At 48.6% G+C, this 55556-nt stretch carries 67 protein-coding genes (2 of these 67 cut by a window edge); 49 read left to right on the top strand and 18 right to left on the bottom strand.

The genetic code is table 11. The features are described from left to right. The 6 genes from kefB to MKA69_RS03040 form a co-directional block, all read left to right on the top strand. Nucleotides 1-719, top strand: partial view of a glutathione-regulated potassium-efflux system protein KefB gene (kefB, locus tag MKA69_RS03065; RefSeq protein ID WP_055043507.1) — the final stretch only. It extends 1084 nt beyond the left edge of the window; the window shows 719 of its 1803 coding nt (coding positions 1085-1803); the start codon falls outside the window, past its left edge; its stop codon occupies nt 717-719. Nucleotides 720-728: 9 nt separating this feature from the next. Beyond that, nucleotides 729-929: a YheV family putative zinc ribbon protein gene (locus MKA69_RS03060; RefSeq protein ID WP_000810612.1), complete on the top strand. Its 201-nt coding sequence runs from the start codon at nt 729-731 to the stop codon at nt 927-929. A 91-nt stretch (nt 930-1020) separates the two neighbouring features. Beyond that, nucleotides 1021-1632, top strand: a complete 612-nt coding sequence (slyD, locus tag MKA69_RS03055) for a peptidylprolyl isomerase (protein ID WP_305847479.1) — start codon at nt 1021-1023, stop codon at nt 1630-1632. Between the two features lie 165 nt (nt 1633-1797). Continuing rightward, the gene (locus tag MKA69_RS03050) at nt 1798-2778 is read left to right on the top strand and encodes an isoaspartyl peptidase/L-asparaginase family protein (RefSeq protein WP_305847478.1); all 981 of its coding nucleotides are present in this window, start codon (nt 1798-1800) and stop codon (nt 2776-2778) included. Nucleotides 2779-2919: 141 nt separating this feature from the next. After that, on the top strand, nt 2920-4218 hold the full coding sequence (locus MKA69_RS03045) for an adenylosuccinate synthase (RefSeq protein WP_000527937.1): 1299 nt from the start codon (nt 2920-2922) through the stop codon (nt 4216-4218). A gap of 208 nt (nt 4219-4426) precedes the next feature. Next, entirely contained in the window at nt 4427-5062 is a 636-nt protein-coding gene (locus tag MKA69_RS03040) for a tetratricopeptide repeat protein (protein WP_000776943.1), read from the top strand. Nucleotides 5063-5102: 40 nt separating this feature from the next. Here the strand turns inward: MKA69_RS03040 and MKA69_RS03035 are convergent, their stop codons facing one another. After that, nucleotides 5103-6932, bottom strand: a complete 1830-nt coding sequence (locus MKA69_RS03035; protein WP_305847477.1) for a DUF3413 domain-containing protein — start codon at nt 6930-6932, stop codon at nt 5103-5105. A gap of 182 nt (nt 6933-7114) precedes the next feature. Between MKA69_RS03035 and rnr the strand changes: the two genes are divergently transcribed. From rnr to rplQ, 30 genes are all read left to right on the top strand, one after another. Beyond that, the gene (gene rnr / locus MKA69_RS03030) at nt 7115-9580 is read left to right on the top strand and encodes a ribonuclease R (RefSeq protein ID WP_055043512.1); all 2466 of its coding nucleotides are present in this window, start codon (nt 7115-7117) and stop codon (nt 9578-9580) included. A gap of 7 nt (nt 9581-9587) precedes the next feature. Further along, nucleotides 9588-10328, top strand: coding sequence for a 23S rRNA (guanosine(2251)-2'-O)-methyltransferase RlmB (rlmB, locus tag MKA69_RS03025; RefSeq protein ID WP_000064144.1), 741 nt, complete (start codon nt 9588-9590; stop codon nt 10326-10328). Nucleotides 10329-10769: 441 nt separating this feature from the next. After that, nucleotides 10770-11081, top strand: coding sequence for a 30S ribosomal protein S10 (gene rpsJ / locus MKA69_RS03020; protein ID WP_001181007.1), 312 nt, complete (start codon nt 10770-10772; stop codon nt 11079-11081). Nucleotides 11082-11095: 14 nt separating this feature from the next. Next, nucleotides 11096-11725, top strand: a complete 630-nt coding sequence (gene rplC / locus MKA69_RS03015) for a 50S ribosomal protein L3 (RefSeq protein WP_000579660.1) — start codon at nt 11096-11098, stop codon at nt 11723-11725. 16 nt (nt 11726-11741) lie between these two features. Further along, nucleotides 11742-12344: a 50S ribosomal protein L4 gene (gene rplD, locus MKA69_RS03010; protein ID WP_000422344.1), complete on the top strand. Its 603-nt coding sequence runs from the start codon at nt 11742-11744 to the stop codon at nt 12342-12344. Continuing rightward, nucleotides 12341-12643, top strand: coding sequence for a 50S ribosomal protein L23 (gene rplW, locus MKA69_RS03005; RefSeq protein ID WP_000617540.1), 303 nt, complete (start codon nt 12341-12343; stop codon nt 12641-12643). The genes rplD and rplW overlap by 4 nt, the downstream gene beginning before the upstream one ends. Nucleotides 12644-12659: 16 nt before the next feature. After that, nucleotides 12660-13484 (top strand): 50S ribosomal protein L2, encoded by an 825-nt coding sequence (rplB, locus tag MKA69_RS03000; protein ID WP_001018909.1) that lies wholly within the window; start codon nt 12660-12662, stop codon nt 13482-13484. Nucleotides 13485-13504: 20 nt separating this feature from the next. Beyond that, a complete protein-coding gene (gene rpsS / locus MKA69_RS02995; RefSeq protein WP_001138114.1) occupies nt 13505-13783 on the top strand; it encodes a 30S ribosomal protein S19 in 279 nt (92 codons plus the stop codon). A 10-nt stretch (nt 13784-13793) separates the two neighbouring features. Then, nucleotides 13794-14126 (top strand): 50S ribosomal protein L22, encoded by a 333-nt coding sequence (rplV, locus tag MKA69_RS02990; RefSeq protein WP_000387269.1) that lies wholly within the window; start codon nt 13794-13796, stop codon nt 14124-14126. A gap of 19 nt (nt 14127-14145) precedes the next feature. Continuing rightward, nucleotides 14146-14850 (top strand): 30S ribosomal protein S3, encoded by a 705-nt coding sequence (gene rpsC / locus MKA69_RS02985; RefSeq protein ID WP_000529941.1) that lies wholly within the window; start codon nt 14146-14148, stop codon nt 14848-14850. 11 nt (nt 14851-14861) lie between these two features. After that, the gene (gene rplP, locus MKA69_RS02980) at nt 14862-15272 is read left to right on the top strand and encodes a 50S ribosomal protein L16 (protein WP_000941216.1); all 411 of its coding nucleotides are present in this window, start codon (nt 14862-14864) and stop codon (nt 15270-15272) included. After that, complete coding sequence (gene rpmC, locus MKA69_RS02975; RefSeq protein ID WP_000647192.1) at nt 15272-15463, top strand: 50S ribosomal protein L29; 192 nt, start codon at nt 15272-15274, stop codon at nt 15461-15463. The genes rplP and rpmC overlap by 1 nt, the downstream gene beginning before the upstream one ends. Further along, a complete protein-coding gene (gene rpsQ, locus MKA69_RS02970) occupies nt 15463-15717 on the top strand; it encodes a 30S ribosomal protein S17 (protein WP_001280802.1) in 255 nt (84 codons plus the stop codon). Before rpmC ends, rpsQ begins: the two co-directional genes overlap by 1 nt. 162 nt (nt 15718-15879) lie before the next feature. Then, entirely contained in the window at nt 15880-16251 is a 372-nt protein-coding gene (gene rplN / locus MKA69_RS02965; protein WP_000615540.1) for a 50S ribosomal protein L14, read from the top strand. 12 nt (nt 16252-16263) lie between these two features. Further along, on the top strand, nt 16264-16581 hold the full coding sequence (gene rplX / locus MKA69_RS02960; RefSeq protein ID WP_000729176.1) for a 50S ribosomal protein L24: 318 nt from the start codon (nt 16264-16266) through the stop codon (nt 16579-16581). A gap of 24 nt (nt 16582-16605) precedes the next feature. After that, on the top strand, nt 16606-17145 hold the full coding sequence (gene rplE, locus MKA69_RS02955) for a 50S ribosomal protein L5 (RefSeq protein ID WP_001096208.1): 540 nt from the start codon (nt 16606-16608) through the stop codon (nt 17143-17145). A gap of 17 nt (nt 17146-17162) precedes the next feature. Further along, complete coding sequence (rpsN, locus tag MKA69_RS02950; RefSeq protein WP_001118926.1) at nt 17163-17468, top strand: 30S ribosomal protein S14; 306 nt, start codon at nt 17163-17165, stop codon at nt 17466-17468. A 29-nt stretch (nt 17469-17497) separates the two neighbouring features. Beyond that, complete coding sequence (gene rpsH, locus MKA69_RS02945; RefSeq protein ID WP_000062614.1) at nt 17498-17890, top strand: 30S ribosomal protein S8; 393 nt, start codon at nt 17498-17500, stop codon at nt 17888-17890. A gap of 14 nt (nt 17891-17904) precedes the next feature. After that, nucleotides 17905-18438 (top strand): 50S ribosomal protein L6, encoded by a 534-nt coding sequence (gene rplF, locus MKA69_RS02940; protein WP_000091925.1) that lies wholly within the window; start codon nt 17905-17907, stop codon nt 18436-18438. A gap of 9 nt (nt 18439-18447) precedes the next feature. After that, a complete protein-coding gene (gene rplR / locus MKA69_RS02935) occupies nt 18448-18801 on the top strand; it encodes a 50S ribosomal protein L18 (protein ID WP_000358092.1) in 354 nt (117 codons plus the stop codon). 14 nt (nt 18802-18815) lie between these two features. Beyond that, nucleotides 18816-19319, top strand: a complete 504-nt coding sequence (gene rpsE, locus MKA69_RS02930) for a 30S ribosomal protein S5 (protein ID WP_001040926.1) — start codon at nt 18816-18818, stop codon at nt 19317-19319. Between the two features lie 6 nt (nt 19320-19325). Beyond that, on the top strand, nt 19326-19502 hold the full coding sequence (rpmD, locus tag MKA69_RS02925; RefSeq protein ID WP_000201159.1) for a 50S ribosomal protein L30: 177 nt from the start codon (nt 19326-19328) through the stop codon (nt 19500-19502). A 5-nt stretch (nt 19503-19507) separates the two neighbouring features. Next, nucleotides 19508-19942, top strand: coding sequence for a 50S ribosomal protein L15 (rplO, locus tag MKA69_RS02920; protein WP_000926114.1), 435 nt, complete (start codon nt 19508-19510; stop codon nt 19940-19942). Nucleotides 19943-19962: 20 nt separating this feature from the next. Further along, nucleotides 19963-21297 (top strand): preprotein translocase subunit SecY, encoded by a 1335-nt coding sequence (gene secY, locus MKA69_RS02915; protein ID WP_000101597.1) that lies wholly within the window; start codon nt 19963-19965, stop codon nt 21295-21297. 38 nt (nt 21298-21335) lie between these two features. Continuing rightward, nucleotides 21336-21449, top strand: a complete 114-nt coding sequence (gene rpmJ / locus MKA69_RS02910; protein WP_000868186.1) for a 50S ribosomal protein L36 — start codon at nt 21336-21338, stop codon at nt 21447-21449. Nucleotides 21450-21598: 149 nt separating this feature from the next. Further along, a complete protein-coding gene (gene rpsM / locus MKA69_RS02905) occupies nt 21599-21955 on the top strand; it encodes a 30S ribosomal protein S13 (protein WP_000090771.1) in 357 nt (118 codons plus the stop codon). Nucleotides 21956-21974: 19 nt separating this feature from the next. Further along, the gene (gene rpsK / locus MKA69_RS02900; protein ID WP_001118870.1) at nt 21975-22364 is read left to right on the top strand and encodes a 30S ribosomal protein S11; all 390 of its coding nucleotides are present in this window, start codon (nt 21975-21977) and stop codon (nt 22362-22364) included. Nucleotides 22365-22391: 27 nt separating this feature from the next. Further along, complete coding sequence (gene rpsD / locus MKA69_RS02895; RefSeq protein WP_000135214.1) at nt 22392-23012, top strand: 30S ribosomal protein S4; 621 nt, start codon at nt 22392-22394, stop codon at nt 23010-23012. Nucleotides 23013-23036: 24 nt separating this feature from the next. Further along, the gene (rpoA, locus tag MKA69_RS02890; protein WP_001162087.1) at nt 23037-24029 is read left to right on the top strand and encodes a DNA-directed RNA polymerase subunit alpha; all 993 of its coding nucleotides are present in this window, start codon (nt 23037-23039) and stop codon (nt 24027-24029) included. Nucleotides 24030-24055: 26 nt separating this feature from the next. Then, on the top strand, nt 24056-24442 hold the full coding sequence (gene rplQ / locus MKA69_RS02885; RefSeq protein WP_001216360.1) for a 50S ribosomal protein L17: 387 nt from the start codon (nt 24056-24058) through the stop codon (nt 24440-24442). 127 nt (nt 24443-24569) lie between these two features. Here rplQ and MKA69_RS02880 read toward each other — a convergent pair whose 3' ends face one another. The 3 genes from MKA69_RS02880 to MKA69_RS02870 form a co-directional block, all read right to left on the bottom strand. Continuing rightward, entirely contained in the window at nt 24570-25046 is a 477-nt protein-coding gene (locus MKA69_RS02880) for a DUF2780 domain-containing protein (RefSeq protein WP_000559374.1), read from the bottom strand. A gap of 265 nt (nt 25047-25311) precedes the next feature. Continuing rightward, a complete protein-coding gene (gene tnpA / locus MKA69_RS02875; RefSeq protein WP_055027481.1) occupies nt 25312-25770 on the bottom strand; it encodes an IS200/IS605 family transposase in 459 nt (152 codons plus the stop codon). Between the two features lie 202 nt (nt 25771-25972). Then, a complete protein-coding gene (locus MKA69_RS02870) occupies nt 25973-26593 on the bottom strand; it encodes an FKBP-type peptidyl-prolyl cis-trans isomerase (RefSeq protein ID WP_000005599.1) in 621 nt (206 codons plus the stop codon). Between the two features lie 225 nt (nt 26594-26818). Here MKA69_RS02870 and MKA69_RS02865 point away from each other — a divergent pair, with 225 nt between their 5' ends. Next, nucleotides 26819-27385 carry a LysM-like peptidoglycan-binding domain-containing protein gene (locus MKA69_RS02865; RefSeq protein WP_001081786.1) on the top strand — a complete coding sequence of 189 codons (567 nt, stop codon included), beginning with the start codon at nt 26819-26821 and terminating at the stop codon, nt 27383-27385. Here MKA69_RS02865 and MKA69_RS02860 read toward each other — a convergent pair. Continuing rightward, on the bottom strand, nt 27335-28228 hold the full coding sequence (locus MKA69_RS02860) for a DMT family transporter (RefSeq protein WP_055029225.1): 894 nt from the start codon (nt 28226-28228) through the stop codon (nt 27335-27337). The two genes, MKA69_RS02865 and MKA69_RS02860, sit on opposite strands and share 51 nt — an antisense overlap. A gap of 2 nt (nt 28229-28230) precedes the next feature. Then, the gene (locus MKA69_RS02855) at nt 28231-28680 is read right to left on the bottom strand and encodes a GNAT family N-acetyltransferase (protein ID WP_055029226.1); all 450 of its coding nucleotides are present in this window, start codon (nt 28678-28680) and stop codon (nt 28231-28233) included. Nucleotides 28681-28861: 181 nt separating this feature from the next. Here MKA69_RS02855 and dbpA point away from each other — a divergent pair, with 181 nt between their 5' ends. Beyond that, nucleotides 28862-30244 carry an ATP-dependent RNA helicase DbpA gene (dbpA, locus tag MKA69_RS02850; protein WP_055030916.1) on the top strand — a complete coding sequence of 461 codons (1383 nt, stop codon included), beginning with the start codon at nt 28862-28864 and terminating at the stop codon, nt 30242-30244. A gap of 2 nt (nt 30245-30246) precedes the next feature. Here dbpA and MKA69_RS02845 read toward each other — a convergent pair whose 3' ends face one another. Both MKA69_RS02845 and cpdB read right to left on the bottom strand, forming a co-directional pair. Continuing rightward, entirely contained in the window at nt 30247-30816 is a 570-nt protein-coding gene (locus MKA69_RS02845; protein ID WP_055029228.1) for a Crp/Fnr family transcriptional regulator, read from the bottom strand. 120 nt (nt 30817-30936) lie between these two features. Continuing rightward, a complete protein-coding gene (gene cpdB / locus MKA69_RS02840) occupies nt 30937-32844 on the bottom strand; it encodes a 2',3'-cyclic-nucleotide 2'-phosphodiesterase (protein WP_229600239.1) in 1908 nt (635 codons plus the stop codon). Between the two features lie 371 nt (nt 32845-33215). On the opposite strand from cpdB, the gene cobA reads away from it, so the two are divergent. From cobA to cysC, 4 genes are all read left to right on the top strand, one after another. After that, the gene (cobA, locus tag MKA69_RS02835) at nt 33216-34082 is read left to right on the top strand and encodes a uroporphyrinogen-III C-methyltransferase (RefSeq protein ID WP_305847476.1); all 867 of its coding nucleotides are present in this window, start codon (nt 33216-33218) and stop codon (nt 34080-34082) included. Nucleotides 34083-34146: 64 nt separating this feature from the next. Then, the gene (cysD, locus tag MKA69_RS02830; protein WP_305847475.1) at nt 34147-35094 is read left to right on the top strand and encodes a sulfate adenylyltransferase subunit CysD; all 948 of its coding nucleotides are present in this window, start codon (nt 34147-34149) and stop codon (nt 35092-35094) included. A 17-nt stretch (nt 35095-35111) separates the two neighbouring features. Next, nucleotides 35112-36542, top strand: coding sequence for a sulfate adenylyltransferase subunit CysN (cysN, locus tag MKA69_RS02825; protein WP_001057925.1), 1431 nt, complete (start codon nt 35112-35114; stop codon nt 36540-36542). 10 nt (nt 36543-36552) lie between these two features. Continuing rightward, nucleotides 36553-37200, top strand: a complete 648-nt coding sequence (gene cysC, locus MKA69_RS02820; RefSeq protein ID WP_305847474.1) for an adenylyl-sulfate kinase — start codon at nt 36553-36555, stop codon at nt 37198-37200. Between the two features lie 72 nt (nt 37201-37272). On the opposite strand, the gene MKA69_RS02815 is transcribed toward cysC, so the two are convergent. The 8 genes from MKA69_RS02815 to msrA all read right to left on the bottom strand — a co-directional run bounded on the left by MKA69_RS02815 (nt 37273) and on the right by msrA (nt 43596). Beyond that, a complete protein-coding gene (locus MKA69_RS02815) occupies nt 37273-38172 on the bottom strand; it encodes a TIGR03899 family protein (protein WP_305847473.1) in 900 nt (299 codons plus the stop codon). A 390-nt stretch (nt 38173-38562) separates the two neighbouring features. Next, nucleotides 38563-39087 carry a DUF3299 domain-containing protein gene (locus MKA69_RS02810; protein WP_000689141.1) on the bottom strand — a complete coding sequence of 175 codons (525 nt, stop codon included), beginning with the start codon at nt 39085-39087 and terminating at the stop codon, nt 38563-38565. Between the two features lie 52 nt (nt 39088-39139). Next, nucleotides 39140-40399: an FtsX-like permease family protein gene (locus tag MKA69_RS02805; protein WP_055029233.1), complete on the bottom strand. Its 1260-nt coding sequence runs from the start codon at nt 40397-40399 to the stop codon at nt 39140-39142. Further along, nucleotides 40396-41112: an ABC transporter ATP-binding protein gene (locus tag MKA69_RS02800; RefSeq protein WP_001110883.1), complete on the bottom strand. Its 717-nt coding sequence runs from the start codon at nt 41110-41112 to the stop codon at nt 40396-40398. The genes MKA69_RS02805 and MKA69_RS02800 overlap by 4 nt, the downstream gene beginning before the upstream one ends. Nucleotides 41113-41182: 70 nt before the next feature. Continuing rightward, nucleotides 41183-41833 (bottom strand): DUF2796 domain-containing protein, encoded by a 651-nt coding sequence (locus MKA69_RS02795; RefSeq protein ID WP_055064367.1) that lies wholly within the window; start codon nt 41831-41833, stop codon nt 41183-41185. Between the two features lie 46 nt (nt 41834-41879). Beyond that, a complete protein-coding gene (locus MKA69_RS02790; RefSeq protein ID WP_081018481.1) occupies nt 41880-42170 on the bottom strand; it encodes a DUF2607 domain-containing protein in 291 nt (96 codons plus the stop codon). A 154-nt stretch (nt 42171-42324) separates the two neighbouring features. Then, nucleotides 42325-42876 (bottom strand): YtfJ family protein, encoded by a 552-nt coding sequence (locus tag MKA69_RS02785; protein ID WP_055029236.1) that lies wholly within the window; start codon nt 42874-42876, stop codon nt 42325-42327. An 81-nt stretch (nt 42877-42957) separates the two neighbouring features. Next, nucleotides 42958-43596, bottom strand: a complete 639-nt coding sequence (gene msrA / locus MKA69_RS02780) for a peptide-methionine (S)-S-oxide reductase MsrA (RefSeq protein ID WP_000884726.1) — start codon at nt 43594-43596, stop codon at nt 42958-42960. A 181-nt stretch (nt 43597-43777) separates the two neighbouring features. Between msrA and MKA69_RS02775 the strand changes: the two genes are divergently transcribed. The 3 genes from MKA69_RS02775 to MKA69_RS02765 are packed head-to-tail and all read left to right on the top strand — an operon-like array spanning nt 43778 to nt 49615. Next, a complete protein-coding gene (locus tag MKA69_RS02775) occupies nt 43778-45493 on the top strand; it encodes an autotransporter assembly complex family protein (protein WP_305847472.1) in 1716 nt (571 codons plus the stop codon). After that, nucleotides 45490-49257 (top strand): translocation/assembly module TamB domain-containing protein, encoded by a 3768-nt coding sequence (locus MKA69_RS02770; RefSeq protein ID WP_305847471.1) that lies wholly within the window; start codon nt 45490-45492, stop codon nt 49255-49257. Before MKA69_RS02775 ends, MKA69_RS02770 begins: the two co-directional genes overlap by 4 nt. A gap of 10 nt (nt 49258-49267) precedes the next feature. After that, complete coding sequence (locus MKA69_RS02765) at nt 49268-49615, top strand: gamma-glutamylcyclotransferase (protein ID WP_258462916.1); 348 nt, start codon at nt 49268-49270, stop codon at nt 49613-49615. Between the two features lie 61 nt (nt 49616-49676). Here MKA69_RS02765 and ppa read toward each other — a convergent pair whose 3' ends face one another. Together ppa and fbp are read right to left on the bottom strand one after the other, a co-directional pair. Continuing rightward, nucleotides 49677-50207, bottom strand: a complete 531-nt coding sequence (gene ppa, locus MKA69_RS02760) for an inorganic diphosphatase (RefSeq protein ID WP_305847470.1) — start codon at nt 50205-50207, stop codon at nt 49677-49679. 170 nt (nt 50208-50377) lie between these two features. Beyond that, a complete protein-coding gene (gene fbp / locus MKA69_RS02755) occupies nt 50378-51388 on the bottom strand; it encodes a class 1 fructose-bisphosphatase (RefSeq protein ID WP_305847469.1) in 1011 nt (336 codons plus the stop codon). 305 nt (nt 51389-51693) lie between these two features. Here fbp and mpl point away from each other — a divergent pair, with 305 nt between their 5' ends. The 4 genes from mpl to thiP form a co-directional block, all read left to right on the top strand. After that, entirely contained in the window at nt 51694-53049 is a 1356-nt protein-coding gene (gene mpl / locus MKA69_RS02750; RefSeq protein WP_305847468.1) for a UDP-N-acetylmuramate:L-alanyl-gamma-D-glutamyl-meso-diaminopimelate ligase, read from the top strand. A gap of 12 nt (nt 53050-53061) precedes the next feature. Then, nucleotides 53062-53691 (top strand): flavin prenyltransferase UbiX, encoded by a 630-nt coding sequence (locus tag MKA69_RS02745; RefSeq protein ID WP_001063917.1) that lies wholly within the window; start codon nt 53062-53064, stop codon nt 53689-53691. A 261-nt stretch (nt 53692-53952) separates the two neighbouring features. Further along, the gene (gene thiB / locus MKA69_RS02740) at nt 53953-54945 is read left to right on the top strand and encodes a thiamine ABC transporter substrate binding subunit (RefSeq protein WP_305847467.1); all 993 of its coding nucleotides are present in this window, start codon (nt 53953-53955) and stop codon (nt 54943-54945) included. A 9-nt stretch (nt 54946-54954) separates the two neighbouring features. Next, on the top strand, nt 54955-55556 hold the 5' portion of the coding sequence (gene thiP, locus MKA69_RS02735) for a thiamine/thiamine pyrophosphate ABC transporter permease ThiP (RefSeq protein ID WP_305847466.1). 991 nt of this gene lie beyond the right edge of the window; only the first 602 of its 1593 coding nucleotides appear in the window; the start codon lies at nt 54955-54957; its stop codon lies beyond the right edge, outside the window.

The raw sequence follows: 55556 nt of genomic DNA, 5'->3' as shown, positions 1-55556 counted from the left end.
TCAGTTTGTCTATGGTGACCACGCCTTTACTACTCAGCGCTCAAAAACACTGGTTTGCCCGCCAACTCAATACCGAAGAAGCGCCTCTCACGCCCGATGTAGAAAACAAAGAGCCGCGTGTCATCATCGTCGGCTTTGGCCGTTTTGGGCAGATTGTCGGTCGTTTGCTGTACGCCAACAAAATCAAAGTGACCATTTTGGAAAGCGATGCTAGCCAAGTACGGTTGCTGCGTAAGTATGGCTATAAAGTTTTCTATGGCGATGCGAGCAATATTGAGTTATTGCGTGCTGCAGGCATTGAACAGGCTGAAGCTTTAGTGATTTGTACCGATGACCCAGAGCAAGTGATCAAAATTGTGGAGCTGTGCCAACATCATTTCCCCAAGCTCAAACTACTCGCGCGTGCTCGCAGCCGAGTTGAAGCTTATCAATTAATGAGTCTTGGCGTACAAAATTACACCCGAGAAACTTTCTTGAGCGCACTCGATTTGGGGCGAAAAGCCCTTATCCAATTGGGGATGCATCCTTATCAAGCGAAACGTGCCGAAGAGCATTTTCATCGTCTGGATAAGACTATGCTCAAAGAATTGCTACCGCAACATAATGAAGATAAACAACTGGAATTACGTGCCAAAGAAGCGCGTACCGAACTTGAAGAGATATTCAATCGGGAGATGGATAGTGATCAGCTCTCGCGCCAGTATTGGGAAAAGGAGTAGTACAATCTCGTGAAACAGAAAAAACGTTTTATTGCCGGAGCAACTTGCCCTCAGTGTAAAACGGCAGATGCCTTGCAATGGTGGATGGAGAACAGCATTGAGTTGGTTGAGTGCGTCGAATGTGGGTTCCATGAACAGCGTAAACCCAAGTCCGTCGAGCAGAGTCAGCATGCCAATCAACAGATGATCGGGATTTTTAAGCCAGAGTAATTGAGTTTCTGCGCATGATCTTCATAATATCGGCAACATTCCTCTCTTGGTTCGTATTTGACGACGAAGAGACAACCTCCCTGGAGCAGTTATGAAAATTGAAAAAAACACGGTAGCAAGTCTTGCTTACCAATTGACTATCGAAGATGGCGTGGTAGTGGATCAGTCTACTGTTGATGCGCCACTGGATTACCTGCACGGCCACAACAACCTGATCTCAGGTCTTGAGCGTGAGCTGGAAGGCAAAGTGGCTGGCGATAAGTTCACTGTAACGATCGCACCGGAAGATGCGTACGGCGAGCACAACGAAGATCTTGTACAGCGTGTTCCAGCTGAAGTGTTCCAAGGCGTTGATGAGCTTGAAGTGGGTATGCGTTTCCTCGCGGATACTGACCAAGGTCCAATCCCAGTTGAAATCACTGAAGTGGATGGCGATGAAGTCGTGGTTGATGGTAACCACATGCTGGCTGGCCAATCACTGACTTTCACCGTTGAAGTGGTTGCAGTTCGTGCAGCAACAGAAGAAGAAATGGCTCACGGCCATATCCACCAAGGTGGTGGCTGCTGTGGTGGTCATGACCACGATCACGACCATGATCATGAAGGCGGTTGCTGCGGTGGCGAAAGCCACGGTCACGAACACCATGGTCACGGCAAAAAAGAAGGCGGCTGCTGTGGCGGCGGTAGCTGTGGTTCTCACTAATTAGTGAATCCATTGATGCCTAAGTAATACGCTATTCGCGTACTACGTTCGGTTTGAAAAGCGCTAACCGCGATCCGGTTAGCGCTTTTTTATTGCTGATTCAGGCACTATACGCCAATCATCTAAAAGCAATGAAGTGGTTAACTCCGCTGGAGAAAAGAAGTTATGACACAGCCTTTTGCGATTGCCATTCATGGTGGTGCAGGCACGATTTTGCGTGAGCAGATGAGTGAATCATTGCGCACGGACATCCTTAACACCTTAGAACAGGCCGTGCGAGCCGGGCATCAATTGCTGACACAAGGTGCGGATGCATTGGATGCAGTCGTTGCTGCGGTGACGGTATTGGAGGATTCTCCTTTGTTTAATGCAGGCAAAGGATCGGTACTGACTCACAATGAAATGGTGGAAATGGATGCCTCAGTCATGCATGGTGCAATGCGTGAAGCGGGGGCGATAGCGGGCGTGCGCCACATTAAAAACCCGATTCAACTCGCGCGCGATGTGCTGCGTCATAGTGAGCATGTTTTTTTGATCGGCGAAGGGGCAGAGCAGTTTGCTTTCCAACAAGGCCATGTGTACACAGAGCAAGACTATTTCTTCACTGAACGCCGTTATGAACAGTTGCAAAACATGAAGCAGCAAGCTCGCTTTGCGCTTTCAGAAGCGTCCTATCAATCTGACGCCGCCAAGCAAGAGTCACCAAGTGAATATCCCGATGATAAGAAATTTGGCACGGTAGGCGCGGTGGCGCTGGATCAACAGGGCAATTTGGCGGCGGCGACCAGTACGGGTGGGATCACCAACAAGCGTTTTGGACGGGTGGGAGATTCCCCCGTGATCGGAGCTGGAACCATCGCTGAAAACGGCAATGTTGCCATCTCATGCACTGGAATGGGGGAGTATTTCATTCGTTATGCGGTGGCAGGAGATGTGGCGGCGCGAATGCGTTATCTCAAAGAAGATGTACATACTGCCTGTGAAACTGTCGTGCAAGGCGAACTAAAAACGGTGGGGGGCGAAGGCGGGTTAATTGCTATCGACAAGCGGGGTGATATTCACTTTGCCATGAACAGCTCTGGCATGTATCGCGCTTGTGTTGATCGTCATGGTCAATTCAGTGTGAAAATTTATGCTGACGAATAATCGATTCCTGATTATCGTTTACTAATAACCGAATGGATTTTCAAGGTCGTTTTATATGAATTTTTCATGCTTAAAAAATGACTGCAAGGATTCAAATTCGGTGCTAGAATCCTTTTTTAACTAGCAATCAGACTTGGAAAGATGGGTAATAACGTAGTCGTTCTTGGCACCCAATGGGGTGACGAAGGTAAAGGTAAAATCGTAGACCTTTTAACTGAAGATGCAAAATACGTGGTTCGCTACCAAGGCGGACATAACGCAGGTCACACTCTAGTAATCGACGGTCAAAAAACCGTTCTTCACTTAATTCCATCCGGTATTCTTCGCAACAACGTGAAATGTATCATCGGTAACGGTGTGGTACTTTCACCAGAAGCATTGCTTAAAGAAATGTCTGGTCTTGAAGATCGTGGTGTTCCTGTTCGTGAGCGTCTTTTCATTTCTGAAGCTTGTCCTCTGATCCTGCCATACCACGTTGCTCTTGACCAAGCGCGCGAAGCCGCTCGTGGCAAGAAAGCAATCGGTACGACGGGTCGTGGTATCGGCCCTGCGTATGAAGACAAAGTGGCTCGTCGTGGTCTGCGTGTTGGCGACCTATTCGACATGGCTTCTTTTGCTGAGAAACTGCAAGAAGTCATGGCATTCCATAACTTCCAACTTGAGCACTTCTACAAAGTAGAACCAGTAAGCTACGAAGCGGTACTGGAGCAGGCTAAAGGTTATGCAGAGCTGCTGACTTCTATGGTTATCGACGTGACTAACGAGCTGGATGCAGCGCGTAAACGTGGCGATAAAATCATGTTCGAAGGCGCGCAAGGTACACTGCTGGATATCGACCACGGTACTTACCCATATGTAACGTCTTCAAACACCACAGCGGGTGGTGTTGCTGCGGGTTCTGGTTTCGGTCCTCGTCACCTAGGTTACATTCTAGGTATCGCGAAAGCGTACTGTACTCGTGTTGGTGCAGGTCCATTCCCTACTGAACTGTTTGACGAAGTGGGCGATCACCTAGGCACTAAAGGCCATGAGTTTGGTGCAACCACAGGTCGTAAGCGTCGTTGTGGCTGGTTTGATGCAGTGGCAATGCGCCGTGCGATTCAAATCAACTCAGTAACCGGCTTCTGCCTGACGAAACTGGACGTTCTAGATGGTCTGAAAGAGATCAAGATCTGTACTGGTTACCAAATGCCTGACGGTTCTATTGCTGAAGTTTCACCAATGGCAGCTGACGCATTTGAAAACGTGACGCCAATTTTCGAAACTATGCCTGGTTGGTCTGAAACAACTTTCGGTGCAAAAACTCTGGCTGAATTGCCACAGACAGCACTGGATTACATCAAGCGTATCGAAGAGCTGACTGGCGTTCCGGTAGATATCATTTCTACTGGCCCAGATCGTAACGAAACGATCATTAAAGTTCACCCATTCAGCGCGTGATCTTGAGATAAAAAACAATAAGCCGACTCACTGAGTCGGCTTTTTTTTGCCATACTGTTGGTGGTATTTTGTGCGCCTGTGGCAAAAAGTTGCCGCAAAACGATAAACAAGCCTAAAGCGATAGCATGGAATGCCGATATAGAGAGCGAACCGGGTCAACGTGCAATGCGGCACGTCGTGGCTGCCGGTGTTATGTAAGAGTGTAGGTATGAAGCTACGAACGGTAGCCGCTTCCTTATTGCTTGCATGGCACTCCTCGTACAATCCTGCTTATGCGGCGGATTTAGGAGAGCCAGTGCCTATCTATTCGGAAGCTGAGCTAATCAAACTGATTGAAGAAAATAAGCATCTTGAGCGCGTAAAAGCCGATAATTGCCAGATTGTGGAAGATATTGTCGCGCGTGCGACGCGTATCAGTCTGCCCTCGTATGAGTTTCTGTATGGCGATATGCTGGCGTGGGGCGTGTGCGTTGATCAGGATGTTGAGCTTGGCCTCTATTATATGGAGAATGCGGCGCATCAAGGTTTGCCAGCGGCATTAGAGCAACTTGGGCGATACTACTCGCGTGGTACGCTAGTTCAACAAGATAAAGAGCGCGCCATTCCTTATCTGCGTGAAGCCGCAGCGATGGGTAACTTGAATGCACGTATTCAGCTTGCTGAGCTGTTATTGCGTGATTACGGTAGTCCGCTGGATTATGAAGACGCCTATCGCTGGTTATACAATTCCGTGACCGCCGATCAGCGTATGCACAATCGTATTGCCCTGCTTCGACAGGGGTTGGAGCGCCGCATGCCAGAAAACATCATCGCGCGAGCAAAACGTCGAGAAACGTTCTGGTAAAGTGCTTTACCAGAACGCAGATTTTTTAGTGTAAAAGTTATTAGCGTAAAAACTGACGCATTTCCTGCAGTGCTTGCATAATCTGCTGGCTAGAAATCTGCCGCACCTTCTCCGGTACTAGTTCGGCATTTAAGGCCTCCACTCGGCCACTCGGGTAGCTGACCAATATTTCCTTATCACTCACCAAAGCATAGTTAAAGTAACTGCCGATAATCGTCCATTCTCTCTGCGGACTTGCTTGCCAAAGCGGATATCCTAACGTGAATTCATTAAGTGGGTTCTGAACCCCTAAGACGTCTTGCATCAGCATAGGTGCCACATCGAGATGGGTAGTTTTATGGGTAAGAACACTCCCTTCTTTCTCTGGAATATAGATATACAGAGGTACGTGAACTTGCGCCATGCTGTAGTTACTGCCATGTCCCCAATAATTTTGCTGGTTATCATTAAACTCCTCACCATGGTCAGAAGTGATGATCACGATAGTATTGTTCAGCTCATTGCGGGCTTTTAGCTCATTGAGCACTTTACCGATCAACGAATCTACATAGTAGAGTGCATTGCGATAGCGATTATGATACGGCTCTGGGTTAAAGCCATTATTGAGTTTAATGTGATCCACCCGCTCCCAATAAGGGGTGAAAGGCGGTGTCATCGAGGTTGGAAAATCTGCCGCATGCGCTGAATCGTAAAACAGAAAACCAAAGTAAGGCTGGCTACGATCGCGCTGGTTTAAAAAGGTTAGAAAATCCTCTGTGATGCGCAGGTCACGCTGAGGCGAATTATCTCCAGGTGTGATTGTACGTAGTTGCGGGATTTGGCTGAATATGGTTCGGTCAAACGGTGGGCTATTGAGAGGGGCCGAGCCATAAATCGCAAACTGATAATTAAGATCAGCGAGCGCTTGCATCAATAGTGGGCGAGTTTGGCTGGTTTGGAATTTCTCCCAATAAGTGGCAGGTAATCCATAAAACAGACTAAATAACCCCGCCTGCGTTGAGTTGCCGCCACTCAAGTGATGTGTAAAGCGCGTCGCTTGCTGTCCAAAATGGGCAATGTTGGGTGTCACATCGCGATTGGCATCATCAAAACGCCAAGCATCGATACCAATCACTAGAATATTTGGTCGCTGTACGGGTGGCTCAATGCGTAGTGGGCGCAGAGGGTAGTTTAAAGCGCTACTGGTTGGGGCATGAAAATCCACTTGCTGACGACGAGCCGCTTGTGCATCGACAACACCCAGTTGATTGAAAAAGCGCTTAGCCGTTAAAGGATAATAGAGCGGCCAGTGGTAGCTGTAGCTTGGAATTTCGCTGTCGTAAGTGGCATCTTTCCATGCATGAATCATTTGGCTGCTCAGTAGAGCCAGTAGCCACAGACCGCAGGCCATTCCAATTAAGCGTGAACGTTGTACATGTTGTGCCAGTTTCATGATGAGCCACTGTGCAAAACCAATAACCAGTACGATCAGGCTAGCGATAACCAGCGTGTACCAAGAAACACTGATCACTTGTTGTCCGCCATGCAGCAGTAGATCCCACACAAAACCACTGAGATGGAAACGGTACTGCTGATACACTTCAATATCGACCATCAACAAAATGCTGACAACCCAAGAAACCACAAAAACAATACCATGTAGCAGCCGACTCGGTAACCAAGCCAGAGTAAGTGAACTGAGTGTGATGGCAAAAGCAAATAACCCAAACCAGCCAAACTGAGTGGTCATAAGATAACTATACGCCGTTGTGTTGTCAGAGCTGACCTCCATCCATTTCAGATAAGGCAGACCTAACAAACTCAATAAAACGGCGTTCAAAATAAAGTGACTAAAAAGCCACTGAATATTCTTTTTTATCATCAATAACATGTGGAATCCCCGTAGCAAATGGGATTGGTTGGACAGCAAAATCGTTGCAAATAATAACTTAAAAGTTGACTCAAGTCACATTACCTAGAATGATGAACTGGTTCTGTGCGTTGTCATTAGTTGTTAGTAGTGACAACGCAGTAGGATATAACTAACACCTTCCTAGATAAGCAGGTCTGCCTATGTCTGATACCACACATCTCGATCCTTTCGCTGATCGCGAAGCCGACAATTATGACAATCCAATTCCGAGTCGTGAGTACATTCTCGAATTTTTAACCCAAGCCAATGTTCCCATGAATCGCAACGATCTGTTCGAAGCCCTCAAACTAGAAGGTGAAGAGCAATATGAAGGGTTGCGTCGCCGCCTGCGGGCAATGGAGCGAGATGGCCAACTGGTGTTCACACGCCGCCAATGCTATGCCTTGCCAGAAAAGTTAGAAATGGTGAAAGGCTATGTGATTGGCCACAAAGATGGCCATGGCTGGGTACGTCCAGAAGGAAGCCTCAATAAAGAAGGCGATATCCTGTTACCTCATCATCAGATGCGTACGCTAATCCATGGTGATTATGTCTTAGTGCAACCAAGCGGTACCGATAAACGTGGCCGCAAAGAAGGGCGTTTGGTGCGCATTTTAGAAGAACGCAATGGCCAAATCGTTGGGCGTTTCTTTTTTGAATATGGTTATTCCTACGTAGTGCCGGATGACTCACGGATTCACCATGACATTTTGATCCCGAATGATTTACGTGCCGGAGCGCGTATGGGTAATGTGGTGGTGATCGAAATTACCGAGCGTGGCACGCGCAATCGCGGCATGATGGGGAAAGTGGTGGAAGTGCTTGGCGAAAATATGGCGCCGGGTATGGAAACTCAAATTGCGATTCGTACACACCAAATTCCTCATGAATGGCCAGCTGAAGTTGAACAGCAAGTTGCTGGGCTAGGTGAAGAAGTGCCTGAAGAAGCCAAGCAAGGTCGTGTTGATCTGCGCGCTTTGCCATTGGTGACTATCGATGGTGAAGATGCCCGCGACTTCGATGATGCAGTGTATTGTGAAGCGAAAAAAGGGGGCGGCTGGCGTTTATGGGTGGCGATTGCCGATGTGAGTTATTACGTACGACCTGATACGGCTCTGGATAAAGAGGCGATCAATCGCGGTAATTCGGTTTACTTCCCATCGCAAGTTGTCCCAATGCTGCCTGAAGTGCTGTCGAACGGCCTCTGTTCACTCAACCCACAAGTGGATCGCTTGTGTATGGTGTGTGAAATGACAATATCGGAAACCGGTAAACTGTCTGGCTACAAACACTATGAAGCGGTGATGAATTCACACGCTCGTCTGACTTACACCAAAGTGCACGAAATCCTCGAAGGAGATGAAGAGCTGCGTGAGCGCTATAAAGCGCTGGTTCCGCATCTTGAAGAGCTGCATAGAATGTATCAAGTGCTCAAGGGCGCACGTGATGAGCGTGGTGCCATTGAGTTTGAAACGGTGGAAACCAAATTCATCTTCAATGCTGAGCGTAAAATCGAAAGCATTGAGCCTGTGATCCGTAACGATGCTCACAAGCTGATTGAAGAGTGTATGATCCTCGCCAACATTGCCTCTGCCTCTTTGGTGGAGAAAGCGAAAGAAGCGGCGTTGTACCGTGTCCATGAGCCACCAGGTGAAGAACGTTTAACGGGCTTCCGTGATTTCCTCGGTGAGTTGGGATTGGATCTCTCTGGTGGACTTGAGCCGTCACCGACCGATTACGCGAATCTGATGAAACAAATCGGCGAGCGTCCGGACAAAGAACTGATCCAAACCATGCTGCTGCGTTCCATGAAGCAAGCGGTGTATAACGCGGATAACGCGGGTCACTTTGGCTTGGCGTTGAAACGCTACGCGCACTTTACGTCGCCAATCCGTCGTTATCCGGATTTGCTGCTGCATCGAGCGATCAAATACTTGATTGCTAAGCATGAAGGGCATAACCAAGACCGTTGGACACCAACAGGCGGTTATCACTACTCCTTCGATGACATGGACTTCTACGGTGAGCAGTGCTCCATGACTGAGCGCCGCGCTGATGATGCCACACGCGAAGTCTCAGACTGGCTCAAATGCGAGTACATGCAAGATCATGTGGGTGAAGAATTAGAAGGCGTGGTCGCGAACGTCACCAGTTTCGGCTTCTTTGTCCGTCTCACTGAGCTGCACATTGACGGCCTGGTACACATTTCGACTCTGGCTAACGACTACTACCACTACGATCCGATTGGTCAGCGTCTGGTGGGGGAAAGCTTTGGTGCCATCTACCGCCTTGGCGATGCGGTGAAAGTAAAAGTGCTAGCGGTAAACTTGGACGATCGTCAAATTGACTTTGAATTGGTTGAAACAAGTCGTAAGCTACGCGGCCAAGGTAAAACGGCGAAGAAACGAGCCGAAGAAGCCAGAGCCAAAGCGCAAGGTAAAAAAGAGGCTGCAACCAAAGGCGGCCGCGGTAAAGCACCGGTGAAATTACAGGCTAAACCACAGGCAGAAGCAACACGTCACCCAGAGGGTGAAGGTCGGGCTAAGCCGAAAAAGACCAAAGCGCCGAAAAAACGTAAAGACCAAGCTCGTAAGAAAACCAGCAAAGCACGAGACAAAACCAAATAGGTAAAACATGAGTAACGAATTGATTTATGGCATCCACGCAGTGAACGCGGTATTGCAACGCGATCCCGCGCGTTTTGTCGAAGCGTATGTGCTAAAAGGTCGTCAGGATGATCGCCTGCTACCTGTGCTCAACGAACTGATGCGCCTCGGTGTTTCAATTCAAGAGATGAGCCGTAAAGCGCTGGATGACAAAGCGGAAGGCGCAAACCATCAAGGACTGATTGCCCGTGTTAAACCCGCTCGTCAACTCAATGAAAATGATCTTGACGATATCCTCGCTCAGCATGAACAGCCACTGCTGCTGGTGTTGGACGGAGTGACTGATCCACACAACTTAGGTGCTTGCCTGCGTAATGCTGATGCAGCAGGTGTTGCAGCAGTCATTGTACCGAAAGACAAATCGGCACCAATGACCGCAACCGTAAGTAAAGTGGCGTGTGGCGCGGCAGAAACCGTACCGCTCGTGCGCGTCACCAACTTAGCGCGCACAATGCGTGCGTTGCAAGAAAAGGGCGTATGGTTTGTTGGTACCGCCGGTGAAGCGACTCATGACATCTACCAAAGCAAACTGACTGGGCCTCTGGCTATCGTCATGGGCGCAGAAGGGGATGGTATGCGTCGTTTAACCCGCGAAACGTGTGATGGACTGATTAAAATCCCGATGGCTGGGAGTGTCTCTAGCCTCAACGTTTCTGTTGCTTGTGGTATCTGCTTGTTTGAAGCCGTGCGCCAACGCATGGCGAATTGATAAGCTTACTGTCGCTACACAAAATAACGGGCACGAAAGTGCCCGTTTGTTTTTTCTTCGTTCTTCCTATCTAAGCTAAGATTGGCTTCATCAAGCCAGCGACTGGATTTAATTCCGTTTATTTTTCAGACATCCCTTGCAACTGAAACTGTGATCGGTATAATGCCCCGCACTGGTTAAGCCAGTTGTGAACCAATGAGCAGCGAGGAGCTGACCCATCTTATTGATAGGTTAGGTAATGTATACTCAGCTTATGTTCGCAGTTAATAAAAATTTAGCTTTCACTATCTTGCGATAGTTCAGGTTAATCACCTATTAGCTGACAATGCGTCCTAATCTTGGATGCTACGGTTTCACATAAATCAATCGGCATTCTCTCGTCTTGACGAGTTTGAGTGGCGATATTGTTTGTGTAATTTTTTAATATTGGAGCTCTGTCTCATGCAGAACCAACGTATCCGTATCCGCCTGAAAGCTTTCGATTACAAACTGATCGATGCTTCTACAGCGGAAATCGTTGAAACAGCTAAGCGCACTGGCGCACAGGTTCGTGGTCCAATCCCACTGCCAACTCGTAAAGAGCGTTTCACTGTTCTTATCTCTCCACACGTTAACAAAGATGCTCGTGATCAGTACGAAATCCGTACTCACAAACGTCTAATCGACATCGTTGAACCAACAGACAAAACTGTTGATGCTCTGATGCGTCTAGACCTTGCTGCGGGCGTTGACGTACAAATTAGCCTAGGTTAAGGGAGATTAGAAGAATGATTGGTCTAATCGGTCGTAAAGTGGGCATGACCCGCGTATTTACTGAAGACGGCGTTTCTATTCCAGTAACTGTTGTTGAAGTTGAAGCAAACCGCGTTTCTCAAGTGAAAACTCTTGAAACTGACGGCTACGCTGCAATCCAAGTAACTGCTGGTTCTAAGAAAGCTAACCGTGTTACTAAGCCAGAAGCTGGCCACTTCGCGAAAGCGGGTGTAGAAGCTGGTCGCGGTCTTTGGGAATTCCGTTTGGAAAACGGTGAAGAGTTTGCAGTAGGTTCTGAACTGACTGTTGAACTGTTCAACGAAGTAAAAAAAGTAGACGTTACTGGTACATCTAAAGGTAAAGGTTTCCAAGGCGCTGTTAAGCGTTGGAACTTCCGTACTCAAGATATGACTCACGGTAACTCATTGTCTCACCGTGCACCGGGTTCAATTGGCCAATGTCAAACTCCAGGTCGCGTGTTCAAAGGCAAAAAAATGGCAGGTCACATGGGTGCTGAGCGTGTAACGACTCAAAACCTAGAGATCGTACGTGTTGACGCTGAGCGCAATCTGCTTCTTATTAAAGGTGCAGTCCCAGGCGCAACTGGCGGTAACGTGATCGTCAAACCAGCTGTTAAAGCGTAACGTCTAGGAGTAAGTAATGGAATTGATGGTTAAAGGTGCTAACGCACTAACTGTTTCCGAAACTACTTTCGGACGTGAGTTCAACGAAGCTCTTGTACACCAAGTAGTTGTTGCTTATGCAGCAGGTGCTCGTCAAGGTACTCGTGCTCAAAAGACACGTTCAGAAGTTTCTGGCGGTGGCGCTAAGCCATGGCGTCAAAAAGGTACTGGCCGTGCACGTGCTGGTACAATCCGTAGCCCAATCTGGCGTACAGGTGGTGTTACTTTTGCTGCGAAACCACAAGATCACAGCCAAAAAGTAAACAAAAAAATGTACCGTGGTGCTATGAAGAGCATTCTGTCTGAGCTAGTTCGTCAAGAGCGTTTGATCGTTGTTGAAAACTTCTCTGTTGAAGCTCCAAAGACCAAAGCTCTGGTAGCTAAGCTAAAAGAACTTGAGCTGAACGATGTTCTCATCGTTACTGGCGAAGTAGACGAGAATCTGTTCTTAGCTGCGCGTAACCTGTACAAAGTTGACGTGCGTGACGTAACTGGTATCGACCCAGTAAGCCTGATCGCATTTGACAAGGTTCTTATGACTGCTGCTGCAGTTAAGCAAGTTGAGGAGATGCTGGCATGATCCGTGAAGAGCGTCTACTAAAAGTTCTACGTGCTCCGCACATCTCTGAAAAAGCAACTATGTCTGCTGAGAAAGCGAACACTATCGTTTTCAAAGTAGCAAAAGATGCCACTAAGAAAGAGATCAAAGCAGCTGTAGAAAAGCTATTTGAAGTTGAAGTTAAGTCTGTAAATACCCTGATCATCAAGGGTAAGACCAAGCGTCAAGGTCTGCGCCAAGGCCGTCGTTCAGACGTGAAAAAAGCGTACGTGACTTTGAATGAAGGTCAAGATCTTGACTTCGTTGGCGGCGCGGAATAACAGGAGTAGTTGAAAAATGGCTATTGTTAAATGTAAGCCGACTTCGGCTGGTCGTCGTCACGTTGTTAAAGTTGTTAACGCTGACCTGCACAAGGGTAAGCCATACGCCCCTCTTCTAGAGAAAAACTCTAAGAACGGTGGTCGTAACAACAACGGTCGTATCACAGTACGTCACATCGGTGGTGGCCACAAGCAACACTACCGTTTGGTTGACTTCAAACGTACTAAAGACGGTATCCCAGCGAAAGTTGAGCGTCTAGAATACGATCCAAACCGTAGTGCAAACATCGCTCTAGTTCTGTACGCAGACGGTGAGCGTCGTTACATCATTGCACCGAAAGGTCTGCGTGCTGGTGACGTTATCCAATCTGGCCCTGATGCGCCGATTAAAGCGGGTAACGCAATGCCGATGCGCAACATCCCAGTTGGTTCAACTATCCACAACGTTGAATTGACTCCAGGAAAAGGTGCACAGCTGGCTCGTTCTGCTGGTGCGTACGCGCAACTAGTAGCTCGTGACGGTGCTTATGTAACTATCCGTCTACGTTCTGGTGAAATGCGTAAAGTGCTGTCTGAAGGCCGTGCAACTATCGGTGAAGTAGGCAACGCTGAGCACATGCTGCGTGAACTAGGTAAAGCTGGTGCAGCGCGCTGGCGTGGTGTTCGTCCAACCGTTCGCGGTGTGGTAATGAACCCGGTTGATCACCCACACGGTGGTGGTGAAGGCCGTACTTCTGGTGGTCGTCACCCAGTATCTCCTTGGGGCGTTCCAACCAAAGGCTACAAGACACGTAGTAACAAACGCACTGACAAGTACATCGTACGTCGTCGTAATAAGTAATCTATTTAAGAGGATAAGCCATGCCACGTTCTCTCAAGAAAGGTCCATTTATTGACCTACACTTGCTGAAGAAGGTAGAGAAAGCGGTGGAAAGCGGAGACAAAAAGCCTATTAAGACTTGGTCCCGTCGTTCAATGATCATTCCAACAATGATCGGTTTGACCATCGCTGTCCATAATGGTCGTCAACACGTTCCAGTTTTCGTAACTGACGAGATGATCGGTCACAAATTGGGCGAATTTGCACCTACTCGTACTTACCGCGGTCACGCTGCGGATAAGAAAGCTAAGAAGAAATAAGGGGTAAATGATGGAAGCTATCGCTAAACATAACTTTGCTCGTATTTCTCCTCAGAAAGCTCGCTTAGTTGCAGACCAAATCCGCGGTAAATCTGTGGATCAAGCGCTAGAACTTCTGACCTTCAGCAACAAAAAAGCGGCTGAACTGGTTAAGAAAGTTCTGGAATCTGCAATCGCGAACGCAGAGCACAACGAAGGTGCAGACATCGACGATCTACGTGTCGCTAAAATCTTCGTAGATGAGGGCCCAGTCATGAAGCGTATTATGCCTCGTGCTAAAGGCCGTGCGGATCGTATCTTGAAGCGTTCAAGCCACATTACTGTGGTTGTCGCAGATCGCTAAGAGACTAGGAGAGTAAGCAATGGGTCAGAAAGTACATCCAAATGGTATTCGTCTAGGCATCGTTAAGCCTTGGAATGCTACATGGTTTGCTAACACCAAAGATTTCGCTGACAACCTAGACGGCGACTTCAAGGTACGTCAATACCTGTCTAAGGAATTGGCAAACGCGTCTCTGTCACGCATCGTTATCGAACGTCCTGCGAAAAGCATCCGTGTGACTATTCACACTGCTCGTCCAGGTGTTGTTATCGGTAAGAAAGGCGAAGACGTTGAAAAACTGCGTGCAGCAGTAGCAAAAATTGCTGGCGTACCAGCGCAAATCAACATCGCTGAAGTACGTAAGCCTGAGCTGGATGGTCAGCTTGTGGCTGATAGCATCGCGTCTCAACTAGAGCGTCGCGTAATGTTCCGTCGTGCTATGAAGCGCGCAGTACAAAACGCAATGCGCCTAGGCGCTAAAGGTATCAAAGTGGAAGTAAGCGGTCGTTTAGGCGGCGCTGAAATCGCTCGTTCAGAGTGGTACCGTGAAGGTCGTGTACCTCTACACACTCTGCGTGCTGACATTGATTACGCAACTTCTTCGGCTCACACCACCTACGGTGTAATCGGCGTTAAAGTCTGGATCTTCAAAGGTGAGATCCTGGGCGGTATGCCAGCAGCAACTGAAGCTGCAGAGCCAAAGGCTGACAAGCCTAACAAGAAGCCGCGTAAAGGCCGTAAGTAAGGAGTCGACAGATGCTACAACCTAAACGTACTAAGTTCCGTAAGGTTCAGACTGGTCGTAACCGTGGTCTCGCAAAAGGCACTGAAGTAAGCTTCGGCTCTTTTGGTCTTAAAGCTATTGGCCGTGGTCGTCTGACTGCTCGTCAAATCGAAGCAGCACGTCGTGCTATGACGCGTCATATCAAGCGTCAAGGTAAAATCTGGATCCGTGTGTTCCCAGACAAGCCAATCACTGAAAAACCACTAGAAGTTCGTCAAGGTAAGGGTAAAGGTAACGTTGAGTACTGGGTAGCCCAAATCCAACCTGGTAAGGTTATGTACGAAGTTGATGGTGTACCTGAAGAATTGGCACGTGAAGCGTTCCGCCTAGCGGCTCGCAAACTGCCATTCAAGACTACATTTGTAACTAAGCAGGTGATGTGATGAAAGCACAAGATCTACGCGAAAAGAGCGTTGAAGAGCTGAACTCTGAGCTACTGAATTTGCTGAAAGAACAGTTCAACTTGCGCATGCAAGCTGCGACTGGTCAACTGCAGCAGACTCATACTCTGAAAGCTGTACGCCGTGATATCGCACGTGTGAAAACTGTTTTGACTGAGAAGGCAGGCGCATAATGAGCGACAAAATTCGTACTCAACTAGGTCGTGTTGTTAGCGACAAGATGGACAAGTCTATCGTTGTTGCTATCGAGCGCATGGTGAAGCACCCTATCTACGGTAAATTCGTTAAGCGCACGACTAAAGTACACGCACATGACGAAAACAACGAGTGTGGCATTGGCGACACCGTTGAAATTCGTGAATGTCGTCCATTGTCTAAGACTAAGTCTTGGACTCTGGTGAAAATTGTAGAAAAAGCGAAGATCTAATCTCCACTCTTTCTCGCAAATCAGGCGGCTCCAATTATTTTTGGAGCCGCTTGTTTTTTGACTACCCAATCAAAAAAAAGGGTGGTACAATTCGCGTCCCTTTAAAGAGGCAGCCCGACCCGAGATGGGTCTAGTTTTTTTAATATTTAGCGGAGCACTAACATGATCCAAATGCAAACTATGCTGGATGCAGCTGATAACTCAGGCGCTCGCAGCGTAATGTGTATTAAGGTTCTGGGTGGCTCTCACCGTCGTTACGCCCACGTTGGCGACATCATCAAAGTTACTGTTAAGGAAGCAATTCCTCGCGGTAAAGTAAAAAAAGGTGATGTATTAAAGGCGGTGGTAGTTCGCACCCGTAAAGGCGTACGTCGTCCAGACGGTTCTGTCATTCGCTTCGACCGTAATGCTTGCGTTCTGTTGAACAACAACAGTGAGCAACCTATCGGTACACGTATCTTTGGTCCAGTGACTCGTGAACTTCGTAATGCGAAATTCATGAAGATTGTATCACTGGCTCCAGAAGTTCTGTAAGGAGCGGCAACAATGGCAGCTAAAATCCGTCAAAATGACGAAGTAATCGTTCTTGCTGGGAAAGACAAAGGCAAGAAAGGTAAAGTAACTAAGGTTCTGGCAACTGGTAAAGTTATCGTTGAAGGTATCAATCTAGTTAAGAAACATCAGAAACCTGTTCCTGCAATGGGTGTCCAAGGTGGCATCGTTGAGCAAGAAGCAGCGATCGACGTTTCTAACATTGCGATTTTCAACGCAGCTACTGGTAAAGCAGACCGCATCGGTTTCCGTTTCGAAGATGGTAAGAAAGTTCGTTTCTTTAAATCTAACAACGAAATCGTTTCTAACTAATTAGAAGTAATTTGGAGTTCTACTATGGCGAAACTGCATGATTACTACAAGTCGTCTGTAGTCGCTGAGCTGACCAAACAGTTCAGTTACACAAGCGTCATGCAAGTCCCTAGAATTGAGAAAATCACCCTCAATATGGGCGTTGGTGAAGCAATCAACGATAAGAAACTACTAGAAAACGCTGCGTCTGATATGGCGATCATCTCTGGCCAAAAGCCACTGATCACTAAAGCGCGCAAATCTGTAGCTGGTTTCAAAATTCGTGAAGGCTACCCAATTGGTTGTAAAGTAACCTTGCGTGGCGAACGCATGTGGGATTTCTTGGAGCGTTTGATTTCTATCGCTCTACCACGTGTACGTGACTTCCGCGGTGTTAACGGCAAGTCTTTTGACGGTCGCGGTAACTACAGCATGGGCGTTCGCGAGCAAATCATCTTTCCGGAAATCGACTACGATAAAGTCGATCGTGTACGCGGTCTTGATATCACTATCACGACTACCGCTGGTACCGATGAGGAAGGCCGTGCTCTGCTGGCTGCCTTTAACTTCCCATTCCGTAAGTAAGGTGAAGGGTTACTGTTATGGCTAAACAATCAATGAAAGCACGTGAAGAAAAACGTGCGAAGCTGGTAGCTCAGTTCGCTGAAAAGCGTGCAACACTGAAAGCTATCATCAGCGATGTAAACGCATCTGAAGAAGATCGTTGGAACGCGGTTCTTAAACTGCAATCTCTTCCACGTGATTCAAGTCGTTCTCGTCAGCGTAACCGTTGCAACCAAACTGGTCGCCCACACGGTTTCCTACGTAAGTTCGGTCTAAGCCGTATTAAAGTTCGTGAAGCTTGCATGAAAGGCGAGATTCCAGGACTTCGTAAGGCTAGCTGGTAATTGCCACTTAATCATTTGGAGTAAAGTTTATGAGCATGCAAGATCCGATTTCGGATATGCTGACCCGCATTCGTAACGGTCAGGCAGCAAACAAAGTTGCTGTAAAAATGCCTTCTTCAAAGCTGAAAGTTGCAATTGCTGCACTTCTGAAAGCAGAAGGTTATATCGCTGATTTCGCTGTTGAAGGCGAAGTGAAAGCAGAGCTGGAAATCACTCTTAAGTATTTCCAAGCAAAACCAGTAATCGAGCAAATCAAACGCGTTTCTCGTCCAGGTCTTCGTGTTTACAAGAAGAAAGACGAGCTGCCATCTGTAATGGGTGGTCTAGGCGTTGCTGTCGTTTCCACTTCCAAGGGTCTGATGTCAGACCGCGCTGCTCGTAAAGCAGGTCTTGGCGGTGAAATCATTTGCTACGTAGCATAATTAAGGAGTAGAACATGTCTCGTGTTGCTAAAGCACCTGTCGCTATTCCAGCTGGCGTAGAGGTGAAACTGAACGGCCAAGAGATCACTATCAAAGGTGCTAAAGGCGAACTTTCTCGCGTTTTCCACAAAGGCGTAGTGATCGCACAAGAAGACAACCAACTGACTTTTGGTCCACGTGAAGGCGTAGCCAATGCATGGGCACAAGCAGGTACTGCACGTGCTCTAGTTAAGAACATGGTTGTTGGTGTTACTGAAGGCTTTACTAAGAAACTCGTTCTGAAGGGTGTTGGTTACCGTGCTGCTATGAAAGGCAACGCTGTAGGCCTGACTCTGGGTTTCTCTCACCCTGTTGAGCACGAGCTGCCAGCGGGTGTTAAAGCAGAATGTCCAAGCCAAACTGAAATTGTCCTAACTGGTTGCGACAAGCAAGTAGTTGGTCAAGTTGCGGCTGACATTCGTTCTTACCGCGCGCCTGAGCCTTACAAAGGCAAAGGTATTCGTTACGCAGATGAAAATGTGCGTAGTAAAGAAGCTAAGAAGAAGTAAGGTAACACTATGGATAAGAAAGCATCTCGCATCCGTCGTGCTACACGTGCACGTCGTAAGATTGCAGAACTGGGTGCAACTCGCCTAGTAGTACACCGTACTCCTCGTCACGTGTACGCACAAGTGATTGCAGCTAATGGCTCTGAGGTTATCGCCGCCGCTTCTACTGTAGAAAAAGCGATCCGTGAGCAAGTGAAATACACCGGTAACATCGATGCAGCGAAAGCAGTGGGTAAAGCTGTTGCAGAGCGCGCACTTGAAAAAGGCGTAACTGTAGTTGCGTTTGATCGTTCTGGTTTCCAATACCACGGTCGAGTAGCAGCGCTAGCAGATTCTGCTCGCGAAGCTGGTCTGAAATTCTAAGGTAGGGTTGGAAGATGGCTAAAGAACAACAAGTTCAAGCGAATGATTTGCAAGAAAAATTAATCGCAGTTAACCGCGTTTCTAAAACGGTTAAAGGTGGTCGAATCATGAGCTTTACTGCACTGACTGTAGTTGGTGACGGTAACGGTCGTGTAGGTTTCGGTTACGGTAAAGCCCGTGAAGTACCTGCTGCGATCCAAAAAGCAATGGAAAAAGCACGTCGTAGCATGGTTACGATCGCGCTGAACGAAGGTACTCTTCACCACCCAGTGAAAGGTCGCCATTCGGGCTCTAAAGTTTACATGCAGCCTGCTGCAGAAGGTACTGGTGTTATCGCAGGTGGTGCGATGCGTGCAGTACTTGAAGTTGCTGGTGTACACAACGTTTTGTCTAAAGCGTACGGTTCTACTAACCCAATCAACATCGTTCGTGCAACGATTGATGCGCTAGTAGACGTTAAGTCACCAGAAATGGTTGCTGCTAAACGTGGTCTAACTGTTGAAGCGATTTCGGAGTAAGAACACATGGCAACTATTAAAGTAACTCAAACTAAAAGCTCAATTGGTCGCCTACCAAAGCATAAAGCTACACTGCGCGGTTTAGGTCTTCGTAAAATCAACCACACAGTAGAACTTGAAGATACGCCATGTGTTCGTGGCATGATCAACAAGGTTTACTACATGGTTAAAGTTGAGGAGTAATCATAATGTTATTGAATACTCTATCACCGGCTGCGGGTTCTAAACATGCTCCTAAGCGTTTAGGTCGTGGTGTCGGTTCAGGCCTTGGTAAAACTGGTGGCCGTGGTCACAAAGGTCAAAAGTCACGTTCTGGCGGCAAAGTACGTCCAGGTTTTGAAGGCGGTCAAATGCCTCTGAAACAACGTCTACCAAAATTCGGTTTCACTTCTCGTAAGAGCTTTGTGTCTGCTGAAATTCGTCTGTCTGAACTGGCGAAAGTAACTGGTGACGTAGTTGATCTGAACGCTCTGAAAGCGGCAAACCTTGTTACTAAAAACATTGAGTTTGCAAAAATCGTTCTTTCTGGCGAGATCAACAAAGCAGTGACTGTAAAAGGTCTACGCGTGACTAAAGGCGCTAAAGCTGCAATCGAAGCTGCAGGCGGTAAAATCGAGGAATAATCTCGAGGATTGAGGTACAGATGGCTAGAAAACCAGGACAAGATTTTCGTAGTGCTCAGAGCGGCTTAAGTGAACTAAAGTCGCGCTTATTCTTCGTAATTGGTGCACTTTTAGTATTCCGAGCCGGCTCTTTTGTGCCGATTCCTGGTATTGACGCTGCTGTACTTGCCGATTTGTTCGAACAGCAAAAAGGCACCATCATTGAAATGTTTAATATGTTCTCTGGTGGTGCTCTTTCGCGTGCATCTATATTCGCACTGGGCATCATGCCGTATATTTCGGCATCAATTGTTGTTCAGTTGTTGACTGTAGTTCATCCAGCGTTAGCGGAACTCAAGAAAGAGGGTGAAGCAGGCCGTCGTAAGATCAGCCAATATACGCGCTACGGCACGCTTGTACTTGCAACATTCCAAGCAATTGGTATCGCAACAGGCTTACCAAACATGGTCAACAATCTGGTCGTTATCGACCAAACCATGTTTACCCTGATTGCGACCGTGAGTTTAGTAACCGGTACCATGTTCCTAATGTGGTTAGGTGAACAAATTACAGAGCGTGGAATTGGAAACGGTATTTCGATACTGATTTTCGCAGGTATTGTTGCTGGATTGCCTAAGGCGATCGGTCAAACAATCGAGCAAGCGCGTCAAGGTGAACTGCATGTACTTCTTCTGCTGTTAATCGCAGTACTCGCTTTTGCTGTGATTTACTTCGTTGTTTTCATGGAGCGTGGTCAACGTCGTATCGTTGTTAACTACGCGAAGCGTCAACAAGGTCGTAAAGTGTTCGCAGCACAAAGCACTCACTTGCCGTTGAAAATCAACATGGCTGGTGTGATTCCTGCGATTTTTGCGTCAAGCATTATCCTGTTCCCAGGAACATTGGCGCAGTGGTTTGGTCAGAACGGTGAAAGCAGCACATTCGGTTGGCTAACTGATGTGTCTTTGGCTTTGAGCCCAGGCCAGCCTCTGTATGTAATGCTTTATGCAGCGGCGATTATCTTCTTCTGTTTCTTCTATACCGCGTTGGTGTTTAACCCGCGTGAAACAGCAGATAACTTGAAGAAGTCTGGTGCATTCGTACCCGGTATCCGCCCAGGTGAACAGACAGCGAAATACATCGATAAAGTAATGACACGTTTAACCCTCGCGGGCGCACTGTATATTACTTTTATCTGTCTGATCCCTGAGTTCATGATGGTCGCGTGGAACGTACGTTTCTACTTTGGCGGCACATCACTACTGATTGTAGTTGTCGTGATCATGGACTTTATGGCACAGGTACAGACCCATTTGATGTCTCATCAATATGAGTCTGTGTTGAAAAAAGCAAATCTGAAAGGCTACGGCCGTTAATACGGCAGGCAGTTCAGATAGATTTACGGAGTTTAGCAATGAAAGTTCGTGCTTCCGTTAAAAAAATCTGCCGTAACTGTAAAGTTATCAAGCGTAACGGTGTCGTTCGCGTGATTTGCAGTGAGCCAAAGCACAAGCAGCGCCAAGGCTAATTAGCAGAAATTTTTTACTTGAAAATTAAGGTAGTGTCGAGTATATTCCTCGGCCTACCTTTTGCGTGCAAAAGAAGTAGTATACCGCAACGTATCCTCGACGGGCTTTGTTGCGGGTAATTCTTTGATGAAAGTACTAGGAGTGCATAGTGGCCCGTATAGCAGGCATTAACATTCCTGATCATAAACATGCTGTAATCGCTCTAACGGCGATCTACGGTATCGGTAAAACCCGTTCAAAAGCTATCTTAGCTGATCTGGGTATTGCTGAGAGTGTTAAGATCAGTGAACTAACTGAAGAGCAGATCGATCAACTGCGTGATGGTGTAGCTAAGTACACTGTAGAGGGTGATCTACGTCGTGAAGTTTCCATGAACATCAAGCGCCTAATGGATCTTGGTTGTTACCGTGGTCTTCGTCATCGTCGCAGTCTACCACTACGTGGACAGCGTACTAAAACCAACGCTCGCACCCGTAAGGGTCCGCGTAAGCCGATCAAGAAATAATCGGGAAGGGTAGAGTACAATGGCTAAACAACCAACTCGCGCACGTAAGCGTGTACGCAAGCAAGTTGCTGATGGCGTAGCGCATATCCACGCATCTTTCAACAACACAATCGTAACCATTACGGACCGTCAAGGTAATGCTCTTGCTTGGGCTACCGCTGGTGGTTCTGGTTTCCGCGGTTCTCGTAAGTCTACTCCGTTCGCTGCACAGGTTGCTGCTGAGCGTTGTGCTGAAATGGCTAAAGAATACGGCCTAAAGAACCTAGAGGTTATGGTTAAGGGTCCTGGTCCAGGTCGTGAATCTACTGTTCGCGCTCTGAATGCAGCTGGTTTCCGTATCACGAACATCGTTGATGCTACACCAATCCCTCATAACGGTTGTCGTCCACCGAAGAAACGTCGCGTTTAACGTTTCTAGGAAGATTGGAGAAAGATCATGGCAAGATATTTGGGTCCTAAGCTGAAGCTTAGCCGCCGCGAAGGTACTGACTTGTTCCTTAAGTCAGGCGTTCGTGCGATTGATACCAAGTGTAAAATTGATAACGCACCAGGCGTACACGGCGCTCGTCGCGGTCGTCTGTCTGAATATGGCGTTCAGCTTCGTGAGAAGCAAAAAGTTCGTCGTATCTATGGCGTTTTAGAAAAACAATTCCGTAACTACTACAAAGAAGCTGCTCGCCTGAAAGGCAACACAGGTGAAAACCTGCTTCAGCTTCTGGAAGGTCGTCTGGATAACGTAGTTTACCGTATGGGTTTTGGTGCAACTCGCGCTGAAGCACGTCAGCTGGTTAGCCACAAAGCTATCCTAGTGAACGGTAAAGTAGTAAACGTTCCTTCTTTCAATGTTGCGGCTAACGACGTTGTTGCAATTCGTGAGAAAGCGAAAAAGCAATCTCGCATCAAAGCAGCTCTAGAAGTTGCTGAACAACGCGAAAAACCAACTTGGATTGAAGTCGATGTAAACACGATGGAAGGTACATTCAAGCGTCTGCCTGAGCGTTCTGATCTGTCTGCTGACATCAACGAACAATTGATCGTCGAGCTTTACTCTAAGTAAGGTTTAAACTAAAGAGAGGACACAATGCAGGGTTCTGTAACAGAATTTCTTAAGCCACGTCTTGTTGATATCGAACAAATCAGCACGACACACGCAAAAGTAACTCTTGAGCCGTTAGAGCGTGGTTTCGGCCATACTCTGGGTAATGCACTTCGCCGTATTCTTCTATCTTCAATGCCAGGTTGTGCTGTGACTGAAGTAGAGATTGAAGGCGTTCTTCACGAGTACAGCACCAAAGAAGGTGTTCAGGAAGATATCCTTGAGATTCTTTTGAACCTGAAAGGGCTGGCTGTTCGCGTTGCCGAAGGCAAAGATGAAGTGTTCATTACACTGAACAAATCAGGCTCGGGCCCTGTGGTTGCAGGTGACATCACCCATGACGGTGATGTAGAGATCGTAAACCCTGAACACGTAATTTGTCATTTAACATCTGACAATGCTGCGATCGCTATGCGTATCAAAGTAGAACGTGGTCGTGGTTATGTTCCAGCTTCTGCCCGTATCCATACTGAAGAAGATGAGCGTCCTATCGGTCGTTTGCTTGTTGATGCTACTTTCAGCCCTGTAGACAAAATTGCCTACTCTGTTGAAGCAGCTCGTGTTGAGCAGCGTACTGACTTGGATAAGCTCGTTATCGATATGGAAACGAATGGTACTCTTGAGCCTGAGGAAGCAATCCGTCGCGCAGCAACAATTCTTGCTGAGCAATTGGATGCGTTCGTAGATCTTCGTGATGTACGTGTACCTGAGGAGAAGGAAGAGAAGCCAGAATTCGATCCGATCCTACTGCGTCCTGTAGACGATCTTGAACTAACAGTTCGCTCTGCTAACTGTTTGAAAGCAGAAGCGATTCACTACATCGGTGATCTGGTACAGCGCACTGAGGTTGAGCTTCTTAAAACGCCAAACCTTGGTAAGAAATCTCTTACAGAGATTAAAGACGTGCTTGCATCACGTGGTCTGTCTCTGGGCATGCGTCTAGAAAACTGGCCACCAGCGTCAATCGCTGAAGATTAATCGATATTAGTTAGAAGGATTAGGTCATGCGCCATCGTAAGAGTGGTCGTCAACTCAACCGCAACAGCAGTCATCGCAAAGCGATGTTCAGCAACATGGCTAGCTCTCTAGTACGTCATGAAGTTATCAAGACTACTTTGCCAAAAGCGAAAGAGCTGCGTCGCGTCGTTGAGCCTTTGATTACACTAGCTAAGACTGACAGTGTTGCTAACCGTCGTCTAGCATTTGCTCGCACTCGTGATAACGAAGTGGTAGCAAAACTGTTTAACGAACTAGGTCCACGTTTCGCTGCACGTCAAGGCGGCTACACTCGTATTCTGAAGTGTGGTTTCCGTGCAGGTGACAAAGCTCCAATGGCATACATTGAGCTTGTTGATCGCCCAGAAGCTGCTGTTGAAGCTGCTGCTGAGTAATCAGTTCGTCATGCAATAAAAGAGCCGGGCTAGCCCGGCTTTTTTATTTCTGCTTTCTGCCTTATTTTGGCAAGTAAGGTGAGTCATTGACTTTTACTTGCACTCTATCTCGATAGGTTATGTGGTACTACTGCCACAGTTTGCCTAGCGACTCTAACAGGTTTTGGCTTGCACCTTGCTGTGTCAAATATTGCATTAAAACCGGTACAAATTGTTCGACCATGCTGGCATCCAGTCCTAATGTATTAAAGGCTTGGTTTACTTCTTTGCGTTGCAAAATGGTGCTGAGATTTTGATTAGGGATGAGTCCAGTCAATTCATTGAGGCTGGGAATTAGCTGATTTAGCTCATTGCTTTGATCAGCAGTAAGATTGTTTTGCGCTTGCGTGAGCAATGTTGCCACTCCGCCTCCCGCTTGTTGTGGGGAGAGTGGTAATTGGCTAGTAAATTGAGTGAGCAAATCTTGCGTCGCTTTGGATTGTGAAAGTGTTTGACCGACCAAACCAGCAAGGTCATCTGAGCCCAATGAGTTGAGTTTTGGAAACGCCAGTACAGACGTGCTGGCAAGAGTTGAGATTAATATAGCAGCAACGCGATAGTGCATGATCACTCTCCATTTAAAGCGCGTAACTATTTCCTACTCTTTGACGTTTCAGAGCAAAGTAGTAAGCAAAAAAGTCTATCCAAACTGTTTAAAGCGACGGGGACTCTCGATGAGCACTTCTGCTGTCACTTCAAATAGAAAGATAGAGTGTAATGAAAAAAAATATCCTCCGGCATAGCCGGAGGTTTTTCATATGCGCCTATAAGGCTTTCTTACAAGCAGCACCCTAACAGGCGCATTACGATCTGACATTTGCATATGACGATTAATTACGGCCCGTAAACGGGCTTCCTGCATATGGGATCGACAATTGCTCTCCCATTTTATCCTGCTCCAACTGATGCTTTATGTAGTTCTGTATCTTGGTCGTATTTTTACCAACCGTATCTACATAATACCCTCGGCACCAAAATTCCCGATTCCGATATTTAAATTTCAAATCTCCGAATCGTTCATAAAGCATTAGGCTACTTTTACCTTTCAAGTATCCCATAAAAGCTGAAACGCTCATTTTCGGCGGAATTTCTAAAAGCATGTGGATATGATCCGAACAGCACTCTGCTTCAAGAATGTTCACATTTTTCCATTCACATAGTTTCCTCAATATTTCTCCCACTGCTCTACGTTTTTCTCCGTAGAACACCTGACGTCGATATTTCGGTGCAAAGACTATGTGGTATTTACAGTTCCAGCGCGTGTGCGCTAAGCTCTTTTCGTCCCCCATTGGGACCCCCTTTCAATTTCTGTTTAACTCTCGCAGTTGCCAGACCGCAAGAGTGTTTTAACAAATTGAAAGGGGCTTTATAACTGACTTATAGCTGAAAGCTTTACGGAACCCCCAGCCTAGCTGGGGGTTTTCTCTATACAAAAAAGAGCGACCGTTAAGGTCGCTCTTTGTCACAATATTGCGAATGTGAAGACTGTGCTTACAGAATATCCAGCAGTTCTACTTCAAACACTAAAGCGGCGAATGGTGGAATAGCTGCACCAGCACCACGCTCACCATATGCAAGGTCTTGTGGAATATAGAGTTTCCACTTAGAGCCTACAGGCATAAGTTGTAGCGCTTCAACCCAACCGCGGATCACGCCTGTCACCGGGAATTCAGCGGGTTGACCACGAGAGACTGAACTGTCGAAAACGGTACCATCAACCAACTGGCCATGGTAGTGAACGCGAACTGATTTGTCTGCCGTTGGGATAGCGCCATTGCCTTCAACCAACACTTCATATTGCAAACCAGAGTCAAGAACCGTCACTTCTGAACGCAGAGCGTTGTCTTTCAGGAACGCTTCACCTTCAGACGCAGCTGCTTTTGCTGCTTCTTGGCGAGCTTCTTCAGCGCGCATGTGAATGGCGTGTAGTGCTTGGTTGATTTCATCGATAGAGATAGCTGGCTGTTCACCCACCAGTGCGGTTGCGATGCCTGCAGCAATGGCTGCGACATTCAGACCTTCTAGGCCACTACCTGCGAGTTGCTGACCCATTTGCAGGCCGATGCCGTAGCTGGCTTTTTGTTCTACGGTTTCAAATTTCACTTCAGACATAAAAGTCACTCTTGGTCGTTCAATAAAGGCGACAGAATAACAGGTTAGATCGTGTGATGAAACGTTTAGCCCTAAATCGCTTGACGGGTTTCGGTGTGACGTGTCGCAGAAAGTTCAGCGAAAAACATCAAGATTGTGTCAAGCTTTGGCTTTAAAGTTACTCGACTCTATACTCTAACCTCATGAATTTTTATACTGTGGGCAAGTAATTAAAGGACTTTGAACATGAACCGCCGCCACAAGAAGCCGCAGCAAACTGATTATCTTGCCCAAGTACAAGTGTACTGGCAGCAATTGGATTGGCCTCGATATCGCCAACAACTTCGCGAGCTTTGGTTGCGGCTCCCTCTGCGCCATCGTCGTGGCTTGATGGTGTTAACACCAGCGGTACTGGTTTTGATGGTGATCCCTCTGCCGGATAAGCAAGAAGCGGTGAACGAAGCCGCTTCGACACCGAAACGGATTGAGGTGGGGATGAATACTCAAAGCTTGAGCGAACAACGCACTCAAGCTCAAGCAGAACTCAAATCTTCAGCTTGGCAAGAGTACGTTGTTCGCCAAGGGGATACGCTGTCTCAGGTATTTCGCAATAACGAGCTGCCACTCACCGATATCAATGCCTTGGTCAAAGTGGAAGGTTCGGATAAACCATTGAGTCAAATCCAAGCGGGGCAACTCATCCGTTTCAAATTGGCTGAAAATGGTCAACTGGACATTTTGCAGCTGGAGCGCAATAACCAATCAGTGATGTTCTTCCGACTCTCTGACGGCGGTTTTGGGCGCAGTAAGTAATCCCCACCACTTCACTAACAGTGCACTCGGTAGTAAAGGCAGGATAATCATTCCTATGCCAAGCCAAGTTAGCGCATCTAAAAGCTCACCAAACCCAATTGCCCCAAAGGCAGCGACAAAGATTAGCCCCGAATATTCAGCCAGTGCGATTTGACTGGCTGGCGCTTTTTGATAGGCGGCAACAGCAAATCCGTTGTACAGCAAGATCAGGCCTGCGCTGGCAGCAATCCATAACCATTGGTTTAGGGTTAATGGTTGCCAATAAGCCGCTGCCAATAACCCTGAAATCGGTAATGAAAAAAGTGATGTCCACATCAATGTGGTGATCACGGGTTGGCGCTCTGGGATTGTGCGGGCCAGTAGGTTAAATAGCGCCAGTGAAAATGCTGTGCCTAGGGCAAACAGCGCAGCCCAATGGAACTGCGATGGTCGCAATACAATCAATACCCCGATAAATCCGGTTACTGTTGCCACTATCTTGCTACGGCTAGGCTTCTCTTTCAGAAATAAGATGGAAAGCGGCAACATGAGCAGTGGTGCGGCGTAAAAAACTGCATTGGCGGAGGCCAAAGGCAGATACGAAATGGCGACCACCATGCAACCCGCACCGAAAAGCACTAGGTGAGCGCGTACCCAAGTGACTTTAGGATCATGCAGTTGACGTAAGACTTTGGGTTGGCGTCGCCAAAGTGGCCAAATCAGAACAAATGCGAACAATTGGCGTAGAAACATGTATTGGAACGGCACCACCTCGCCTTGCAGCATTTTAACCGCCACATCAGAGAGTGAGGCCGCTAAGTTACCCAAGATCAGCAGCCACACGGCCAACGTTGCACGATTCATGATTAAGCTCTTTTCATGTCGATATGGGGAATGCCATCTTCCAGATAGGTCTCTGAGGTGGCCACAAAACCATAACGGCCATAAAACTCCCGCAGATGTTCCTGAGCCCCAATTTCAATCGATTGCTGCGGCCATAAGTGTTGGCAATGCTCAAGTGCTGTTTGCAGTAACTGATGGCCTAAGCCATTACCACGTGCGCTAGCCTTCGTCGCCACTCGGCCAATACTGACACTTGGGTAACTGATGCCGATTGGCAGCAAACGAGCACAAGCCACCAACTCTTGATCTTGATAGCCAAGTAAATGATGCACACCGCTGACGCGATCTTTGTTATCCAACTCTGGGTAAGGGCAGGTCTGTTCCACCACAAAAACATCCACACGGAGTTTTAGTAGATCGTACAGCTGTGCGGTGGTTAATTGGCAAAAAGGGATACATTGCCAGGTGATCATCTTTATCTCCTTGAATATAAGATCTCTACGAATATGAATAGCAGTACTGTAACAGGCCGCGCAAAAACCAGCGTTAACAAAGGTTAAGGGCAAGCAAGAAAATTTAAATCAAGATTCACTGGAGCTCGCGAGCAAAATGACGATAATAGCGCTTCTTTTTTCGTCACACTGAGGACACCCCTTGAACGCCAACTCTTTTGCAGCTTTGAATTTGAAGCCTGAATTACTCGCTAACCTTGAAACAATGGGGTTTGCTTCTATGACTCCGATTCAGGCGCAATCTCTTCCCGCAATCCTCAATGGACAGGATGTGATTGGCCAAGGAAAAACGGGCTCAGGCAAAACGGCGGCGTTTGGTCTTGGGGTATTATCAAATCTCAATGTGAAACGCTTTCGCGTGCAAGCCCTAGTGTTGTGTCCAACGCGTGAGTTGGCTGACCAAGTGGCAACCGACATTCGTACTTTGGGGCGTACTATCCACAACATCAAAGTGCTGACTCTGTGCGGCGGTATGCCGATGGGACCGCAGATCGGTTCCCTTGAGCATGGCGCACATATTTTGGTAGGCACGCCGGGACGAATTTTGGATCACTTGAGTAAAGATCGTATCGATCTGAGTGAACTCAATACACTGGTATTGGATGAAGCCGATCGCATGCTCGAAATGGGCTTCCAAGAAGCACTGGAAGCGATCATCGCCGCCGCGCCAACCCAACGTCAAACCTTGCTGTTTAGTGCCACTTACCCAGCCAGTATTGAGCAGATCGCACAAAGTGTGACTCGCAATGCGATGATGATCAAAGTCGAGGCGACCCATGATACTTCGAGCATTCGCCAATATTTTTACAAGGTAGATGGCAGTGCTGCGCGTGATGAAGCGCTGGAAACTTTACTGCTGCACCATCAACCCACCTCTTCCGTGGTGTTTTGTAATACCAAGCGTGAAGTACAGAATGTTGCGGATGCGCTGCATCAAAGCGGTTTTAGCGTGATTGAACTGCATGGTGATATGGAGCAGCGTGAGCGTGACCAAGCTCTAGTGCAGTTTGCTAATAAGAGCATTTCTATTCTGGTCGCGACTGATGTCGCGGCTCGCGGTCTGGATGTGGATAACCTCGATGCGGTGTTTAACTACGATTTGTCACGCGATCCTGAAGTGCATGTACATCGCATCGGCCGTACCGGCCGCGCGGGGAGTAAAGGCTTGGCGTTTAGCTTCTTTAGCGACAATGAGAGCTACCGCGTAGCACAAATTGATGAGTACATGGATATCGAGATTGTGCCTTCTAGCTTGCCACAACCTACTGCGGGTGCGCGTCCTTACGCCGCTAACATGGTGACCATCCAGATTGATGGTGGTAAGAAAGACAAGGTACGCCCGGGAGATATTCTTGGCGCGCTGACCAGTGATGGCGAACTGACTGCGGAGCATATCGGCAAGATCAACCTGTTCCCGATGCGCGCTTATGTGGCCGTACAGAAGAAAATTGCCCATAAAGCACTGAATAAAATCGCCAACGGTAAGATGAAGGGACGCCAGTTCCGCGCTCGTTTACTCAAATAATCTCACGCATGATTTCTCAGCCGTGCTTTGATGCGGCTGAGACTGATCGGCGTGATCCCCAAATAAGCGGCGATGTGGTGATCGCAAAGCCGCTCCATCAACTCCGGAAATTGCGCGCACATCACTTGATAGCGCTGCTCAGGCCGATAAAGCAACATAAAGCGCTCTTTTTGCTCCTTGTACAGCAGTTGGGTTTCCAGCAAACGCTGATAAAGAGGGTGGTGACTTGCACGCCATTCCCGCAATACTTCAATCGGTACACCTACCAATTGTACGGGGGATAAGGTCTCTAACATAAATGGCGAACCTTGGCCGCGGATCAGGTTTTCAAAACCGATGGCCCAATCTTGCTCCCAGTAGAACTCTTTACTGAAACTTTTCCCCTCTTCGGTGAGATAACAAGCGTGGCACAGCCCTTCTAACACCCAATACGCAAACGGTGTTTGCTCGCCTTGCGCAACCAAAATATGCCGGGTGGGTAACTCTAATGGTTGGGCAACGCTTTGTAGCTGCGTGCACTCGGCATCCGAAAAGCCATGCTGTTTGAGATAAGCTTGAAACTGCGCTTGCATAAAAGCCTCATAGAAAAAGAGAAACAGCCACTTAGGGTGGCTGTTTACTTTACGTGATAACTCTGGTGACTTGAAGCCGCAGCCGTGTTGGTTGCCGCTTCAATATTGGGTTATCGGTGCTTATTTTTGTAGGTCGATACGATACACCGCAAAGCCGACCTCATCGGTAGCAACTTGGGTCATCGGATATTGGCCTTTTTGCTTGATAAACTGGGCTGCTTTCTCGCTTGGTGAGGTTTCAAAGCGGATATCCAGCTTGGTTTTGCTGGAAATTGGAGCAAATGACCAGTTGTTGTCCGCACTTGGTGTTACTTCACCTTTCTCCTTGCTTACTCGCGCAATGTAATCGGCAACCACTGTGCGGTTTTCATCGGGCGAATCAAACGCAACAAACTTAGCACCTGTCCCTGCAAACTTATTGCTATAAGCGCGATAGTTGTTGGTGGCAATCAAGAACGTCTGTTTGTCATTGATCGGTTTACCTTGGTAGCTCAGTTGCACGATACGCTGTGATTTAGGATTGATCAGTTTGCAGTCGCCGTCGTAGCGTGCAGGTTGAGTCACATCGATTTGGTAATTGACGCCATCAATCACATCAAAGTTATAAGTTCGGAAACCATCCCAGTTGATGAGCGATTGCGGTGCGCTAGACGTCACATCAATTTGATTAAACTGGCCTGCTGAACACTCCAACCACTCTTTAAGCTGCTGACCGCTCACTTTCATGGTGACTAAGGTGTTCGGGTACAGGTAAAGATCGGCTGCGTTACGGAAGGTGAGCTCACCCGCTTCCACTTCGGTAAAACCGTTGGGGTCATCTTTACGGCCACCGGCTTTGAAAGGCGCGGCAGCCGACAGCACTGGCAAACCATCAAGGTTTGGATCGCCTTGAATAAAGCGTTCCACATAATCTTTTTGCGCCAAGTTCACGATTTGTACGGTCGGGTCATCTTGTACCAGCGACAAGAAGCTGTACATCACATCGTTGGCTTTACCAATCGGTTGATTGACGAACTCACGAGTGCCTTTGTGATCGTCTTGCAGCACTTTTACCATTGCGGCATCGGCTTCAACGAGGGCTTTTTTGTTGGCTTTATCAAAGATAGGGCGAGCTTCCGATTGACCGGAAGTGACGGCCCAACGGCCTTGTTGTTTTTCCAGCGTCAGATCCATCACCCCAACATGGCTACCCCAGCGCCCCGGCATTACGGCAGTAACACCATTGATGGTGCCTTTATCGATGTCCGCGCCCGGTACGTTCGCAAAATCTTTGCTTGGGAATACGGCGTGTGAGTGGCCAAACGCAATCGCATCAATGCCTTTCACTTGAGTCAGGTAGTAAACCGAGTTTTCTGCGCCCGCTTGGTATTCATCGGTGCTGATCCCAGAGTGCGGGATGGCCACAATCACGTCAGCGCCTTGTGCTCTCATTTCGGGAATGAATTTTTCTGCGGTCTGTTTGATGTCAGCTGCGGTGACTTTGCCTTCAAGATTCTTCTTATCCCACACCATGATTTGCGGTGGTACAAAGCCGATATAACCGATTTTGATGGTATGCATTTGACCATCGGTATCTTTGAGGCTGTGCTCTTTAATCACGTAGGGTGTGAACAGATGCTGACCGGTTTTGGCATCCAATACGTTGGCATTGATATAGGGGAATGCGGCATCGTTGATGGTCTCTTTTAAGAAATCGAGACCGTAGTTGAATTCATGGTTACCAATGTTGCCCACATCGTAGCCCAGTGGATTCATCGCTTTGTAAACCGGGTGTACTTCGCCGGCTTTAATGCCTTTATCCGCCATGTAATCGCCCATTGGGCTGCCTTGAATCAAGTCACCGTTATCCACCAACACGCTGTTGTCGACTTCGGCACGGGCTTGTTTCACTAGCGTTGCCGCACGTGTGAGGCCAATTTGATCGGAGGCTTTATCTTTGTAGTAGTCATAATCCATCAAGTTGGTATGAATATCCGTGGTTTCAACAATGCGCAGTTTGATTGTATCGGCCATTGCAGGACCGGCCATGGCCAATAAGCCGCCGAGAACTGCTAAAGAAACAGGTTTGATCATCATGGTCATCACAGGCTCCAAAATGAGTGTTAGAGGGGGAAATACAAAACAACTCGATAAATGTAACAAAAGTCTATGAAACAACGATTTCACACATCACTAATTTGTGATGTGGCGCGATACCTTTATCCAAAATTGCCCCCTTGCTCCCAGTTAGCATGCTGCTCTTGCGCAGAGTTGGTCGAGCAATCGGCTGATCTTATTTCGATACGCCCATTTCGCTCCGCTTATATCAGCTTTTGGAATAAAAAATGAAATTATAGAATTTCAGGTAATAAATAGAACTGCTCATAATGCCTGTAACAGACCAATTTAGGATCAAGATTATGGCGCAGGATGCGGTGACCCCCTTTCGTAAAACCCCTCGCTTAGCCGTTGTGGAAGGCTCAAGTTATTCGCGTGCGACGCGCAGCCAACTGCAAGCGGGTGAAGTGGCATTGGTGGGCGCAGGGCCGGGCGACCCTGAGCTCTTGACGGTAAAAGCGCTCAGCTACCTACAGCAAGCGGATGTGGTGCTGTACGACTACTTAGTCTCCGATGACATCATGGCGTTGATTCCGACAGAAACGATTTTAGTCTGCGTTGGCAAACGTGCGGGTCACCATAGTGTGCCGCAAGAAAAAACTAACCAGTTGTTGGTGGACTTTGCCCGCCAAGGCTATCGAGTGGTGCGCATTAAAGGTGGCGATCCCTTCATGTTTGGTCGTGGTGGTGAAGAGTTGGAAGTGCTGTTTGAGGCAGGCGTGAAATTCCAGATTGTCCCCGGCATTACCGCCGCAGCAGGTGCAACCGCGTACGCCGGTATTCCATTGACTCATCGTGACTACGCTCAATCCGCTTTATTTGTGACGGGGCATTTAAAAGCCCAAGCCGAGGATTTGGATTGGTCAACACTGGCGCGTGGGCAGCAAACCTTAGTGATTTATATGGGCTTAAGTAATGCCGCTGCGATTGCTGAGCAGCTCCAGCAACATGGCCGTGATGCTAACACGCCGGTGGCGATCATTGAACGCGGTACACAAACTAGTCAGAAGGTGCTGATTGGAACACTGCAAACCTTGCCAAGTTTGGCGATTCAGGCGCAATCACCCGCGTTGATTGTGGTGGGCGAAGTGGTGGCGCTGGCGAACAAACTGCACTGGTTTGGTGAGCGTCATCAAACTGAGCCGCTTGCTGCTGTGCAATCGGCTTAAGGGTGAGTGTTCATCCCTTTGTTCATTACTCATGATTTAAAAGATATGGCGTTGCCAACGTGCAGTGCCCAGCCGTCAGGCAAGCGAAAAGGAAGCAGGAAAAATGGATCAACAACGTTTAACCCATTTAAAACAGTTGGAAGCAGAAAGTATCCACATCATTCGTGAAGTGGCGGCCGAATTTGATAATCCGGTGATGATGTACTCGATTGGCAAGGATTCATCGGTGATGCTGCATTTAACGCGCAAAGCGTTTTATCCGGGCAAGATCCCTTTTCCTTTGTTGCACGTGGATACCGACTGGAAGTTTCGTGACATGATTACGTTTCGTGATGCGACGGCCAAAAAGTACGGCTTTGATCTTATCGTGCATAAAAATCCAGAAGGTTTGGCGGCGGGGATCAACCCATTTGATCACGGCTCCTCTAAGCACACCGACATCATGAAAACCCAAGGCTTGAAGCAGGCGTTGAACAAATATGGCTTTGATGCGGCCTTTGGTGGTGCGCGTCGTGATGAAGAGAAGTCGCGTGCCAAAGAGCGTGTCTACTCTTTTCGCGATAAAAACCACACTTGGGATCCGAAAAACCAGCGCCCAGAGCTATGGCGCACCTATAACGGCCAGATCAACAAAGGTGAAAGCATTCGGGTGTTCCCGCTCTCGAATTGGACGGAGCTGGATATCTGGCAATACATCTATTTGGAAAACATTGAGATTGTTCCGCTCTATCTGGCGGATGTCCGCCCAGTCGTACAGCGTGATGGCATGCTGATCATGGTGGACGATGATCGTATGAAGCTGCGCGAAGGTGAACAGATTGAGCACAAGAGCGTGCGTTTTCGCACCTTAGGCTGTTACCCACTCACCGGAGCCATCGAGTCACAAGCCAATACATTGACCGAGATTATTGAAGAGATGCTGGTGGCGACTTCCAGTGAGCGCCAAGGCCGTGCGATCGACCACGATCAGTCGGGATCAATGGAACTGAAAAAACGTCAAGGTTACTTCTAAGGATCGAAGGAAAGCGTATGAACAATGCAGTGAAAGAACAGCTTGCTGAGCTCGGTATTGAAGGTTACCTCAATCAGCATCAACACAAATCCTTACTGAGATTCTTAACTTGTGGCTCGGTCGATGATGGTAAAAGCACTCTGATCGGTCGTTTGCTCCACGATTCAAAGCAGATTTATGAAGATCAACTGGCCGCCGTCCATAACGATAGCCAGCGGGTTGGCACCACGGGCAGTCGCCCAGACTTAGCGCTGCTGGTGGATGGCTTGCAAGCGGAGCGTGAGCAAGGCATCACGATTGATGTGGCGTATCGTTATTTCTCAACTCAGAAGCGCAAATTCATCATTGCCGATACACCGGGGCATGAGCAGTACACCCGTAATATGGCGACAGGCGCATCGACTTGTGATCTGGCGGTGATCTTGATTGACGCGCGTAAAGGCGTGCTGGATCAAACGCGTCGTCACTCATTTATCTCCAACTTACTTGGCTTGAAACACTTTATTGTGGCGGTCAACAAAATGGATCTGGTCGATTATTCGCAAGATCGTTTTGAACAGATCCGCGCAGAATATCTTGAGTTTTCAAAGCATTTACAGGGAGAGACCGAGATTCAGATCATCCCGCTTTCGGCATTGGAAGGCGATAACGTGGTCGAAAAAAGCCGTTTGATGGATTGGTATCAAGGCCCATCACTGCTTGAGCTACTGGAAAATGTCGATATTGATCGCGACAAGAGCAGTGGCGCGTTTCGCTTCCCAGTACAGTATGTGAATCGTCCTAACCTCGATTTTCGCGGCTTCGCGGGTACGATTGCTTCTGGAGTGGTGAAAGTCGGCGATAAAATCAAAGCGCTACCATCGGGGAAAACCTCAACCGTGACAAGGATTGTGACTTTTGATGGCGATTTGCCTCAAGCACAAGCCGGTTTGGCGGTCACTTTGACACTGGCTGATGAAATTGATATTAGCCGTGGTGACTTGATTGTGCTGGAAAGTGCGCAAGTCGACAGCACTAATCATTTGTTGGCGGATGTGGTGTGGATGACAGAACAGCCACTGCAAGTGGGGCGTGATTACGATATTAAAATCGCGGGCAAGAAAACCGTCGGTCAAGTAAAAGCGGTGCGTCATCAGTACGACATCAATAACTTGTCGACCTACCATGCCGAGAGTTTACCGCTTAATGGGATTGGGTTGTGCGAGTGGACGTTTACCCAAACTGTCGCGCTGGATAAATATCTGGATTGTGCCGATACCGGTGGTTTCATCATTATCGACCGCCTGACAAACGTGACCGTTGGCGCGGGTTTAGTGCGTGACAGTTTGCAAAATATCACTGGCCAAACCGAGTCGTTTTCAGCCTTTGAACTTGAGCTCAATGCCTTGGTGCGTAAGCACTTCCCACATTGGCAAGCGATTGATTTAAGCCGCTTAGGTAAAGCGTGAGTGAGGATGGATGAGTAAGCAAGCAGACAGCCTGCGCTTTGAACAAGATGCCAAGCTAGAGAATGTGGTGTGGCATCGTCATGCGGTGGATAAAGCGCAACGTGCGGCACTGAAACAGCAGCGCCCTGCGGTACTCTGGTTTACCGGTTTATCGGGTGCGGGCAAATCGACCGTGGCAGGGGCGCTTGAGAACCGTTTAGCGGCGCTTGGGTATCACACTTATCTGCTAGATGGTGATAACGTGCGCCACGGTTTGTGTAGCGATCTCGGCTTTTCTGAGCAGGATAGACGGGAAAACATTCGCCGCATTGGTGAGCTTGCCAAGCTGATGGCGGATGCGGGGCTGATTGTGCTGACCGCGTTTATTTCACCCCATCGCGCTGAGCGTCAAATGGTGCGTGACTTGTTGCCAAATGGCGAGTTTCTAGAGGTGTACGTCAACACATCACTCGATGTGTGCGAAGCGCGTGACCCGAAAGGCTTGTACAAAAAGGCGCGCGCCGGAGAAATTCGCCAATTTACTGGGATTGATTCCGCCTATGAAGCGCCGCTCAATCCGGATATCGATTTACCGTCGGGTGAAAAAAGCGTGGATGAGTTGGTGGCGCAGTGCCTACAGGCGTTAGCAGAGCGTCATATCATTCAACGTTGGGTATAACTCTTTAGATTCAAAATAAACCAAAAGCGACCGTCCGGTCGCTTTTTTGATCTCTTTATTGAGGGCATGTCATCAGACGGTGTGGTGAATCGAGCTGCTGCTCACTTCAGTCTGTACGGTGAATTTCTGAGTCAGAAGTGCGACCAACTGATCGTAATAAGTCATATTGGGTTTGTTACCGAGCAGTCGACACAGTTCATTGCCGGTTGGGCTAAAACGATAATAGATCAGGCGCACGCCTTTGCTGGTCGGCTGCAGATGCAGATTTTTACCCTGATAGCTAAGGAGTAGGGCGGGTTCGGCTTCAATCTCGCCCGATTCCAATTCCGTTGCGTGCAAAAGACCCAGCTCAATCAATACCAACAAGCTGGAATAAGGCAGTTGATGATTGCCTATATTGATGGCTTGGGTGGTAATGCGCTTGCCGAGACTAAACAAGCTATTTTGCGCTTTGTAGCCAATCAGCAATTTCAAGCTGGTGTCTGAGCCAAAACTGCACGCCAGCGCGGCGGCGCGTTGTAAAATCTGCGCTTCTTTGGGCGTCATACCCTGCAGCACCTTCAGTGCTTTCATGGAGGTAAAGCCGGGATTAGTCACTTCACGTTTCAGCACTTGCGCCCACAGGCGCTGCATGGAGCTATTGTGAATATCCTGCGCCATATCAAAAAAGCGATATAGCCAATCTTGGTCTGGGTCGCCAGCGCTTTCATTACGGCAAGAGCTGTGCGCAAGCTTAATGATCTGCTCTAAGTTTTTCTGGCGCTGCTCTTTACGTTGGCGTTCACGCTGTACGGCGCGTTCTAGCGCGCTGTTTTCCGGCGTTTCTGTTAATAACTGGGCATCCAAACCGTGATGACGGGCGATCACCAAAATTCGGCTACCGCTGTCTTTAACATAATGGGAGTGGGTTCGTTTCTCTTGGCTCTGTTGAGAGTCATGCTCGATCACAACAGGCGTCATATTATCCGCCATGCGCTACCTGAAAGCCTCTGCTATGGGTTGTTATTCCCTCTTATTTGATGCCGCAATGGTACTGGCTATGCTCATGGGCGTTCACTCACTTGCCGCCTACCTGCAACTCCAAGTAGTGTGGGTATAGTCTGCTGTAAAATTTACTCTGTTCGCCGCTGAGCAGCCAGTGAAACTCTCGGACTCAGCGCACAATTTTGTGCTATCACAAATGATAATAAATTGTTAAAGTTGTTATTAATGTTTGTGGGGTGGCTATGAAGTATTGGAAAGAGCGCAAATTGGCCAAGTACCTATCGCTATTCATTTTGTTTATCGGTTATTTTTCGGTACTGGCGTATTTATCGAAATATTTGGTGTAACCTCCCCGCGCAAGCGCAGGGAGGATCCGTTTTACATATCGTCGTATTCGGCGATCTCTGTTCCTAGAATGGTGTACGCGGTCTCGGCAAGCTCATGACTGAGTGATTCTGTTTTCAATTCCCCAATCACATAAATCACATCCCACAGCTCTTGAACGGGTGCACCTTTTGGAAACTTCACGTAAATGATCTGGTTCGGTGGTGGGGGCGGTACGTGGATACACGCTCCAAAATAAGGTACCAATAGAAATTCGGTGACTTTTTTATCATCGCCCTCTAATGGGATCACAAACCCTGGAATTTTGACTCGGCTGCCATTGAGTTCGCTTCGTACACTGCCAATGTGTTGCTGCTTGGCTGGTTCATTACCATTATGATCCGGCATTGGCATCCCTTGTTGGTCAAACAAGTTACGCTCTTGCTCGGGGATCAAATCCAACCAATCGAGTTGCAGTACATCCTGCTCGCTAGCGGGTGTTGTTTCTTGATTAGCCCACAGTGGCGTTGAATACAGCGGAGCCATGACGAGGCTCGCGATCAACATAAAAATTTTCATTAAATGCTTCCTTGTGACTGAACTGATTTTGAGTCTGTCACCCATTGTATTTCTATAAGCGAATGGTCATGCCATCACTGAGCGACTGCCGATAAGCGCGCAGTGCAGGAATAAAGCCAATCACCATACCTGCCAGTTGCACACTGCCGAGTAATTGCCACTCATAAGGCGTGAGCCCGGTCAGCGCAATTTGAATGCCGTACTGGCTTGCAATCATCGGGGCTGCAACCGCGAGGAGCAGATAAAGAATACTCACTCCCAGCGCAATCCCAAGTAGGGTCAGCACGCTGGCTTCGCTTACCAACAAAGCAAACACATGCTGTGGTCTTGCCCCCATGGCTCGCAAGATGGACATCTCTCGACGCCGTTCTTGCAAGCTGGTCAGCAAGCTACTGAGCATGCCGAGCAGTCCTGCTATCACCACAAAAACCGAGACGGCCATCAGGGCTTGTTCTGCCACTGACATCATGCCCCACAGCTCATGCAGTGCGACGCCGGGCATGATAGCGCTGAGCGGTTCTGCCGGATAGTCATTGATCTGCCGCTGCAAGGCAAAAGTTTGGATTTTTGATTTAAGTCCAATCAGCATCGCGGTGATTTGTTTAGGCGTGAAATCACGCTTGGCGAGCTGCTCAGCACTTGGTTGATGGCCAAGATTGGCGCCAGACTCCCAACCGACATGAATGGCTTCTATTGCTTCTAAGGATACATGCACGGTTTTATCCACGGGTGTGCCCGTCGGAGCCAAGATGCCGACCACAGTAAACGGTAAATTATCGTGGCGACTAAATCCGACATCACTGATGCCGTGAGCAATAACCACTTTGCTGCCGACCTGATAACCGAGGGCTTTGGCCACATCGGAGCCGATCACGGTTTCAAACAAGCCGTTAAACTCTCGACCTTGAGAAAATGTCAGTGGTTGCTTACTTCCGTAACGATAATGCTCGAAATAACTGTGATTGGTGCCTAAAACGCGAAACCCTTTGTGTGAGTCACCTAAGGAGAGGGGAATCGTCCATTTGACTGCGCGATGTTGGCTAAACTCTTGATAGCTTAGCCAATCAATATTGTTGGTGGCGTTACCAATGCGAAATACCGAGTAGAGCAGCAAATTGACCTGCCCTGAGCGTCCCCCCACGATCAAATCGGTACCCGAGATAGTGTTGGCAAAACTTTCTTTGGCTTGGGTACGGATTCGCTCAACACCAAGCAGTAACACTACCGCGATGGAAACGGTCAGCACCGTTAGCAGTGCCGTGGCTTTACGATTGAGTAAACTTTTCCACGCCAGATTCAGGATCACTTTCATTGCCAACCTCCCGCACGATTCAGAGTCGGTAAGTGGATACTACGCTCAAAGAGTTTTTCGAGTGTTGGATCATGGCTAACAAAAACTAAAGTTGAGCCGACACGCTCCGCTTCTTCACGCAGTAAGGCAATAAAGGCTTCGCGGTTATCAAAATCGAGGGCGGATGTAGGTTCATCGGCGATGATCAGATTGGGCTCTCCAATTAATGCACGCGCTGCGGCAACACGTTGCTGCTGGCCGATGCTCAGCTCTGTCACGGGTTTATTCAGTAACGCGGTGGGTAGGTGTAACCTTTCTAGGAGCGATTGCGCTTTTTGCAGTAAAGAACCGCTGACTTGCTGTTTGCGCAGCGGGGAAAAATGGCACGGTAAGGTCACGTTATCTAAGACTGAGAGATAAGGTAGTAAGTTAAATTGCTGAAAAATATAACCAATGTGGTCAGCACGAAAGCGATCACGCTGGCTGGCACTTAGGGTACGCATATCGCAGCCGAGCAACGCGACGCTGCCTTGGGTTGCGAGGTTAATACCGGTCAATAAACTCAGTAAGGTGGATTTGCCACAGCCACTTGGGCCTTTGATAAACAGATGTTCCCCTTTGGCGACCTGTAAATGGGCAATCTCCAAGGTGGGAGTGCTGGCACCCGGCCAGCCGAAAACCACTTCATTCAACTCAATCACGGATGAAGTAGGATCAGAACGGTGAGCAGGCATCATGGTTCCTTAATGTTTTGGCACTTCAAACGTTGTAAGGGGTAAGTGGTCACTTACCCCTTACTGTTTATTACAAGCTGATGCGGGTTTGTTTCGCGTTCAGTTGTAGCGCACTTTGCTGCTTTTCGGTTAGCACATTAACTTGGATTTTCTCTGTGCTTGGGAAATGCTGGAACCATTGGGTATCTACTTGTTTTAGTTCGTCAATCGCTTCACAGTGGAATTGATACTGTACGGTGAATGTGCCGTGTTGGTGCTCATCATCATGCTCATCGGCTTCATGATCGTGACCTTGGTGGTCATGGGCGGCGTGGTCATGTTCGCTATGAGCGTGCGCAGTATCGTGGTCATGTGCTTCACCCTCTTGATGAGAGTGATGATCTTCATGTTCCTCACCACCTAAATTGTGTTTGATCAGCACATCACGGGTTTCACATTGGGCTTTACTGTTCAACACAAACAGTTTTTCTGGGTGGTGTAGTGCCTCTAAGGCTTTTTCGAGCGCTTGCTTTTGTGCGTCATCTTGTGGTGCGTGTTCGAAACCGACCACATCGGCCCCCGGCGCTGTCACTTCAATCAGTACATCGTGACCATCTTGGGCGATGTTTAGCTCGACTTGACCGTGAACGTGGGCTTCGTGCTGGCGATGCTGATGATCAGCCAAGGCGTTGCCAGACAGGGTTGCGCCGACCATCAGCGCGAGGAATGTTGGGTAATGCATGAATAACTCCTAATTAAAACAAAAGAAACAATCGGTTTGGTTTGTTTTAAGCCGCTGGCGGTGAGCGAGCAAAATAGGAGAGCAGTAACTGGGCGCGTTGGATGGGGCGTTCAACGCTCACTTGTGGAGCCTGTTGGCGCCAACAGGGGAGTACCCACTGCGCAGTTTTAAGGCCGTGAGCTGCACTAGCAAACAACTGACAATCGTGCTGTAAGTGATGCTCAGGATGCAGATCCAATTGGTGGTCAATCACCGCCACGTTGAACCAAAGCGCCAGCACCACAGTGAGCATTGCCACTATGGATAAGCGAGTTGGACGTAGCAGGTATACCGACATAGTGCGCGACCTTGGGTGATTGACGGTTGTTATAATATAACAACTCTCAAATCAGGCAAGCGATGATTCAAAGGGAGTGGAATGGGTGGTCAGCCGAGAAAGAAGGGGAGAAAGTTAGTCTTTACTCACCCTTTATCCTTGTTCTGTTCGGGGGTTACAAGTTTTGTTGAATCAAGCCGAGTACGGTTTGGATTTCAGCATCACTCAGAGCCCCTTCTTTGACAAACAGCACTTTACCTTGTTTATCCTGCACTATGATGGCGGATGATTCAGCTTGCAGCTGCCACGCTTGGGCAACCAAGCCGAATTCATCGAGCACCATGGAAGACCAAGGAAACTCTTTTTTGCTGTCTTGTGCCGACGATTTTACAAATGATCCGGTACCCCAAATCGCATCATCTTGGTTGATGATGGTGGTGGTTTGGTAGCTGTCGGCAGGAAATTTGGCGGCAGTAATCGCTGTCATTAACGGAGCGTTCAGCGCTTTCGAGCTGCTGCGTCCCGCGATAGCTTGAATGACACGAACTTTACCTAGCAGATCAGCTGAGCTCCATTTCTGATAATTGACGTTTTTGTCTTGTAGTACGATTTCGCCGTACTTGTCGACGCCAACGGCTGGCACCGCACCACCGAGAGTGAGGTTGTGCGCAAACGCCAGAGTAGGAGAGCATGCCAAGAGTAAGGCGATAAGTGTTTTATTTTTCATGGTTTTGTTTCCTCAGGTTGAGCAAACAAAGGTATAGCACACAAATGAGGGGAAAGAGAAATTCCCCTCATCAGGATCTCTTTAGAGTGTGGCGTGTGGCGGGAAGCACACACCAGTGCCACCAAGCCCACAATATCCGTTAGGATTCTTCGCCAGATATTGTTGATGGTAGGTTTCTGCAAAGTAGTAGGGGCCTGCCGGCAAAATCTCAGTAGTAATCGATGCACGTTCACGGCTTGCAAGTAAGGCTTGGTACTCCGCTTTTGAGGCTTCGGCGATCTCTCGTTGCTGCTCGGTGAAGTAATAGATCGCTGAACGATATTGTGTGCCGCGGTCATTGCCTTGGCGCATGCCTTGAGTTGGGTCGTGGCGCTCCCAAAAGGCACGCAGCAGTTCACTCAGTGGTAGGCGTTGTGGATCAAATACCACCCGTACCACTTCGGTATGCCCTGTTTGTCCTGTACACACTTCTTGATAGGTTGGATTGGGCGTAAAGCCACCTGCGTAGCCGACTGAGGTAGAAATGATGCCGTCTAATTGCCAAAACAGACGTTCCGCTCCCCAAAAACATCCCATGCCAACTAAAATCTGTTGTTGGCCATCTTGCGGCTCAGCAGAGAGTGAGCTGCCATTGACGAAGTGGGTATCTTCAACGTTCATCGCGGTATCACGACCGGGAAGAGCGGTGTGCGCGGTAACCATAATGTTTTTGTCGAGCATGATATTTCCTTATTGAAGTGGGTGACGCGCTGTCTCTTTGAATATAGCAAGCAGCAACGTCCTGATTATCTTCGATACAGACCGGAGATTTAACCGTTTTCATACAGACGCAGCGATTCATTGACGCTATGATGCCCCTGTAGCAAAAATGTCACCGTTGTATAACGAGTTTAAATCAAGCATGAGACGAAAATCACTCCCCGCCTTACTCTCGCTCTGGTTGTTTTCAGCCGTATCTTACGCCGATGTGAAATTAGAGATCACAGGCTTAAGTGGTGCAGAGAAAGATAACGTCGATGCCTATCTGTCGTCGATTGCTCCTCAGGACTATTCCACCAGCTTGCGTTTTCAATCCCAGCTAGAAAAAAGCATTACCGAAGCACTGAATGCGCTCGGTTATTATCATGCTAACCTGCATTTTACGGTGTCAGAAGATAATCAGCGCTTGAGTGTGGCGGTCACCTTAGGCGAAGTGACTCGTTTTAGTGAAGTGGATATTGTGATCAGCGGTGAAGCGGAAAATGATCGTGATTTCCAACGGCTGATCCGACGCAGTGGTTTAAAAGTTGGTCAGTCGCTCAATCATAGTTTGTATGACAATTTAAAATCAGGGCTCCGCAATCTTGCATTGCAAAAAGGTTATTTCAATGGTGACTTTCAAGATAGCCGACTGGAAGTGATCCCTGAACTGAATCAAGCGCGAGTGAAATTGCATTTCGATAGCGGGATTCGTTATCAATTTGGTGCGACAACCGTAGAAGGCAGTCAAATTGATGAAAATCGAGTGATGTCGCTGCGCCCTTTTAAGCAAGGTGACCCGCATTTAGTCTCGCAAGTCGTTGAATTTAACCAAAATCTTTCCAATACGGATTGGTTCTCTTCGGTGTTTGTGGAACCCGATTTATCGCAGCTAGATCAAGGTCGAGAGTTACCGATGAAGGTCTCGCTTGCTCCACAAGCGCGTAACCAATTGGAGACAGGTTTGGGGTATTCGACGGATGTCGGGGTACGTGGTTCATTAAAGTGGAAAAAACCTTGGGTCAATAGCTTAGGCCACAGTTTCGATAGTAGCTTTTCCCTTTCGGCACCGGAACAAACCATCACGGCGGGCTACAAAATACCCTTGGATGATGTGTTGCATGAGTATTACCGCATTCAGTATGGCATGAAGCATGTCGATAAGCGTGATACCGAGAGTTTGGAATCGAACCTTGCGTTAGAGCGGCATTGGCAGCTCGATGGTGGATGGCACCGTACGATATTTATCCGCTATCTGTTAGAAAACTATGAGCAAGGTTTGCAAGACGATAATAGCCAGTTTTTACTGCCGGGGGTGACTTACACCCGAACGCGGACTCGCAGCTCTGGCAGTTTGCTCACTTGGGGTGACAAACAAACCATCACTCTTGAATATGGCGATCCGGCATTGCTTTCCTCAACGCGTGTCGCGCGTGTGCAAGCGGGATCATCATGGTTGCGGACATACGCACGCAATCACCGTGGCTTAATTCGAGTGGATGGTGGTGCTAACCTTGCTGACCAATTTGATCAACTTTCCCCCTCATTACGTTTCTTCGCTGGTGGCGATAACAACTTGCGCGGTTACGGCTATGAATCGATTTCACCGAAAGACGCCAGTGGGGCATTAACGGGGGCGAAATACATTGCGACGAGCTCGATCGAATATCAATACCGCTTAACGGGTAACTGGTGGGCGGCGATGTTTATGGATGTCGGGGATGCGTTTAACGATAACCCAGACTGGAAAAAAGGCGCGGGGGTCGGCGTGCGCTGGGTTTCTCCTGTCGGCCCGATTCGTTTGGATTTCGCATGGGGGCTCGATGCCAACCCGGGTGAAGAGTTTAAAATCCACTTCACCTTGGGGCCTGAACTATGATCAAACGGGCTCTAAAATGGACCAAATGGTTCTCCATGTTGCTGTTGGTGTTGGTGATTATCTTAGTGCTGGCATTGGCGGGCGCGCTGTTTACCAACCCCGGCTTGCAAGCGGTATTGTGGGGCGCGCAGCAAGCGCTGCCGCAGTTGAAAGTCGAACAAGCCCAAGGCGCGCTGTTTCCCCGCTTTACTCTGCAAGGGGTCTCTTACTCTGATCGCGAGCTTAACCTGACGTTGGCGACTCAAACATTGAGTCTAGCGATTAACCCTAACTGCTTACTGGAACCGAGTATCTGCATTAATGAGCTGGCGATTAACGGTTTAACCTTGGATTTGCCTTCTTTGCCTTCTTTGCCTGAAAGTGAAGAACCTCCGGTTGAGCCTGATGCGGAGCCGCTCAGTGAGCTTTCCACGCCAATCCCGATTCGAGTCGGTAAGCTCGCGCTAGACAACATCCAACTGAATATTCTGGGTAACCAAGTGGCGTGGCAGCAATTTCGTACTCGTGCGTCTTGGCAAGGGAGCCGACTACGTATCGGGCAAACCGAGTGGCAAGCGATTCGCCTTGCGTTAGCAGAGAGTGAAACCGCTAATGAACCCGCAAGCTCAACAACCACGGATAGCACCGAGCCCTTCGTGTTGCCTGACGTGTTGATCCCACTGCAAATTGAGTTGGAGCGGTTTGATATCCGCGATTTTCGTTTGCAGCAAGAAACGCCGATCATCGTTAATCACTTGGGTTTGCAAGCCAATGCTGCTGGGCATCAAGTGGCGATTTCAACGCTGGAATTAAGCATGCCGGAGTTGGATGCTCAATTAAGTGCGGAAGCGACGCTGAGTAACGACTATCCACTGCAGTTGGATCTGCGTAGCCAAATTCATTTAGAGGATTTCAAAGGACAAACGTTAGCACTGGCAGCACAGGGCAGTGTGGCGGATCTCAATCTGCAAGCCAGCCTCGATACACTGGCGCAAGCGCAACTCAACGCCCACTTTAATCTGCTGGATGCGGAGTTGCCGTTTGACCTCGAACTGTCAAATGTCAAAGCACAATGGCCAATGCAGGGTGAGGGTGATTATCGAGTTCAGATCCCGCAATTGAATGCGGCGGGGTCATTGAAGAGTTATCAGTTGGCGTTACAAGCAGCATTGCAAGGAAAGGATCTGCCCGATATCGCTCTTGTCCTTAAAGGGCAAGGCAATGTCGATGAGATTGCTCTGCAATCGTTAAAGGTGGAATCGCTAGGCGGTTCCGTCACGGGGAGCGCGGTGGCAAACTGGAAAAATCCGCTCAATTGGGCCGCTCGTTTAAATCTGAAAAATATTCAGCCTGGTCTGCAATGGCCTGAAGCAGAAGGGAAAATCAGTGGCGAGTTGGATACCTCTGGATCGTTGACCGAGCAAGGCGGTTGGCAAGTGGAGGTGTCGCGTTTAGCGATCAACGGCATATTACGTGATTACCCGCTGAAAGTGCTGGGTGAAGTGAGTGCTTCCGACCTCAAGGGTCAAGGCGATATTGCGTTGATCAGTAAAGGGTTATCGTTGATTCACGGGCCTAACTCGCTGACGGCGAAAGGGCAACTGACAAAACAGTGGCGTATGTCGGTTGAGTTGGATGTGCCAGATTTAAGCAAATCCGTGCCGGACGCCAAAGGTAAAATCATTGGGGATGTATTGCTGCGTGGTGATCTCAAGCAGCCGAGAGTCAAACTCTTGCTCGATGCCGATAGTGTGCAGTGGCAAGATCTGGTCTCGATTGGGCATTTAACCTTGCAAGGTAATCTGGTGCCGCTACCGGAACCTCAAGGCGATCTCTCGCTGCAAGTGCGCAATATTCAGTATGAAGATCAGCGGATTGACGCTGTTGATTTGAAAGCCCAAGGCTCGCAGAAAAAGCATTCAGTCACGCTAGATGTGGCTTCTGAGCTAGCGTCGACGAGCCTTGCTTTGAGTGGTCGCTTGCGGCTAGAGCCATCACTGCGTTGGCAAGGTGAATTGGAACGCATGTGGCTAACCTCACCACAAGGACAATGGTTGTTACAACAGGCCACAGCGCTGTCGTTCGATCAAAAAACCGAACGAGTTAAGGTTGCTGCCCATTGTTGGAGACAAGACGAGGCTTCACTCTGTTTGGAGGAAGAGGCGGAATTGGGCGCGCGTGGAGAAGCCCGTTTAGCCATCAAACAATTCGACTTGAAACAGCTAGCCAGCGTATTACCGAAGGAAACGACACTCAGTGGTGGTTTAGATGGGCAAGTGTGGGCGAAATGGGCTCCGAAAGCGGCCCCCCAATTAAAAGCCAACCTCACATTGACATCGGGTCACGTTACGCAAAAATTAGAAAAAAGCGTTACATTTGGTTGGGATAAAGCACAATTTTCTGCTGATCTTGCCAAAAACCAACTGCAAGCCAGTTGGTTGTTAGACGCAACTGATAACGGTGACCTGACCGGTAATATCAAAATAGCGGATGTGCGTGCCGAGCAGAAAACCATGCTTGGGGCTATCAACCTAACCACGTTTAACTTTGATTTCTTGCAGCCACTCATCGGGGAATACAGCGAGGCGAAATCAAGCATTAATGCCGATGTGCAATTCCATGGGCCGATGCTGCATCCTCAACTGGAAGGGGAGGTGTTGGTCAATGATATCCGTGTCAAAGGAGACATTTCGCCAGTCGATGTGCAATCAGGACAGGTGTCACTCAAATTTAACGGTTATCAGGCAATGTTAACTGCCGATATCCAAACCACGGATGGCTTGCTGGAAGTGGATGGGGATGCGAACTGGCAATACTTGGATGATTGGCGAGTGAAAGCGCGAGTGCACGCTCCCTCCATGATGGTGGATCTGCCTCCGATGGTGAAAGTCAAAGTGATTCCGGATCTCACACTGGCGATGCAGCCGCAACTGGCACGTGTGACGGGGAATATCGCTTTACCTTGGGGGCGGATCGTGGTGGAAGAGCTGCCACCGAGTGCTATTGGTGTTTCGAAAGATCAAGTGTTGCTGAATGCGGACTTGCAACCTCTGAGTGAGAAAGAGTCGTTACCATTTACTGTGGAAACGGATGTGAACGTGCAAATTGGAGACGACTTCCAACTCAACGCCTTTGGCTTACAAGGCAACCTAGTCGGGCGGCTGAATGTCGCACAAAAAGACAAAGGTCCGTTCATTTTAGGTGAGGTGAATATTCGCAACGGTCAATACCGCTCGTTTGGGCAAGATCTACAGATCAAAGAGGGTAAGATCTTAATGAATGGTCCTGCGGATCAGCCTTATTTGGCGATCACGGCGATCCGTAACCCAGACAACACCCAAGATAATGTGATCGCTGGGGTGCGAGTGAGTGGCCCCTCCGATGAGCCCTCACTGACTATTTTCTCTGAGCCAGCCATGCCGCAAGCGAATGCGCTTTCGTATTTGCTGCGTGGACAGAACATCGATGGTGAAACGGGCGGCAACGCCATGACCACCACATTGATTGGTTTGAGTTTGGCACAAAGCGGCAAGTTGGTGGGCGAGATAGGCCAAGCCTTTGGCGTGCAGGATTTACAATTGGATACCGCAGGCTCTGGGGATGATTCACAAGTGACCGTAAGCGGTTATATTCTGCCCGGCTTGCAAGTGAAATATGGCGTAGGTATTTTTAACTCAGTCGGCGAATTTACCGTTCGTTATCGCTTGATGCAGGATCTGTATCTGGAGGCCGTCTCCGGTGTCGACAGCGCCGTGGACTTGCTCTATCAGTTCGAGTTCAACTAAGGAGAGAGATGTGCAGCACCTCGTTTTTGTGTATGGCACTTTGCGTTACGGAGAGAGCAACCATACTTACTTACAGCAGAGCCAGTTGCTTGGCCAATTTGAAACGAAACCCGAGTATGCCCTGTATGATTTAGGCGCGTATCCAGGATTAGTGGAAGGGCATCAATCGGTGCATGGTGAAGTCTATCTGGTGGATGAACATACACTCGCCCAACTGGATATTTTGGAAGATGTTCCCATCGAGTATCGACGTGACACGATTGAGACCCCGTTTGGTACCGCGTGGATCTATATTTATCAAGAAACCCATCGCTTGCATTCGCTGATCGATTCCGGAGATTGGTGCCAGCGTGTCTAGTTCTGACATACAAAGAAAAAAGCCAGCTTAATGCTGGCTTTTTTATGCTCAAAACGTGGGCTTATTTGTTTTGCGCACGCTCGTAAGAGCTTAGGATCTCAGCGCGAGCAGAAGCGGCATCTTCCCAGCCATCCACTTTTACCCATTTGCCTGATTCCAGCTCTTTGTAACGCTCAAAGAAGTGAGTGATCTGGGCTTTCAGCAGCGTTGGCAGATCGTTCACATCTTGAATGTGATCGTATTCTTTAGAGATCTTGGTGTGCGGTACCGCAACCACTTTTGCGTCTTCACCTGATTCGTCAGTCATCTTCAGCACGCCAACTGGACGGCAGCGGATCACAGAACCTGGGATCAGTGGATATGGAGTTGGAACCAAAACGTCTACTGGGTCACCATCGAGTGACAGAGTGTGGTTTACGTAGCCGTAGTTGCATGGGTAGAACATAGGCGCTGACATAAAGCGGTCTACGAATACTGCGCCAGACTCTTTGTCGACTTCGTATTTGATTGGGTCAGCATTGGCAGGGATTTCGATCACTACATAGATATCATCAGGCAGTGATTTGCCCGCTGGCACATTGTTTAAGCTCATTAACGGTTTCCTTTTCTGTTGGCCGGACTTCAAATTCGGGATTTATTATTATTCAAGTTTGCCTATGGCGCAAAATGCACCCGTCAGCAAAGGGGTGAGTTTACTCTCAAAATAAAGGATCCCCAAGCTGGTAGAGAGAAAAAGCGCCGCATTGCGCGGCGCGAATTGGCTTAATCAGGGTAAGTTTCTAAAAATTCTTGAACTTTATGCACCATATTTTTTGAACCGACGAAAAACGGCACGCGTTGGTGTAGTTCGGTCGGTTTGATGTCCATGATGCGACGCGCCCCATCCGAGGCAAGACCACCCGCTTGTTCAATCAAAAATGCCATCGGGTTGCATTCATAAAGCAGACGTAGCTTACCGTTCGGGTGGCTTTGCGTGCTTGGGTATAAATAGATACCACCTTTGAGCAGGTTGCGATGGAAATCGGCCACCAGCGAGCCAATGTAGCGCGAGGTGTATGGGCGACCATCTTCCGGCACATTTTCTTGGCAGTATTTGATGTACTTTTTCACCCCAGTTGGGAAACGGATGTAGTTACCTTCGTTGATCGAGTAAATCTTACCGTTTTCAGGAATGCGCATATTCTCGTGGGAGAGATAGAAAGTGCCGAGCGAAGGATCGTAAGTAAAGCCGTTTACGCCATTGCCCGTGGTGTACACCAGCATGGTGGACGATCCGTAAATCACATAACCGGCAGCGACTTGTTTATTGCCCGGTTGCAGAAAATCTTCTTGAGTCGGAGGCGTGCCGACTGGCGAAACGCGGCGGTAAATCGAGAAAATCGTCCCCACCGATACGTTGACATCGATATTGGAAGAGCCATCGAGCGGATCCATCAACACCACATATTTGGCATTTTTGTTGAGCTCTTTATTGAATGCGACCGCTTCATCTTCTTCTTCACTCGCCACACCACACACCTGATCGCGTGCTTCCAGTGCCGCTTTGAATTTTTCGTTGGCATACAGGTCGAGTTTTTGCTGCTCTTCACCCTGAATGTTGTCATTGCCTGACGCGCCAATGATGTCCGCCAGTCCCGCTTTATTGATTTCGCGGTTGACGATTTTGGCAGCCAAACGAATGGATGCTAAAAGAGAGGAAAGTTCACCGCTGGCGTGGGGGAAGTCATGTTGTTTTTCAACAATAAATTCACCGAGGGTGCGCATTTTCTGCATGTTGATTCCTTAACACTATTTTGTCGGGGGTATGCCAGTTTGTTGCGTTCTCTTTGCTTTAATGCAACAAACAGGTTGAGCAAGATGATGGGATTCTCTGGTGGAATCGATTGCACTATGCATCTTGTCTGGTGTGGATTGTAAAACTTAGATCTTTTTACGGGTATTGAACTAACCGACGGAGATCTCACTTTGATTGTCGACAATTTCGAATTTACACCACGCTGAACGGACGCACTCGCTTTTAGCGAGCGGATCGGGATAATGGAGCCATTCTAATTGCACAGTAAAAAGGCTGGGTTTTTATGCACATTCATATCTTGGGAATTTGTGGCACTTTCATGGGTGGCGTGGCGGTGTTGGCGCGTCAACTGGGTCATAAAGTCACCGGCAGCGATGCCAATGTTTACCCGCCAATGAGTACCATGTTAGAGGCGCAAGGCATCGAGATCATTGAAGGTTTTGACCCTGCTCAACTTGAGCCCAAGCCTGATCTGGTGGTGGTTGGCAACGCGATGAGTCGTGGTAATCCTTGCGTGGAATACGTGCTCAACCACAACCTGCGCTACACCTCAGGCCCACAGTGGCTACAAGATTTTCTGCTGCATGATCGTTGGGTGATTGCGGTATCGGGAACGCATGGCAAAACCACCACTTCAAGCATGATTGCTTGGGTACTGGAGCATTGCGGCTATCAACCGGGTTTCTTAGTCGGTGGAGTGTTGGGCAATTTTGGTATTTCGGCACGTTTAGGCGAAAGCATGTTTTTTGTGGTGGAAGCTGACGAATACGACAGTGCTTTTTTCGATAAGCGTTCTAAGTTCGTGCATTACCATCCACGCACCTTAGTGATGAATAACCTAGAGTTCGATCATGCAGACATTTTCGATAACTTAGAGGCGATCAAGCGCCAATTTCATCATTTGGTGCGTACTGTGCCGGGTAATGGTCGCATTCTCGCACCTAAGCAAGATACCGCTTTAGCCGATGTTTTACAGCGCGGCTGTTGGAGCGAAACCGAGTTCAGTGGTGAGCAAGGTGAGTGGCAAGCGGAAAAAATCACCGCTGATGGTTCACAGTTCCATGTTTTATTCAAAGGTGAACACGTTGGTCAAGTCGATTGGAGCTTGGTGGGCGATCACAACGTCAGTAACGCACTGATGGCGATTGCCGCCGCCCGTCACGTCGGGGTTGCGCCAGAGCTGGCTTGTGAGGCATTGGGGCTGTTTGTCAACACTAAGCGCCGCTTAGAGCTGAAAGGCGAAATCAATGGAGTAACGGTGTACGACGATTTTGCCCATCACCCGACGGCGATTGAACTTACGCTCGGCGGTTTACGTAATAAAGTGGGTGATAAGAAAATCATCGCCGTACTGGAGCCGCGCTCTGCCACCATGAAGTTGGGCGTGCACAAAGAAACCTTGGCCGCTTCGCTGCACAGCGCCGATTCGGTTTACCTTTATCAGCCGTCTAACATCCCTTGGTCGGTGGAAGAGGTCGCGAAACAGTGTCAACAGCCTGCGCAAGTGAGCGCCAATATGGATGAATTTGTGGCTATGATTGCCAAAGAAGCCCAAGCCGGTGACCAGATTTTGGTGATGAGCAACGGTGGTTTTGAAGGCATTCATGGCAAGTTGCTCGCGGCACTGCAACAGAAATAATTTAAGGTGAGCATGAACAACAATCGAACCATTACCCTGGCTTGGACTGGCGCTTCCGGAGCGCCTTACGGGCTACGCTTATTGCAATGCTTGTTAGCGGCGGATTATCAGGTGTATTTGCTGATCTCGTCGGCGGCGCGAGTAGTATTAGCGACAGAACATGGCTTGAAACTGCCTGCTAACCCTGAAGCGGCGCAAGCGGCTTTGGTGGAGCATCTGGGCTGCGCCAGTGATAAGTTGGTGGTGTGCGGCAAAGAAGATTGGTTTTCGCCTGTGGCGTCAGGTTCGGCTGCCCCCAAGCAGATGGTGGTGTGTCCATGCTCGGCAGGCAGTGTAGCGGCGATTGCCCATGGCATGTCAGATAATCTGATTGAACGCGCCGCTGATGTGGTATTGAAAGAACGTGGACAACTGCTGCTTGTGGTACGTGAAACGCCATTCTCCACTTTGCACCTAGAAAACATGCTTAAGCTCTCACACATGGGCGTGACTATCATGCCAGCTGCGCCGGGCTTTTATCATCAGCCACAATCGATTGACGATCTGGTCGATTTTATGGTGGCGCGCATTCTCGATCATCTTGGCATCGAACAAGCGCTTGTGCCCCGTTGGGGCTATGACCAGCGCGCGCGCGGCGAATAATTGCATGGCCAGTCGCAATTTTCCGCTGCTGGCTAATTACAAGATTTCCCATTACAATCCAACCCACTCACGGGGGGCCACCCATTCATTCGAATGGCGCTGAGATCAAGCACTGCTTGGGACCCGCAATGACTGCGATGTTCGCGGTTGAACCTGAACCAGATAATGCTGGCGTAGGAATTGAGCTAGGTTTGCAGAATGGAATAATGGACGATTCTCTGCCTCCCTCAAGCCTGTGCCGCTCATTAAGGAGAGCGAGCCTTGAAATTTCCACTGACTGCGGTTGCGTTAGCAACCCTATGTGTTGCCTCTGCAGCGTCTGCTGCATCAACCCTCACCGTTTACACTTACGACTCTTTTGCCGCCGATTGGGGGCCCGCTCCAGCGATTGAAAAAGCGTTTGAAGCACAATGTGGCTGCGATCTGCAATTCGTCGCTTTGGATGATGGCGTGTCGATCCTTAACCGTTTGCGTTTGGAAGGCAGTAACAGCAAAGCCGATGTGGTGCTGGGGCTGGATAACAACCTTATCGAAGAAGCCAAGCAAACCGGATTATTGGCGACTCACAGTGTGGATACCAGCAAGGTGACTCTGCCCAATGGCTGGAGTGACAACACGTTTGTGCCTTACGACTATGGCTATTTCGCTTTCGTCTATAACAAAGAGAAGTTGGCTAACCCGCCGGCCAGCTTGAAAGAGTTGGTGGAAAAGCGTGATGATCTGAAAGTGATCTACCAAGACCCGCGCACTTCAACGCCGGGACAAGGTTTACTGCTGTGGATGAAATCTGTCTATGGCGATCAAGCGCCACAAGCGTGGAAGCAGTTGGCGAGCAAAACGGTCACTGTGACCAAAGGTTGGTCAGAAGCTTACTCCATGTTTCTTGGTGGAGAGGCGGATCTGGTGCTCTCTTACACCACATCGCCGGCCTATCACTTGATTGCGGAAAATGATGCACGTTTTGCCACTGCGAACTTTAGCGAAGGGCATTACCTGCAAGTGGAAGTGGCCGCCAAAGTCAAAAGCACTAAAAATGGCGAGCTAGCGGACAAGTTCCTGCAATTTATCCTGAGTAATGAGTTCCAAAGCGTGATCCCAACGGGTAACTGGATGTATCCAGTGACGGCGGTTGAATTGCCCAAAGGGTTTGATACTTTGGCGGTACCGACACAATCTCTTTCTTTCAGCGCACAGGAAGTGGCGCAAATGCGTAAGCCATGGATTCGTGAGTGGCAGCAAGCGCTGAGCTTTTAAGGTTAAGCGTTGAATCGAACTCCTCAATTAGGCTTTTGGGTCGCGGCTGGTGTCGCGACCTTTGTCCTCGCGGCATTAGCGGCGCTGCTCTGGCAAGCGCCTCCACTTAATCTGAATTTGATCTGGCAAGATGCCTATTATCGGCATGTGACCCAGTTCAGCTTTTACCAAGCTTTCTGGTCAACCGTGCTCAGCGTCGGGCTTGCCATTCCGGTTGCTCATGCCCTCAGTCAGCGCCGTTTCCCCGGTCGTGATTTACTACTGAAACTGTTCGCGATGACGCTAGTTTTGCCGGTGTTGGTGGCGATTTTTGGCTTAATCGCGATTTACGGGAATAGTGGTTTTTTGGCAAAAATGCTGCACAGTGTCGGGCTCTCGCTGCCCTTTTCCATTTATGGCTTGAACGGTATTTTGCTTGCCCATGTGCTGTTTAATTTGCCTTATGCCAGCCGTTTGCTGCTGCAAAGTTTAGAAGCGATCCCCTGTGAGCAGCACAAACTGTGCGCCCATCTCGGCATGAGTCGCTGGCAAAAGTTTAAGTGGGTCGAGTGGCCACGCTTGCGTCAGCAACTGCCGCACGTTGCAGGCTTGGTGTTTATGCTTTGCTTTAC

The organism is Vibrio sp. AH4 (assembly GCF_030710545.1).
Taxonomy (GTDB): domain Bacteria; phylum Pseudomonadota; class Gammaproteobacteria; order Enterobacterales; family Vibrionaceae; genus Vibrio; species Vibrio metoecus.
This window is presented reverse-complemented; position numbering and strand designations above follow the sequence as displayed.

Bases quoted from the DNA above. Each gene is read 5' to 3' on its own strand.
- rplF (WP_000091925.1), top strand. From the start codon at position 17,905: ATGTCTCGTGTTGCTAAAGCACCTGTCGCTATTCCAGCTGGCGTAGAG.
- secY (WP_000101597.1), top strand. From the start codon at position 19,963: ATGGCTAGAAAACCAGGACAAGATTTTCGTAGTGCTCAGAGCGGCTTA.
- rpoA (WP_001162087.1), top strand. From the start codon at position 23,037: ATGCAGGGTTCTGTAACAGAATTTCTTAAGCCACGTCTTGTTGATATC.
- fbp (WP_305847469.1), bottom strand. From the start codon at position 51,388: ATGCAGAAAATGCGCACCCTCGGTGAATTTATTGTTGAAAAACAACAT.
- rpsS (WP_001138114.1), top strand. From the start codon at position 13,505: ATGCCACGTTCTCTCAAGAAAGGTCCATTTATTGACCTACACTTGCTG.
- cobA (WP_305847476.1), top strand. From the start codon at position 33,216: ATGGCGCAGGATGCGGTGACCCCCTTTCGTAAAACCCCTCGCTTAGCC.
- rpmJ (WP_000868186.1), top strand. From the start codon at position 21,336: ATGAAAGTTCGTGCTTCCGTTAAAAAAATCTGCCGTAACTGTAAAGTT.
- MKA69_RS02855 (WP_055029226.1), bottom strand. From the start codon at position 28,680: ATGATCACCTGGCAATGTATCCCTTTTTGCCAATTAACCACCGCACAG.
- MKA69_RS03035 (WP_305847477.1), bottom strand. From the start codon at position 6,932: ATGTTATTGATGATAAAAAAGAATATTCAGTGGCTTTTTAGTCACTTT.
- rplE (WP_001096208.1), top strand. From the start codon at position 16,606: ATGGCGAAACTGCATGATTACTACAAGTCGTCTGTAGTCGCTGAGCTG.
- MKA69_RS02790 (WP_081018481.1), bottom strand. From the start codon at position 42,170: ATGTCGGTATACCTGCTACGTCCAACTCGCTTATCCATAGTGGCAATG.
- MKA69_RS02810 (WP_000689141.1), bottom strand. From the start codon at position 39,087: ATGAAAATTTTTATGTTGATCGCGAGCCTCGTCATGGCTCCGCTGTAT.
- MKA69_RS02800 (WP_001110883.1), bottom strand. From the start codon at position 41,112: ATGCCTGCTCACCGTTCTGATCCTACTTCATCCGTGATTGAGTTGAAT.
- rpmD (WP_000201159.1), top strand. From the start codon at position 19,326: ATGGCAACTATTAAAGTAACTCAAACTAAAAGCTCAATTGGTCGCCTA.
- MKA69_RS02785 (WP_055029236.1), bottom strand. From the start codon at position 42,876: ATGAAAAATAAAACACTTATCGCCTTACTCTTGGCATGCTCTCCTACT.
- rpsE (WP_001040926.1), top strand. From the start codon at position 18,816: ATGGCTAAAGAACAACAAGTTCAAGCGAATGATTTGCAAGAAAAATTA.
- rpsN (WP_001118926.1), top strand. From the start codon at position 17,163: ATGGCTAAACAATCAATGAAAGCACGTGAAGAAAAACGTGCGAAGCTG.
- cpdB (WP_229600239.1), bottom strand. From the start codon at position 32,844: ATGGCCGGTCCTGCAATGGCCGATACAATCAAACTGCGCATTGTTGAA.
- MKA69_RS02805 (WP_055029233.1), bottom strand. From the start codon at position 40,399: ATGAAAGTGATCCTGAATCTGGCGTGGAAAAGTTTACTCAATCGTAAA.
- MKA69_RS02815 (WP_305847473.1), bottom strand. From the start codon at position 38,172: ATGGCGGATAATATGACGCCTGTTGTGATCGAGCATGACTCTCAACAG.
- rplP (WP_000941216.1), top strand. From the start codon at position 14,862: ATGCTACAACCTAAACGTACTAAGTTCCGTAAGGTTCAGACTGGTCGT.
- MKA69_RS03045 (WP_000527937.1), top strand. From the start codon at position 2,920: ATGGGTAATAACGTAGTCGTTCTTGGCACCCAATGGGGTGACGAAGGT.
- cysC (WP_305847474.1), top strand. From the start codon at position 36,553: ATGAGTAAGCAAGCAGACAGCCTGCGCTTTGAACAAGATGCCAAGCTA.
- MKA69_RS02745 (WP_001063917.1), top strand. From the start codon at position 53,062: ATGAACAACAATCGAACCATTACCCTGGCTTGGACTGGCGCTTCCGGA.
- rplR (WP_000358092.1), top strand. From the start codon at position 18,448: ATGGATAAGAAAGCATCTCGCATCCGTCGTGCTACACGTGCACGTCGT.
- MKA69_RS02870 (WP_000005599.1), bottom strand. From the start codon at position 26,593: ATGTCTGAAGTGAAATTTGAAACCGTAGAACAAAAAGCCAGCTACGGC.
- rplD (WP_000422344.1), top strand. From the start codon at position 11,742: ATGGAATTGATGGTTAAAGGTGCTAACGCACTAACTGTTTCCGAAACT.
- MKA69_RS02880 (WP_000559374.1), bottom strand. From the start codon at position 25,046: ATGCACTATCGCGTTGCTGCTATATTAATCTCAACTCTTGCCAGCACG.
- MKA69_RS02845 (WP_055029228.1), bottom strand. From the start codon at position 30,816: ATGCAAGCGCAGTTTCAAGCTTATCTCAAACAGCATGGCTTTTCGGAT.
- tnpA (WP_055027481.1), bottom strand. From the start codon at position 25,770: ATGGGGGACGAAAAGAGCTTAGCGCACACGCGCTGGAACTGTAAATAC.
- rplW (WP_000617540.1), top strand. From the start codon at position 12,341: ATGATCCGTGAAGAGCGTCTACTAAAAGTTCTACGTGCTCCGCACATC.
- rpsD (WP_000135214.1), top strand. From the start codon at position 22,392: ATGGCAAGATATTTGGGTCCTAAGCTGAAGCTTAGCCGCCGCGAAGGT.
- mpl (WP_305847468.1), top strand. From the start codon at position 51,694: ATGCACATTCATATCTTGGGAATTTGTGGCACTTTCATGGGTGGCGTG.
- rplB (WP_001018909.1), top strand. From the start codon at position 12,660: ATGGCTATTGTTAAATGTAAGCCGACTTCGGCTGGTCGTCGTCACGTT.
- rpmC (WP_000647192.1), top strand. From the start codon at position 15,272: ATGAAAGCACAAGATCTACGCGAAAAGAGCGTTGAAGAGCTGAACTCT.
- rnr (WP_055043512.1), top strand. From the start codon at position 7,115: ATGTCTGATACCACACATCTCGATCCTTTCGCTGATCGCGAAGCCGAC.
- rpsQ (WP_001280802.1), top strand. From the start codon at position 15,463: ATGAGCGACAAAATTCGTACTCAACTAGGTCGTGTTGTTAGCGACAAG.
- rplX (WP_000729176.1), top strand. From the start codon at position 16,264: ATGGCAGCTAAAATCCGTCAAAATGACGAAGTAATCGTTCTTGCTGGG.
- msrA (WP_000884726.1), bottom strand. From the start codon at position 43,596: ATGCTCGACAAAAACATTATGGTTACCGCGCACACCGCTCTTCCCGGT.
- cysN (WP_001057925.1), top strand. From the start codon at position 35,112: ATGAACAATGCAGTGAAAGAACAGCTTGCTGAGCTCGGTATTGAAGGT.
- MKA69_RS02770 (WP_305847471.1), top strand. From the start codon at position 45,490: ATGATCAAACGGGCTCTAAAATGGACCAAATGGTTCTCCATGTTGCTG.
- rplQ (WP_001216360.1), top strand. From the start codon at position 24,056: ATGCGCCATCGTAAGAGTGGTCGTCAACTCAACCGCAACAGCAGTCAT.
- rplO (WP_000926114.1), top strand. From the start codon at position 19,508: ATGTTATTGAATACTCTATCACCGGCTGCGGGTTCTAAACATGCTCCT.
- rpsH (WP_000062614.1), top strand. From the start codon at position 17,498: ATGAGCATGCAAGATCCGATTTCGGATATGCTGACCCGCATTCGTAAC.
- rpsJ (WP_001181007.1), top strand. From the start codon at position 10,770: ATGCAGAACCAACGTATCCGTATCCGCCTGAAAGCTTTCGATTACAAA.
- MKA69_RS02860 (WP_055029225.1), bottom strand. From the start codon at position 28,228: ATGAATCGTGCAACGTTGGCCGTGTGGCTGCTGATCTTGGGTAACTTA.
- MKA69_RS02775 (WP_305847472.1), top strand. From the start codon at position 43,778: ATGAGACGAAAATCACTCCCCGCCTTACTCTCGCTCTGGTTGTTTTCA.
- MKA69_RS03050 (WP_305847478.1), top strand. From the start codon at position 1,798: ATGACACAGCCTTTTGCGATTGCCATTCATGGTGGTGCAGGCACGATT.
- rplC (WP_000579660.1), top strand. From the start codon at position 11,096: ATGATTGGTCTAATCGGTCGTAAAGTGGGCATGACCCGCGTATTTACT.
- MKA69_RS03040 (WP_000776943.1), top strand. From the start codon at position 4,427: ATGAAGCTACGAACGGTAGCCGCTTCCTTATTGCTTGCATGGCACTCC.
- slyD (WP_305847479.1), top strand. From the start codon at position 1,021: ATGAAAATTGAAAAAAACACGGTAGCAAGTCTTGCTTACCAATTGACT.
- rpsC (WP_000529941.1), top strand. From the start codon at position 14,146: ATGGGTCAGAAAGTACATCCAAATGGTATTCGTCTAGGCATCGTTAAG.
- rlmB (WP_000064144.1), top strand. From the start codon at position 9,588: ATGAGTAACGAATTGATTTATGGCATCCACGCAGTGAACGCGGTATTG.
- rpsK (WP_001118870.1), top strand. From the start codon at position 21,975: ATGGCTAAACAACCAACTCGCGCACGTAAGCGTGTACGCAAGCAAGTT.
- ppa (WP_305847470.1), bottom strand. From the start codon at position 50,207: ATGAGCTTAAACAATGTGCCAGCGGGCAAATCACTGCCTGATGATATC.
- rplV (WP_000387269.1), top strand. From the start codon at position 13,794: ATGGAAGCTATCGCTAAACATAACTTTGCTCGTATTTCTCCTCAGAAA.
- MKA69_RS02865 (WP_001081786.1), top strand. From the start codon at position 26,819: ATGAACCGCCGCCACAAGAAGCCGCAGCAAACTGATTATCTTGCCCAA.
- MKA69_RS02795 (WP_055064367.1), bottom strand. From the start codon at position 41,833: ATGCATTACCCAACATTCCTCGCGCTGATGGTCGGCGCAACCCTGTCT.
- rplN (WP_000615540.1), top strand. From the start codon at position 15,880: ATGATCCAAATGCAAACTATGCTGGATGCAGCTGATAACTCAGGCGCT.